Source organism: Pseudomonas sp. A-R-19 (assembly GCF_019956575.1).
Classification (GTDB): Bacteria; Pseudomonadota; Gammaproteobacteria; order Pseudomonadales; family Pseudomonadaceae; genus Aquipseudomonas.
On the sequence record NZ_JAHBDR010000065.1, the window covers coordinates 1 to 57,671 of the forward strand.

A 57,671-nucleotide genomic window follows, 5' to 3' on the forward strand; every position below is an offset into this window, starting at 1 on the left:
TTGGCCAGAAGCCGAAGACGGCTTCCACGAATAGGCCTAATACATAGATGCAACGGGGCAGCGGTTTTTCAAAAGCGGGTAGACAGTGGGGGCGAGTCCATACATAGGAGCTGGCTTGCCAGCGATGGTCGTTAACGATAACGCGTGTAAGCCGGATAAACGCGGCGTACTGGAGTCCATCGCCGGCAAGCCGGCTCCTACAGGGTTTGGAGGTCACGTGGTCTTTTGTAGGAGCTGGCTTGCCAGCAATGGTCGTTAACGATAACGCGTGTAAACCGGATAAACGCGGCGCACTGGAGTCCATCGCCGGCAAGCCGGCTCCTACAAGAGACCGGTTCCAAGCCCCAAAAAGGCTCTGCGAACTCGCCCGCTCAGTTGGGCGAGCCATAACAACAACCTTCGCCTCAACCGTTTTACTGCCAGTCAAAACAATTAAATAACGAGTTCTTGAAGAATTCCTGGAGACAGTGATGAGCGATCTATCGTCCGCAGAAAAGTCCGGCGCACCACCGGAAGTTGCAATCAGCATGAAAAAAGTCGCGGTGGCCAGCGTGATCGGCACCACCGTGGAATGGTACGACCTGTTCGTGTTTGCCACCGCGTCGGCGCTGGTGTTCAACAAAGTGTTCTTTCCGGATTTCGTGCCGCTGATCGGCACGCTGCTGGCTTTCGGCACCTTCGCTTCGGCCTATCTGGCGCGGATTGTCGGTGCGGCGTTGTTCGGGCATTTCGGTGATCGCCTGGGGCGCAAGTCGATGCTGCTGATCTCGCTGTTGACCATGGGCGCGGCCACCTTCGCCATCGGCTTGTTGCCTGACTTTGCAACCATCGGTATCTGGGCACCGGTCCTGTTATTGCTGCTCAGGGTCGTGCAAGGCCTGGCATTGGGTGGCGAGTGGGGCGGGGCGGTGTTGATGGCGGTGGAACATGCGCCGGCCAACAAGCGCGGCCTGTACGGTTCCTGGGTGCAGATCGGCGTGCCGGCCGGGACCATGATTGCCAACCTGGCTTTCCTGTTGATCGCGGCGTGGCTGTCCCCCGAGGACCTGTTGGCCTGGGGCTGGCGCATTCCCTTCCTGGCCAGCGTATTGCTGATCGCCGTCGGCTTGTACATCCGCCTGAACATCTCGGAAACCCCGGCCTTCAACAAGGTCAAGGAAGCCGAAGTGCAAGTGAAAATGCCGCTGGCGGAAGTGTTCCGCAAGTACTGGAAGCAAGTGGTGCTGGGCGGAATTGCCACCATGTCCACGGGGGCTTCGTTCAACATTATCGTCGCGTTCGGTTTGACTTACGGCACGCAGAACCTTGGTTTCAGCCGCAGTGTGATGCTCGGTGTGGTGTTGTTGTCCTGCGCCTGGTGCATCGTCATGTTGCCGGTATTCGGCGCGCTCTCGGATCGTGTCGGGCGTAAGCCGATCATTGTCGGCGGCATCGTCGCCGAAGCACTGGTGGCGTTCCCGATGTTCTGGTTGATGGATACCAAAGAGCTGTCGATGGTGGTGTTCGGTTACCTGTTGTTGATGACCGCGTTCGCTGCCAACTACGGGCCGATCGCGACCTTCCTCGCTGAACTGTTCGGCACCCGCGTGCGGTATTCCGGGTTGTCGATCAGCTACATGTTGTCCGGTCTGCTCGGCAGCGCGGCAACGCCGATTGTCACCACGGCATTGCTGGCCGCGACGGGCAAAGGCTCTTCCGTGGCCTGGTACATGATCGGCGCAGCCCTGATTTCCCTGGTGGCGTTATTGCTGCTGACCGAGACCTTCAAGAAAGACATCAGCGAAGTTCCCGGCGTTGTCCCGACAAACGATCCGGCCCCCGGCAACCCCTTCAAATCCGCTACGGCCTGATCCCAGGAGTAAAAAACATGCGCAGAATTCAATCGGCCCCGGGCTACATCGGCCCGGTCGGCCCTTACTCCCAGGCCGTGGTCAGCGGCCACCTGGTGTTCACCGCCGGGCAGATTCCGGCCCAAGGCAGTCTCGACGACCAGCCTGCTGATTTTCCCGAGCAAGTACGGCAAACCTTGCACAACCTTGAAGCGATCCTGATTGAAGCCGGGTCCGGTTTCAGCCACGTGATCAAGGTCAATGCCTACCTGACCGATCCCGCGCAACTGGAGCCGTTCAACGCCGTGTACCGCGAGTTCCTCGGCCATGCGCCGCCAGCTCGCACCACGGTGTGCGTGGCACTGTGGGGCGTATCGCTGGAGATCGACTGCGTTGCCGAACTGATAACCAGGGAGCCGCAACATGGATGAAGCGCAACTGATCGAACAGCTAAAGGCCGTGAGCTTTCCGACCCTCGGGCATTTTCTCGAAGAGGGATTTGCCGAGCCGCAATTGCGGGCCATGGTGCCCAATGTGAAAGTCGTTGGCCGTGCGTTGACCCTGAAACTGGTGGGCGCCGATGCCATTGCCGTCAACCAGGCCCTGGCGCGGATCAGGCCGGGCGACGTGTTGGTGATCGACACCGGGGGCGACGATCGGCACGCCCCGGTCGGGGCGGTGACGAGCTGCGCGGCACACTGCGCCGGGGCGGTGGCCATTGTCGTGGACGGCGCGGTGACTGATCTGCTGGAGCTGCGCGAAGCCGGGTTACCGGTGTTCGCCCGTGGCACCAGCCTGTTGACCACCAAGCTGCACGGTCGCGGCGACAGTGCAATCAATCAGCCCATCCACTGCGCCGGGGTGAGGGTGCAACCGGGGGATTGGGTGCTGGCGGACGATAACGGCGTGTTGTTTCTTGACACGGCATCGGCGGTGGCTGTCATCGAGCAGGCGCTGGCCTCGGATCGCGCCGAGCCGCGCCTGCTCGAACGCCTGCGCGCCGGTGAGCCGGTCGCACAGGTCTTGCGCGTCTAGTCTGTCAGCCGTTGTTGCAGGGTTTCGAGAAAGATCGTCTCGGCCCGGCTCATGCGCTGTTCGCGGTTCCACAGCAAATGAATGTCGACATCGGCAATCCCTTCGTGGGGCGGCAGGCGCCAGAGCAATCCGGCGTCGACGTCGGCCGCCACCACGTGCTCGGGCAAACAGCCGATACCGAAGCCGGCGATCACCAATCGCCGGACTTCCTCCAGGCTCGGTGACGAGGCGACGATGCGGCCGCTGAAACCCTGCTGATCGCGGAAAATCGTCAGTGGCGAGAGCATGCCGCCGATCTGGTCGCTGGTGAAACTGACGAAGTTCTCCCGTTGCAAATCCCCTTCGGCGACGTCCTGTTGGCCGAACATCGCATGATGCTTGCCGCAGAAAAACGCATAGCGCTGACGCAGGAACAAGCGCTGCTGCAGGCGTGGCTGCGGGCGCCGATTGAGGCTGAGGCCCAAGGTCGCGGTTTTTTCCTGGAGGGCGCTGACGATGTCGGAGCTGCGCATCACATCGACTTCCAGATCCACACGCGGGTATTGGCGATGGAAGTCGGCGAGGAAGTCATCAAAGCGTTCGGAGAAGATCCGGCTGATGATCAGCAACCGCACTTTGCCGATCACTTCGTCGGCCGGTTGATCCAGCACACTGCTGACCTGGGACATTTGCCCGTAGATCTCCCCGGCCAGGGCGAAGATCTGCTCGCCGACTTCGGTCAGGGCAAAGCGTGGCCCGCGGCGGGCAATCAACTGGCGGCCCAGTTGTTCTTCCAGGCGCTTGAGGGCCTGGCTCACGGCCGGTTGCGTCAGGTGCAGGCGGGCGGCGGCGCGGCTGATGCTCAGCTCCTGGCCAATCACTCGAAAGGTGCGCAGCAGGTTCCAGTCCAGACGGTCATTGAGCAGGCGTTGCATAGGCGGTCAGCAGTCAGGAAAAGGTTGATAGAGAAAGTCGACGGCCTGCACACGGCGTGCGCAAGCCATGGAAATTCTACATCGCCGGATCGGCGTCATGCGTAGGCGAGGGCTTTTTCTTCCAGCAGCTCCTCATACAAGGCCGCCCATTTGCGGCCCATTTCGTCCGCGGTAAACAGATTTTGATAGCGGGCCTGCGCCTTCTCGCCCATTTGTGCTGCCAGCAGCGGGTTTTCCCAAAGCGTGCGCATCGCCTCGCGGAACGCCAATGGATTGCTCGGCGGCACCACCAGCCCGGTCTCGTTGTGGATGTTGATGTAACTGGTGCCCGTGCCAATCTCACTGGAGATCATCGGTTTGCCATACATCGCGCCTTCCAGCAGCGAAATGCCAAAGGCTTCGGAGCGCAGGTGTGACGGGAACACCACCGCATAACTCAGCTCGAGCAGGGCGACCTTGTCTTCGTCACCGAGGAAGCCGAGGAAGTGCAGGTTCTGCAGGCCCAGCGCCCTGGCCTGGGCATGCAGTTCTGCTTCCAGCGGGCCGGCGCCGACGATCACCACGGGATAGTTCAGCCCCTGCATCGCTTCAAGCAGGATGTGCAGCCCTTTGTAATAGCGCATCACCCCGACGAACAGGAAGAACTTGTCCCCCAGCTTCTGGCGCCAGCGCTCGGTCCGTGCCGCGTCGTGCTTCGGATAACCCGACTTGTCCAGGCCGTAGGTAATGACCCGGGTCTTGTCCCGGTAGTCCTTGAGCACATCGCTGGTGTGAAAGTAGTTGGGGGACGCCACGGCGATTCGATCCGCGCTGTCCAGGAACCGGCGCATCAATGGACGGTACAGTTTGAGCAGATGACGCTGGCGAATGATGTCGGAGTGGTAACTCACCACGCAGGGTTTTTTGCTGGCACTGACAAAGTGCACCAGGTCCATGAAGGGCCAGGGGAAGTGGTAGTTGACCACGTCGGCCTCAGCCGCGAGCTCACGAAACTGCTTGAACACGCTGTAGGAAAAACCCGTGGAGGCGAGTTGAAAGTCCATCCTGGCCTGTCGCACCTGGTGCTCGCGGATCTGCAACACGTCCGGCGCCGGGTTATTGCTCAGGGTCAGTACCGTGCTGTCGACACCATGGCGCGCACCGCTTTCGCTCATCTGGAAAATGACTTGCTCGATGCCACCCATGGAGTCGGGCAAGTAGGTTTTGTAAAAGTGCAGAACGCGCATATCAGTTCTCCATAGCCTGGCGGTAGGCGCGGGCAGTCACCGTCGCGCAACGCTCCCAGGAAAAAAGCTTCGTCCTTTGCAAACCCGCCTCGCGACAGGCCTGCCAGTGCGCCGGGTCGTCGATCAATCGCTGCATGGCATCGCGCAACGTGTCCGGATCGTGGGTTTCGATATAGTTGCCGGCATCGCCAGCCACTTCCGGCATCGCCGATTCGCCCGTCAGAATCACCGGGGTGCCACTCGCCATGGCTTCCAGCACCGGCAGGCCGAACCCTTCGTACAACGAGGGGAAGACCAGTGCCCGGGCACCGGCCAGCAGCTGCGCCAGATCCTCATCGGGCAGGTACCCCAGAAGGCACACATGACCTGAGGCGAGGGCCGAACGTAGTTCGTCGTTGAACTGCTCACGCTGCCAGCCGGCCATGCCAGCGATCAGCAACGGAAAACGCTGGCGCACGGTTTCCGGCAGTCGGGCATGGGCACGCAGGGCCAGGGTCAGGTTCTTGCGCGGCTCCAGGGTGCCGACGCAGAGAAAATACTCCCGCGTTTCGACGCCATGGCTTTTGAGTACGGCGTCGATAGCCTCGGGGGAGCGCGGGTGAAAACGCGCGGCTACACCGAGAGGGGCGACGACAAAACGCTCGGCCGGTAACCCGAAATGTGCCTGGGCTTCGCCAGCAATGAACTGCGAGTCGGTAAGAATCAGGCTTGCCTGTCGCACGCCGTCGGCCACGCGCCGTTCGATTTCTCGCAAGCGCGCCGGTGGCTGCGTTTCGGGATAGTGCAGGTGAGTCAGGTCATGCAGGGTGATGACGGTCGGGCCATCGAATGACAACGGCCACAAACTCGGTTCGTGGTAGAGGTCGATGGCTTGCGCGCGACCTTGATCGAAGCGTTTCTGCTCCAGCCACCGTCGGGCCTGATAGGCACCCGGAATCTGCCGCAGCAATGGTGTCAGTCGGGAATAACCGGGCATGGCCGCTTCAGGCAGCACAGTACTCCAGCCCCAGCCATGAAACAGCGCCAGTTCAATATCCGGTTCACCTGCCAGGGCGTTCGCAAGTTCAGCGACGTAGTGGCCGATGCCGGTTCGCGGTGCCTGGAGAATCCGGGCGTTAAGGGCAATGCGCATGTTGCCTCTCTTGTATGAGCGGCACGTCCGAGAGATTGCGCAGTGTGCGTTCGGCCAATTGCGCACTGGCTTCACGCCAGCCGATCCAGCGCCAATCCGCGACGTCGCGAGTGGCCGGGAATTGACCGCTGTTCTCGAAACGAATGACCAGATCAGCCAGGCTTTGTGGCTCGGCCAGATCGAAGTACGCCATGAACTCACCGCCGATTTCGCGAAAGACCGCAATGTCACTGCCCATGGCCGGCAGTCCACGCTGCATGGCTTCTACCAGCGGCAGGCCGAAGCCTTCCACAAAAGACGGAAACACCAGTGAGCTGGCGTGGGTGTAGGCATGTTCGAGGCTGGTATCGCTCAGGTCATTGAACATGAACAGTCGTTGGTTCAGCTGCGGGTGATTACGGACCCGGGCCAGCAGTGCATCGCATTTCCAGCCGACGCGCCCGGCAATGCACAGCCGGGCATTGGAGCCTGCCGCCCAGACCCGCTCGAAGGCGTCCAGCAGGTAGTCGTGGTTTTTGCGCGGCTCGATGGTACTGACCATCAAAAACACCGGTTCTGGCGTTTTGAAAATGCGCGTCAGGCGGGGCTCGGCGTCGGCCGTGGCTTCGCTCAGATCCAGTTCGGAGCCGAGGTGGAAATAGTCGAACCACAATTCACTGGTCTTGGCAGGACCCAGGCGGCGCTGCAATTCCTCACGCACCTGGTCACGCACAGTGGCGGAAATGGCCACGTAGCCATCGGCGGTTTGAGTGATCCAGTCGAACCACTCGTTGAATACCCGCACCAGCCGTGTGTCGTAGAACTGTGGGTGAGTCAGGGGAATCAAATCGTAGATCACTGAAACAATGCCCACGCCTTCACGTTTGAGCTGTTCGGCAAACGGGAAAAAGTCGGTGTGCCAGGACGAATCCAGCAACACCAGTTGATCTCCCGGTTGGTGCTGCAGCGGCGTGCAACGTTTGGGCAATTGATACCGGTTGATGCCCTCGATCACACGCAGTGGAAGGCCGAAGCAGGTAACCGCGGTCACCCGGTAAGCCACGTGCAGCAGGCGCTTGATCACCCGCGAGTTGCTTCGGTTGTGCAGGCGCTGATGCAGTTGCCAGAAGCGGTGAGCCAAGCGCCCAAGTCGTCCGCCAAAGATCATCAAGGCATCGAAAAACGGAATGTTCAGCGCGCCGAGTTTCAGTACCCGATAGAGTTTGCCGTTAAGCAACACAACCGGGATGCATTCAACGCCGTCGACAGACTCCGGTAGCTGATTGACGACGTTGCGCACCACTCGCTGAATGCCCGAATTGACCTTGGGGTGCTGGAATACGTGCGTGCACTCCACCAAAAGACGCGTCATGGCGTGATCTCCGGAGTGACCGGCGCGCCCGAGCGCGTGACAGTGGTCTTCGCGGCCAGCCACGAGCAGCCGACAAAATCTTCGTGCCGGTTGTTGATCACATGGAACACCAACCCGTAATCGCGCCACTCGAAGTTGCGGTCCAGGTGCGAATCCAGGCGTGACAAGCTCAACGCCACGGAATAGTTACCCTTGCCCAACCCCATGACGAAAGCAAAGCGATAGGTCACGCGCTCGCCAGCTTGCAGATCGGTCAGCGCCTGATCCAGGCGATGGGTGTTGATGCCGTACATGGCCTGGCCCAGGCGATCCTTGATCATGAAGCCCAGTACCAGCCGTTCGATGTCCTGGCGAACCTCGACATTCACCTCCAGCACGACCGGCTGGCCGACTTCGGCGGCGTCGATGGGGCGTTCATGTTTGTCGAGCAAGCGCACGGTCAGAATCCTGGCTTCACCCGTACCCGAAATGGTACTGACCTGGCCGCCAGCGAGGGCTTCCTGGCGCACGGTCTGTCCTTCACGCTCGGCGAGCAGGGCGTTGTAGTAATCCATGACGGCTTCGGGTGTGTCGTGCATGGCCATGTGGCCGTTTTCCAGGAGGATCGCCGAGTCGCAGATCGACTGAATCGCCCCTCGGTCATGGGAGACGATCAGCAGCGTGGTACCGGCTTTGCGAAAGCTGCGGATGCGGTCGAAACTTTTGTGCTGAAAGTAGGCGTCGCCCACCGACAGTGCTTCGTCGACGATCAATATGTCCGGGCGCCGCGCGGTGGCCACGCTGAACGCCAGACGCATTTGCATACCGCTGGAATAGGTGCGCACCGGGTGGTCGATGGCGTCGCCTATTTCCGCGAAACGTTCGATTTCCGGCATCAACGCTTCTATCTCTTCGACCTGCATACCCAGCAGTTGCCCGGCCATGACCGCATTCTGCCGACCGGTAAAGTCCGCATGAAAACCCATGCCCAATTCCAGCAGGGCGGCGACGCGGCCTTCGAGCTCAATAGTGCCGCAGGTGGGTTGGGTGGTGCCGGTGATCATCTTCAACAAGGTGCTCTTGCCGGCACCGTTGATCCCGACGATACCCACCGATTCTCCGGGGGCAATCTGGAAGGTCACGTCCTGTAGCACCCAGTGCTGACGATGGCGGATCGGCGAGAACGGGACCAGCCATTCAACCAGTCGACTCCAGCGTGTAGGGTATTGTTTATAGGCCTTGCCCAGGCCGGTGACGCGTATGTGCCCCATCAGAGTTCATCCACCATTTCACCGACCCTCTGGCGAAACAGCCGCAGCCCGAAGGCGAAGAGCAATACGCTGGCGACCATGATCGGCAGCAGCGAACTCCAGACGGGCCATTGGCCGTACAGGAAGATGTTCTGGTAGCTGGTGATCAGGTTGGTCAGGGGATTGAGTTGCAACAAGCGCTGCACCCAATCGGGCAGGATGCTCATCGGGTAAACGATTGGCGTCAACCAGAACCAGAACTGCAGACAGATGGCGAAAAATTGCCCGACATCGCGAAAAAACACATTCAATACGCCAAGAATAATCCCCAGCCCGGTACAGAACATCACCTGTAACGCCAGCAGAGGAATGAGCGCCAACAGCGCCAGGCCCGGTAGTCGACCGGTGATCAACAGAAAACCGAGGAACAGGCTGATGATGATTGCGAAGTTGATACCGGCATTCAACAGCACGATCACTGGCAAGCAGATCCGTGGGAAGCTGATTTTCTTTAGCAGGTTGGCGTTATCCAGAAACATGTTCTGGCTGCGCACCGTGATTTCCGCGAACAGGCCCCAGGTCAACAACCCGGCGCAGAGATAGATGCTGTAGGCCATGCCGTCATCTACCCCTGGCAAACGGGCACGCATGATGTGGGAAAAAATCACGGTGTAGACAATGATCATCGACAGCGGATTGAGCACGGTCCACAGGGCACCGAACAACGAATTGCGATAACGAGCCTGAAACTCTCGCTGGACGCTACCGAGGATGAACCCCCGATAGCTGCTCAGCGTGCGGTAAAGGGAAAGCAGCATTCAAACCGTCCGGCCGTATTGATCTTCGAAGCGGACGATGTCGTCCTCTCCCAGGTATTCGCCGCTTTGCACTTCGATGATCACAAGGTCGATCACGCCGGGGTTCTCCAGGCGATGCTTGTGACCGGCGGCAATGAAGGTCGACTCGTTCTTGGCCACCAGGTGAGTGCCGGTGCCGTTGTTGGTGACCTTGGCCATGCCTTCGACCACCACCCAGTGTTCATTGCGATGGTGGTGCATCTGCAACGACAACTTGGCGCCTGGCTTGACCACGATGCGCTTGATCTTGAAGCGCGGGCCTTCCTCCAGCACGGTGTAGGTGCCCCATGGCCTGCTGACCGTACGGTGCAGGCGATAGGCTTCGTGCTCTTTGTCCTTGAGTTGCCTGGCCACCCGACGCACATCCTGGGCGCGATCGGCGTGGGCCACCAGCACCGCGTCGGCGGTGTCGACGATGATCAGGTTGTCCACGCCCACGGTCGCGACCAGGCGGTTATCGCTCTGGACGAAATTGTTGTGGCTGTCGATGAAAATCGACTCGCCGACGGTGCGGTTGTTCTGTGCGTCCGCCGGTACCAGCGCGGCTACCGCACCCCAGGAGCCGATGTCGCTCCAGTCGAAACGGGCCGGCACGACGACCACCTTGTCGGAGCGCTCCATCAACGCGTAGTCGATGGAAATGTCCATGATCTCGCCAAACAATACCGGTGACAGTTCCTGTTGCACGCTCCCGGCGTTTTCCACCGCAGCGCTGGCGGTCATGCAGGTTTGCGTCTGCTCCAGCAACGTGGGCGCATGAATTTGCAGTTCGGCCAGCAGGGTGGCGACCGAGAAGCAGAACATCCCGGAGTTCCACAGGAAGTTGCCGCTTTCCACGTAATGCGTCGCGGTTTGCAGGTCGGGCTTTTCGACGAAGCGCCGCACGCTGGCAGCGCCTTTGTCGTCCAGCGGTGTGCCGGCCTCAATGTAGCCAAAACCGGTTTCCGGCGCCGTCGGCACCACACCGAAGGTCACCAGGTGACCGCGCCTGGCCAGCGTCACGGCATGCTCGACCGCGTCCTTCAACGCCTCGACATTGACGATCAGATGGTCGGCGGGCATGACCAGCATGATCGCGTCGTCGCCGTGAAGGGCCTGGAGGGAGAGGGCGGCGGCGGCAATCGCCGGCGCCGTATTGCGCCCCGTCGGCTCCAGCAGGAAGTGGCCGCGATGGCGGCCAAGGTGTGCGTCCCGAAAATGATCCTTGCTCTGGAAGTAGTACTCGCGGTTGGTCACCGTGACGATATCGCCCCAGCCGTCGAGCAGCTCGGCGGCACGCCGATAGGTCTTGCCCAGCAGCGACTGGCCGTCAGGCAAGGCCATGAACGGTTTGGGATGGCCTTCACGCGATACCGGCCACAACCTTGTCCCGGCACCGCCGGAGAGAATCACGGGAATCAGCATGGCCTACTCCTTGGCGACGCGTTTCATGTCCGCATCCATCATCATGCGGATCAAGGTGTCCAGGTCTGTCTTGGGTTTCCAGCCCAGCACTCGCTGGGCCTTGGCCGGGTTGCCGAGCAGCACTTCAACTTCGGCCGGGCGGAAGAACGCCGGGTCGATCTTCACGAAATCGCGGTAGTTCAGGCCCACGTGATCGAAGGCGATCCGGCACATCTCGCGCACGGTGGTGGTCACGCCGGTGGCGACCACGAAGTCGTCGGGTTTGTCCTGTTGCAGCATCAGCCACATGGCTTCGACGTAGTCCCCGGCAAAACCCCAGTCGCGCTTGGCGTCGATGTTGCCCAGGCGCAGTTCCTGCTGCTTGCCCTGCTTGATGCGCGCGGCGGCGTCGGTGACTTTGCGCGTCACGAACTCGATGCCGCGCAACGGTGATTCATGGTTGAACAGAATCCCGCTGCTGGCGTGCAGGTTGAAACTTTCGCGGTAGTTCACGGTGATCCAGTGGCCATACAGCTTGGCCACGCCATAAGGGCTGCGCGGATAGAACGGCGTGTTCTCGTCCTGCTGCTCGGCCTGGATCAGGCCGAACATTTCGCTGGTGGATGCCTGGTAGAAACGCGTGTGCGGACTGAACTGGCGGATCGCTTCGAGCAGGTGGGTAACGCCCAGGCCGTCAACGATGCCGGTGGTCACCGGTTGATCCCAGGAGGCCGCGACAAAGCTTTGCGCGGCGAGGTTGTAGACCTCGTCCGGCGCCGACTTGATCACCGCGCGCTGCACTGAACAGGCATCGGCCATGTCGCCGTCCAGGTAGACGATGTCCGCCTCGACCCCCATCTCGCGCAGGCGCCAGCGTGAGTCGCTGCTGCGACGCGCGACCAGGCCGTGGACTTTGTAACCCTTGTCGAGCAGCAGTTTGGCCAGATACGCGCCATCCTGGCCGGTGATCCCCGTGATCAATGCACTTTTAGTCATTCTTGTCGTACTCGCTTCTCCCAGTCGGACAGGATCGCCCGCAGGGATTGTTGTGTTGTGATTTCAGACTTCCATCCGGTGGTTTGGGCCAGCCTGGCTGGGCTGCCACACACCCGACGCTGATCCGCGCGGCGAAGTCGCGCAGGGTCCTGGACCAGTTGCAGATCGACCTGGGCAAGATCTGCCAGTTGTTCGATCAAACTGCGAATGCTCTGCTCGCGCCCCGAGCAAATGTTGTAGACCTGCCCCGGCGTGCCTTTGTCCAGCAAGGCCAGGTAGGCCGAGACCACGTCCCCGACATCGAGGAAATCGCGCGTGACGTCGACGTCCCCGACCTCCAGTCGTGGTGCCTGCAGGCCTTGTTTGATCCGGCAGATCTGACGCGCGGCGCCGGCGATGACGAAGCTGTCTTTCTGCCCGCTGCCGATATGGTTGAACGGGCGTGCGACCAGCACCGGCCAGCCTTCGCTCAGGCCCCACTGCAAACTCAGGAACTCTGCCGACAGTTTGCTCACGGCATAGGGATTGCGCGGGCAGGGTGGTTGCAATTCAGTGATGGGCAGATGCTCTTGCGCGACCTGGCCATAGACATCGCCGGAGCTGACGTACAAAAACGTGCCGCTGAAGCCGCGTGCCTTGAGGGCTTGCAGCAGGTTCAGGGTGCCCAGCAGATTGATGTTCAGGGTAGCGGCCGGATCACGAAAAGCCTGCGGGACGAACGTCTGGCCGGCCAGGTGAATCACCGCATCTGGCATGACCGGCCACAAGCCTTCGAGGCTATCCGGCGCGGCAAGATCGTAGCGCCCGGGAACAGGCAACAGTTCCCATTCCGAGGCGTCAGCTTGCAAACGCGATTGGATGTGTTGTCCTACGAATCCACTCAGACCCGTGACAAACAGACGTTTTTTCAAACAGCGGCCCCTTGGTCATACATTTCATCCAGTTCCCACAGGCTTTATGGAAAGTTTCATGAGTCAAAAGGATGGCTCGAAAGACGGCTGAAATGTTTGTTGTAGTTGTTTGGTAGCCAATCTGTGCCATTTGCTCGGTAATTTCAACAAGTCCAATCGTGACCGGTCAGTTCTCCTCAGCGTAGCCTGATTTATTCTCGTCGGACGGTTCACGAACCCTCGATGGATGTGTTTAGAATGCCCCTCGTCACGATTACCCGGGGTTCGTGTGGATTGCTCCGAGACTCCGCGAATCTGTCCTTTAAAACAAGAACGTAGACGGGCAAAAAGACGATGGACGAGGACTGGCGCATGCCCACTCGATCCATGGCTTTACCGTCACAGAGTGAGGCTGTCGGGATGGCGGTTTCATCGTGGGATGCCATGAATTTCATTCTTTACTCGGATATCAACGACGGCTCCATCAGCCAGAGCCTCGGTCGTCCCGAATACAGTTATTACTTCGTGCTCAAGGCCTATCGCCCTGTGCTCGAAAGCCTTGGGCGAGTGCATGTGGTGTCCTCCACCGCCGAGGTCGATCCACTCTACAAACAGTTATTGGCCGCTGGCGAAGACAGTCTGTTCCTGTCGTTTACGCCGCCGCAGAAAACCCCGAACGACCTTGAGTGCCCGACGATCTGTGTGGTGGCCTGGGAGTTCGATTCGATTCCCGATGAACAATGGGATAACGACCCGCGCCAGGACTGGACACAAATGCTGGCGCGGCAGGGGCGGGTGATCACACTCTCCAGCCATACCGCCCGGGCCATTCGTCGGGCCATGGGTGAAGACTTTCCCGTGCTGGTGTTGCCGACGCCGTTGTGGGAAAGCTTCGCCGACATCCGGAGTCGCCAGACCGGCGTCCCGATCAGCACCGGCTCGACCCTGGACATCAAGGGTTGCATCTTCGATACACGCACACTCGGACTGAGCGCTGATGCACTGATTCCCGTCGTGCCGACCGCCGAGGAACTGGCGGCGCTCGAGGCCGAGCTGGAGGCATTGAAGCCACCGCCGCTGACGCTCAAGCGCCGCTTGGTGATTGCTCGCCATTACCTACACATGTGGCGCCTGGACAAAGGCAAATCGCTGCCGGTCCCGGTGCATCGCACTCATTTTCTAAGCCAGTGGTATTGGGAAGGGATTCGTGACTTGTTGTCGGAAGCCGCCCATGAGCGTCTTGCTGACTGGTTGCCGTCCATCGCCGGCCCGCAGACGATCGCAATGCCCGAGCCGGAACCGCGACAGTGGCCGGACACCACCGCCCAGGTCGAAACACAGGTTGATGGTGTGGTGTACGTCACCGTGTTCAACCCGCGTGACGGTCGCAAGAACTGGCATCAACTGATCACCGCATTCTGCTGGGCGTTCCGCGAAACGCCTGACGCGACGCTGGTGCTGAAGATTACCCAAAGCGATCTGTCGTCCTACCACGATGAACTGATGACGTTGCTTGCGCAGCTGTCCCCGTTCGCCTGTCGGGTGGTGGTCATGCACGGCTACCTGGACGACCCGCAATATGCCCGGCTGTACGAAGCTGCCAGTTACTACGTCAATGCCTCGCGCTGCGAGGGGCTGTGCCTGCCGTTGATGGAGTTCATGGCCAGCGGTAAACCGGTGATTGCCCCGGATCACACGGCCATGGAGGACTACATCGATGAGCGCGTGGCGTTTGTGGTCAAGTCCAGCGAAGAGCTGACCATCTGGCCGCAGGACACTCGCATCATTTACCGCACCCTGCGTTATCGGCCGGATTGGGGTTCGCTGAAAACCGCTTACGAAAACAGCTACCGTCTGGCCAAGGAGCAACCGCTGGAGTATCAGCGCATGTCCCTCGCCGCCGTCGAACGCATGCACGGTTACTGCGCTTTCGACCCGGTGCAGAAGCGCATGGCGGATTTTTTCGGGCTGGCGCCACAGGCTTTGCCGACAGCAACCGTGACGGATAACGCCTCATGCTGATCATCATTCATTCGGAAACCAACCAGTACACCATTGCCCAGAACCTTGGCCGCTCGGAGTACAGCTATTACTTCGTGCTCAAGGAGTACCGCCCCGTGCTGGAGCGGCTGGGGCGAGTGGTAGAGGTCAGCGACCCGCAGGTCGAAGTCGATGCCTTGTACATGGATTGTTTGTCCCGTGGTGAAGCGTGCGTGTTCCTGTCGTTCTCACCGCCTCATCGTACGCCGGTCAATTTCACCTGCCCGACGCTGCCGGTGTTCGCGTGGGAATTCAGCACCATCCCCAACGAACCCTTTGCCGGAGACCCGCTCAACGACTGGCGCACGGTGTTGCGGGCAGCGGGTGCGGCGATTACACATTCCAGCTACACCGTGAATGCGGTGCGCGATGCGATGGGCGCCGACTTTCCGATCATCGCGGTACCAGCCCCTGTATGGGACCGTTTTTCCGAGCGCGGCGCCCACTTGCAACGTCAGCCCTTGGCCAATCAGGTGCGGTTGACGCTCAAGGGGTTGCTGGCAGACAGCCGTGAACTCGACTTGCGAGCCTTCGGCCCCGTGGCAACCCGCGAAGGTGTGGGGATTGATTTCGAGGCCCCGGCGAGTGAACACGAGTTGGTTCTCGATGGCGTTATTTACACCTCGGTGTTCAACCCCGGTGATGGACGCAAGAATTGGGAAGACATGCTCAGTGCCTTTTGCGTGACGTTTCGCGAGGTGGAGGACGCAACGCTGGTGCTCAAATTGACGCACCACGATGCCGAAGAAGCGCTGACTGACATCCTTCACCACTTGTACAAAAACCAGTCTTACCGCTGCCGGGTCGTGCTGATTTACGGTTATCTGGCTGACGCGGACTATGAGCAACTGGTGCAAGCCACGAGTTACGTGGTCAACACGTCCTACGGCGAAGGCCAATGTCTTCCGCTGATGGAGTTCATGTCCTGTGGCAAACCGGCGGTGGCGCCACGAACTACGGCGATGATCGATTATCTGGATGCCGATAATGCATTCCTGATTGACTCCACCGACGAGCTGACGGCCTGGCCACATGATCCGCGCAGGGCGTTTCGTACCTTGCGCTACGTCACCAATTGGGCGTCTTTGTGCAGGGCTTACCAATCAAGCTATGACGTGGCCAAGGGTGATCCCGAGCGTTATGCACAGATGTCCGTGCACGCAGTGACCAGCCTCAGGAAATTCTGCAGCCAGGCCACTGCCGAGCAGCGGCTTGCCGTTTTTTTTGAGCGTCTGTTCGAGAACCGTGCCGTGGAAACCCCTGAGGCATGATTCGCGCATTGGTCAGACGTTTCTTTCCAGAGACGAAACCCGAGCCCCAGCCCGCGCCGTTGCCGGTCGAGCAATCCCGCGTGTCACCAAGAGATGTGGGCTTGCACGATGCAATGCATGACGGGTGGTTTTCAGGCGACAGCGGCGAATTGCTCAAGGGCTTTGCCATCACTGCCGACGACACCTTGCTGGATGTCGGTTGCGGCGAAGGCGTGGCCACCTTGTTCGCGGTCCGCCAGGGCGCTTCGGTGATCTTCACCGACAGTGAGCACGACAAGGTCCGCGAGCTTGCCCGGCAAGTGGCCGCGCAATCGGACAAACCGAACCTGGGACTGGTCAGCAACAGTTTGCCGCTGCCCTTGGCCGGTGGCTGCGCCAGTAAAGTCGTGTGCATGGAAGTGCTCGAACACATCGATCAGCCAGAGCCTTTCATGGCCGAACTGGTGCGCATGGGCCGCCCCGGTGCGTTGTACCTGCTGAGCGTGCCGTCCCCGGTGGGCGAGCATTTGCAGAAGGGCATCGCCCCGGCCAGCTATTTTCAATCGCCCAATCACGTGCAGATTTTCAGCGCCGAGCGATTCGCCGCCCTGGTGGAAGACGCGGGCCTGGTCATCGAGCATCGCCAGGCCACTGGTTTTTTCTGGGTCATGGGCATGATCTTTTTCTGGGCCAGCGAGCGGGCCGCCGGGCGTGATTTGGGTGGTGCGGTTCGCGACCGGATCCAGGCGCCGTATCCGCCGCTGATGGAGAGCTGGGCGAAAACCTGGCAGGACTTGTTGGCCCAGCCGGACGGCTTGGCGATCAAGCAGATGCTCGACCGGTTCATGCCCAAGAGCCAGGTGATCATTGCCCGCAAACCTCATGTCCAGGAGGGCGCATGAGCAACGAAAAACGGATCATGGACATCGAGTTGTTGCGCGGCATTGCGGTGCTTGGCGTGCTGTTTCATCACCTGCAGGACAGCCTGTTCGCGGCGGCTGTGCCGTTGTTGCAGAGCATCACGCCGTACGGCCAGCCGTGGTGGGGCGTGGATCTGTTTTTCGCGATCTCGGGCTTCGTCATTGCCCGCAGCCTGATCCCGGCCATGCGCCGCTGCACAACGCGCCGGGAATATTGGCAGCAGACGCGCAACTTCTGGTTACGCCGGGCCTTTCGTTTGCTGCCGTCGGCCTGGTTATGGCTGGCCCTGATGTTACTGGCGTGCCTTTTTCTCAACCGCTCCGGCGCGTTCGGCACGCTGCACGCAAACATTCAGGCGACCCTGGCCGGCGTCGCGCAGTACGCCAATTTCCGCTTTGCCGACAGTTTCTATCGCTATGAGTACGGCACCAGCTTCGTGTACTGGAGCCTGGCGCTGGAAGAGCAGTTCTACCTGCTGTTTCCGCTGATGATCGTGCTGTTTCGCAAACACCTGGTCTGGGCGTTGCTGGCGTTGGTGGCGCTGCAATTGTTCACCCTGCGCACGCCGATCCTGATGGTGGTGCGCACCGACGCGCTGGCCCTTGGCGTGCTGTTGGCGATGTGGAGTACGCAACCGTCGTACCTGCGCTGGGAACCAACATGCTTGCGTCGTCCATGGGCGGGTGTTGCCGCACTGGTCGCGGTGGCGCTGCTGCTCAGCTTCATGGCAACGGATCGTTTCACCTTCACTTCTTACCGGATCGGCGTGATTGCGGTGCTGTGCGCGGTGCTCGTCTGGATCGCGTCCTACAACCGCGATTACCTGTTGCCGCGCGGCATGTTCAAGAACCTGATGACGTGGGTCGGCAGCCGTTCCTACGGGATTTACCTGATCCATATCCCGGCCTACTTGCTGGTCCGCGAATTCATTTTCCGTTTACAGGCTGCCGGGCTGCCCAGTCCGGCTGGCCATCCGATTCTGATGTTGCTGATGGCTGGCGGCCTGATCGTGCTGCTGAGCGAACTCAACTATCGCTACATCGAAATGCCCATGCGCAACCGCGGCGCCTCGCTGGTCAAGCGCCTGGGCACCTCCCGAACAGCCGTCTCATCCTCTGGAGCCACCTCATGCTGAGCCTTTTGAAGAAACTCACGGCGGGCACGCCCGCGCCTGTGCAGCCAGAGACACCGCCCGTGGCGCCAGTGGCGGAGAAGGTCGATCCCTATATGCTCGGCCTGCACGACGCGATGCTCAGTGGCTGGTTCAATCAGCAGACGGGCGAGCTGTTCACCGGCTTTCCGGTGACCCCCGAGGACACACTGCTGGATGTGGGCTGTGGCGACGGCGGCAACGTGCATTTCTGCGGGATGCGCGGGGCGAAGATCATCATCGCCGATATCGACGCGGCCAAGGTCGAAGCGACCCGCCAGCGCCTGGGCGATACACCGGCCCGCGACGTCGAGTGCCATGTCACCGACTGCAACCCGCTGCCGATTGCCGACGCGACCGCCACGCGGGTGGTGTCGACCGAGGTCATCGAGCACGTGGACGATCCGGCGCAGTTTCTCGCTGAACTGGTGCGCGTCGGTAAACCGGGCGCGCTGTACCTGCTGAGCGTCCCGCATCCAAGCTCTGAAGACCTGCAGAAAGACATCGCGGCGGCCGAGTATTTCCAGAAGCCCAACCACATTCGCATCATCAGCGAAGAGCAGTTCAAGGCCATGGTCAGCGATGCCGGCCTGGAAGTGATCAGCCACAGCCAGTACGGATTCTACTGGTCGATGTGGATGTTGTTGTTCTGGGAAGCCAAGGTCGATTTCAGCAACCCGGACCATCCGTTGCTCAACCACTGGGCGGATACCTGGCAGGCGATCCTGGCTTCGCCACGGGGCGCACAGATCAAGCAGGCGCTGGATGCCGTGGTGGCGAAGAGCCAGGTGATCATTGCGCGCAAACCCTGATTAGCCAACTGTGGGAGTGACGGTCTGCAACAGACCGTCCGGCACCGCCATGGGCGCCGTCCCGCAGCATTGCATCGAGCCAGATCAGCAAAATCCGCCAGGCTGCGAGGGCAAGCAAATCCCGCCAAAAGCGGCCGGGTGAACAGTCTCCATAAATGGGGCATTTCACCCACCCCAACGGGCGGTTACCACCAGATTTGAGGAAAATTCCCCCCTCACCCTTTCTCTCGTTTGAAATATTAAGAAATATCCTCTTCATTAATCTGAGCTTTTTCTTCGCCCTGGGGTAATGGCTCATTTGTTGCAGCCCCTCTGGAGCCCGCAACATCTGTCGTCCCGGGCATCATGGAGACGAGGGGGCTTGTCGGACTCGGCATGACGCGAGGGGTAAAAAAATGATACGCGCGACGCCAGCATGCGGCTCCATCGCCTCTGATGAGGAGCTTCTTATGAATTCCATGATCAAGATTGGCATTGTTGACGATCACCCGCTGTTAAGGGATGGAGTCACAATGGCGCTGAAGAAAATAGCTGACTTTGAGGTGGTCGAGCAGGGCGGGTCTGCCGATGATGCCCTGGAAATTGCCGCTCGTTTTGCCCCGAATGTTTTGCTGATGGATGTAAATATGCCGGGCGATAGCTTTGCTGCCGTGCGAGCGATCTCGGCTTCTTCGCCGGCCGTTAAAATTTTGATGCTGACGGTATCCGAGTCCATCGAAGACGCCTATTCCGCCCTCGAAGCGGGCGCGCAGGGGTATGCGTTGAAAGGCATAAGCGGTCCTGAGCTGGTACAAGCCATCAGAAATGTTGCCGGGGGTGAAACCTTCATTACAACCAAACTGGCCGGCAAGCTGTTAAGCAATATCAGGAAGCACGCGGGGGACAAGCAAAAAATCGAGCTGACCCATCGCGAAGAACAGGTTATCCGGGAGGTATCGAAGGGCCTGACTAACCGCGAAGTTGCCATCAAGCTCGAGCTCTGCGAGAAGACCATCAAGCACTACATGACGAATGTCATGTACAAGCTGCACGTTCGTAACCGCACGCAGGCGGTCGCAGCAGTGCTACGGCATTGGGAAGGTGACCATATATCCAGCCTGTGTGGTGCTCTTCAACGCCGCGACTTGAATGACAGCGGACGCTGAGTAGCGAGCCATAAGCGCTTGCGATGGCTTGAGCACAACGATCATTCGGGTCCAGATCAGATTTTGAACTGCGCCCTGGCTTTGGTTCCGGCATGGGGCGCCGATTCAATGATGAATACGCCGCCGAGGGATTCGACGCGATAGCGCATGCCGACAAGGCCCAGACGAGTTCTACCTCGGCCTGGCACACTCGGTTTCTCGCTTGAAATACCCACTCCCGCGTCCTCGACTTGTACTTCCAGTAGCCCTTCGGTATGAGAGGCGCTGAGTTTTTGGCCTTTTCCTCCTGCGTGAATATAGGCATTGTTCAACGCTTCCTGGGCGAAGCGGTAAATGCCAATTTTAAGCGCGATCGGTATGTCGTCCGGAAGAGTGTCCAGCGCCAGATCAACGCGCGTCTCGGTTCGCTCTTCGTGCCGCTCGGCAAGCAATACCAGCGCATCGTGCAGGGTCAGGTCATTGACTTCCGGAAGTGCCAGGCCGAGTGATATTTCCCGCACTTCGTTTAAAGCATCTTCACCGGCACGCTTGATCATTTCGAGGGCTTCTGCATCGGCGCCTCCTTGCGAATCTGCGAGCTCCTCAAGGCGCAGCAGAATCAGTGACAACAGCTGGGCAGGACCATCATGAAGATCCGCCCCGATCCGGCGCAGGGTGAGTTCATTGATTCTGGAGAATTCGCGATTGGCTTTAGTGACTTTGCGCTGAAGGGCCGCATTGTTTGAGTGCAACCTGGCTTGTTCATTCATTCGCCATTTAAGGGCTGCCTCATGCTGTTTTATTATCTTGTCGCCACGCCGAACGATAAAAAACAACAGCAAAATCATAGCCGTCGTTGCCGCGCCAACAATTGCCCATACTTTCTTGCGAACGTTATTGATTTCGCGCTGTAACGCTTCCGCGGTTTCGTAGAACTCGCCCACCGCAATAATCTTTCCAGTCCCCGCTTCGCGCAATGGAGCAAAAATTTCATAGAGCGGAATATTCAGGCTTCGCTCAAAGGCATCCTCAATATCATCCACCGTATTACCTTCAAAATCATTGTCCAACTCTGTATAGATCTTGCCCGCCAAGGCCTGTGAGATCTCTTCTGTCGGGAAGGTTTTCTGGACCGTGGATTTATCGGTGCTGTAGACAATCGTGCCGTCTGGAAGCCAGATTTTCACCGAGAGGACGTGTGTACTGAGCGAGGTGCTGGACAGCAAATGATCGATGGTCTGAATCGTTTCATCGGGGAGTCCCTTTGCAGTGGTTAATCCCTGGACGAATGGTTCGAGAAAGTTCTGCATGTAACGCGCGCCCGTCTCTGCCGCCGTTTGCAGCGTCGCCTCTTCGATGCTCTGGCTGACGAGGTTTCCAACGAACGTCATGGTCAGGCCCAGAATGATTGTGGCGCAGATTACGAACTGGGTTGAGCGGCTTAAATGGCGCAGTTTCGCACTGGCGCCCTGTCTCCCTGGCAGTGCGCCACTGGACTTTTGGTCAGTGTCTGATTCGACCAAGGTCTGATCCGTTTCGTTGACCAAAGTCTCGGAATTTGACTGGGCTTTCGTCTCTGTACACATCCGGGTGGCACCTCAATACTCAATTTTAAAGGCGTGCAATGCGGGCGTTTGAGGTTAAAGGCGGGAGGCGCGATGAGTATTTTAAAAAGATTCTCAATCAGTCTGGATAATCGCTATTTCCGGCAACAACAGCCGGGGGCCATGACCAATAGTGTGGCTTTTAATGATTTCCTGACGCCTCCACCAGACATGTGGAACCACGCTCCAATACATACTAGTCAATTCGTAGTCGATACCGGTTTTCTCATGGATAAAAGGCTTGTTGACGAAGCCGCATGGACGCAGAACCGTGCCATCACCCCTCGAGATGTCCCGGACCATGGCGATCTTCGCGAGCCTGTTCCGGCCAATGACTCTGATCGCTGGATGTGTGGCATCTGTGACAAGCCCCCTATGCCTGAGAGCGCTTCATGAACAGATGCATAGAGCCCCGATACGTGACGGGGCCTTTAGCAAGTTGCACCTTCTGTTCAATCCGCGCTCATGGGCCGTCGCCTCCTTGAGGCGCAATACCCGCCTGTAGATACGGTTGTCATGGGGAATTGATCCTCAGTCGAGCACTGCTGATTGCACGCAATTTGGCAAGGGTTCGGTGCGCCCGTAGTACCAGGTTCCGACGTTCAACTTTCGATTTTCATCTATGGGGTTCAGCACTAAACCACGCGTTTGCAGCCGGGTTTTATGCGCGTGGTTTCCTGATTGGTTAAGCATCGAGGAAACAGCCATGGCCAGCTTCATCAAGTCCGATCTTGAATTCATTCTCGAACAAATTTTCATCGCGGAACGGCATGCATCAGGCGCGAGTCTGGCTGACTTGCTGCAGAACGTAGAAGTACCCTTCGGCCTGCGCACCGTCTCCGGCATCGACAACAACCTGGCCAATCCCCAGTTCGGTGCCGCCGACAATTTCTTTCCGCGCATGACGACGCCGGTGTTCAATACCGCGCAGGTTCAGCCAGTCGGTTTCTTCGGTCCCACCGATCCTGGCGGTACCACGCCGACCTCCTATCAGCAAACCAGCGGTTTTGTCTTCGATTCGCAGCCGCGCACCATCAGCAACCTGATCGTCGACCAGACCCCCAACAATCCGGCGGCGGTCGCGGCCGCAGCGGCCAATCCGGATTCACAGCTCGTCACCAGCCCCGGTCTGGATGGCCTGTTCGGCACCGCTGACGATGTCTCCGTCTTCCAGATCCCCAACATCACGCCGGACGCGGGCCTGACCGTGCCGTTCAACCAGTGGATGACTTTCTTTGGCCAGTTCTTCGACCATGGCCTGGACCTCGTCACCAAGGGCGGTAGCGGCACAGTCTTCATTCCGTTGCAGCCCGACGATCCGCTTTTCGTGCCGGGCAGCCCGACCAACTTCATGGTGCTGACGCGCGCCACCAATCTGCCCGGCCCCGACGGCATCCTCGGCACCGCCGATGACATCCATGAGCAGAGCAACACCACTTCGCCCTTTGTCGACCAGAACCAGACCTACAGCTCGCATCCCTCGCATCAGGTATTCCTGCGCGCGTATGAAATCAACGCCGCCGGCGATCCGGTCGCCACCGGCAAGCTGATCACCAATCGTGACCTGGGTGTCGATGGGCATTTTGGCACCGCTGATGACGTCGAAATCGGCGGCATGGCCACCTGGGCAGTCGTCAAGGCCCAGGCCCGTGATCTGCTTGGCATCAACCTGACCGATGCGGACGTGTTCGATGTACCGCTGCTGGCGACCGATGAGTACGGCAACTTCATCAAGGGGCCCAACGGCCTCCCGCAAGTCGTGATGAAGGGCGCGGACGGCATTGCCGGCACGGCCGATGACGTGCTCGTGGAAGGTAATCGGGCCGCGCCCATCAGCCTGACGAACGCCGTGCGCACCGGTCACCAGTTCCTCATCGACATCGCCCACAGCGCCGATCCGACTGGCGGCCTGACGGCTGACGCAGACTCCGTCATTGGTGGCCCGCAAGCCCCCGGCACTTACGACAACGAGCTGCTCGACAAGCACTACATCGCCGGCGATGGCCGGGTCAACGAGAACATCGGCCTGACCACGGTGCATTCCGTTTTTCATAGCGAACACAACCGCTTGGTCGATCAGACCAAGGAGACGATACTGGCCTCCGCCGACCTCGATTTCCTGAACAAGTGGCTGATGCCCGACGCCCAACTGGCGGCGTTGCCAGCGACACCGGCCGATATCGCGGGCCTGCACTGGAACGGCGAACGGTTGTTCCAGGCCGCCAAGTTCGGCACCGAGATGCAGTACCAGCACCTGGTGTTCGAGGAGTTCGCGCGCACCATCCAGCCGCAAGTGGACGTCTTCCTGGCGCCTATGGGCAATGACACCACGGTCAATCCGGCGATCGTCGCCGAGTTCGCGCACACAGTGTTTCGCTTCGGCCATTCGATGCTGCTGGAGACGGTCGATCGTTTCGACCCCAACTTCAACGTCGTCGGCGACGGCAATCCGGCTGACCCGGGCAATCAACAGACCGGCCTGATCGCGGCCTTCCTCAACCCGCTGGAATTTGCTGCGAGCGGCCCCACTCCTGAGGAGGCGGCTGGCGCCATCGTGCGCGGCATCACGCGGCAAGTCGGCAACGAGATCGACGAGTTCGTCACTGACGCTCTGCGCAACAACCTGGTCGGCTTGCCGCTCGACCTGGCCGCGCTCAACCTGGCGCGCGGCCGCGAAGTCGGCATCCCGTCGCTGAACGAGGCGCGGCGCGAGTTCTACCACATGACCGGCGACAGCCAGTTGACCCCCTACACGAGCTGGGCCGATTTCGTGCAGCACATGAAGCACCCGGAATCGCTGATCAACTTCATCGCCGCCTACGGCACGCATTCAAGCATCACTGGCGCTACGACGCTGGCGGACAAGCGCGCCGCGGCTGCGGATCTTGTGCTCGGCGGCGCCACGGCGCCGGCTGATCGCCTGGACTTCCTCAACAGTACCGGCGTCTGGGCCAGCAACGCCGGCGCGGACGGTATCCTGCACACCGCAGACGACGTGACCACCACCGGCCTTGACACCATCGACTTCTGGATCGGCGGGCTGGCCGAGGAGAAGATGCCCTTTGGCGGCCTGCTGGGTTCGAGCTTCAACTTCGTCTTCGAAACCCAGTTGGAAAACCTGCAGAATGGCGATCGCTTCTACTATCTGGCCCGCACCGCGGGACTCAACTTCGGCACTGAGCTTGAGAACAATTCGTTTGCCAATCTGGTGATGCTCAACACCGATGCAACACACCTGCCGGCCAACATATTCCAGACGCCGGCCTTCATCCTGGAGGTCGACCCGACGCACCAGTTCAACCAGAGCGTGGTGGCCGGCCCGGACGGCATCGTCGGCACGCTCGACGATCTGCCAGCCAACGCGGATCCCTTTGGCCCGTCGGACCACCCGATTGGCTCACCACGGATTGACCATTTCACGCCGCTGGTGATCCGCGACAACCCTGACACAGTGGGCCCGGATACCAACTATCTGCACTACACCGGCGGCGATACGGTCGTGCTTGGCGGCACGGCCGGCAACGACATCCTCATTGCCGGCGACTCGGACGACGACACCGTCTATGGCGACGCCGGCAACGATCGGCTCGACGGCGGCTACGGCAACGACAACGTCTTTGGCGGTACCGGCGACGACATCATCACCGACATCGGCGGCAGCGACACCCTGCGCGGCGAGGACGGCAACGACGTCATCCAGGCTGGCAACTCGACCCTCGGCCTCAACAACCTGGTCTTCGGCGGCGATGGCAAAGACTTCATCATCACCACCGAAGACATCACCATGACCTTCGGCGGTGCGGGCGACGATTTCATCCTCGGCGCCAAGGTCAACCTCGCGCCGACCGGCAACGAAGGCAATGACTGGATCGAAGGCGGCACCCAGGACGGTGCGCCCGGCGATAACATGAGCCCGACACTGACCGACGATGTGCCCGGCAACGACATCTTCATCGGCACTGGCGGATTCGATGAAATGATCGGTGAGGGCGGCGACGACATCTTCATCGCCAGCGACGCCCAGGACAAGATGGACGGCATGTCCGGGTTCGACTGGACCTCCTACAAGAATGACAAGTACGGCGTGACCGTCGACATGGTCGTTCCTTTCTTCAGTCCGTATCACGCGGTGCCCAATGCGGCGGGCGATATCGTGGGCGCAGTGGCGCAATCGGCCGATTCGGTCTATGACCGGTTCGCGGAAGTGGAGGGCCTGTCGGGGTCGGCCTTCGCCGACTTCCTGCGCGGCGATGAACAAAACGCGGCCATCATCGCCAACATCACGGCCAGGGGCAGCATCCTCACCAACTTCGATCTCGTCAGCGGCCTGCGGGCCTTCGTCGGCAGCGCCGGTTTTGGTGCCGATGGTGTTGGCGGGACGGCCGACGATCAATTCGGCGCGGGCAACATCATCCTCGGCGGCGATGGCAGCGACATCATCGAAGGCCGTGGCGGCAGCGACCTCATCGACGGCGACAGTTGGCTCAACGTGCGCATCAGCGTGCGTCAGAACATCGATGGCACCGGGCCGGAGATCGCCACCTTCGACAGCATGACGCCGATGATCCCGCTCATGCTCAACGGCACCTACAACCCCGGCCAGCTCGTCGCCGTGCGCGAAATCCTGCCCGGTACATCCACAGGCGGGGCTGCGTTCGACACCGTCAACTTCCTGGGCCCTCAGGCGAACTACACGATCGCCGTCAACGGCATCGTCGTCGATCCCACCGTTCCCCTCAATATCGTCGGCACCGACGTCGTCACCGTGACCGACAATGTCGGCAAGGAAGAAACCGACCGTCTCACCCATATCGAGCGGCTGCAGTTCTCCGATCAGGCAGTGGTCCTCGTGCAGGGGGTCAACGCTGAGCCGGTAGGCGCGCTGACGGTGGATAACACCGCGCCGACCGTTGGCCAGGTATTGACCGTGTCGGCGGCCGGCCTCACCGATGGCGACAACGTGGGCGGTGCGATCCACAATTCCATCAGTTACGTATGGCAGTTTGAAGCGGCACCGGGCTCGGGCGTCTTCGAGGACATCATCCTCGGCCCAGGCCGCATCGGTATCGGATTTACCAGAGCGGACGCACCCACGCTCACGGTGACGTCGGATCTTGCCGGCCTGGCCGTGCGCGTCAAAGCCATCTATGCGGACGATCATGGTGTGACCGAGCAGGTATTCTCGGCACCGACTACGGCAGTAGTGGCTGCAGCGCCAGCCCCCGCGCCAGCACCTTCGCTGATCGATCCGCAGACCACGGCCCCCAGCAACGGTGTGCGTTACACACAATCGGACCTGGCGTTCATCCTTGACCAGATCAAGATTGCCGAGCACAACGCGGCCGGTGAGAACATGAACTCGCTGCTCGATAACATACGAGTGCCGTACGGTTTGCGCACGGTCGAAGGGACGGAAAACAACCTGCTCCATCCCGAGTTCGGTGCCGCCGATAACGTATTCCCACGCCTGACCACGCCGGACTTCCGCCCGGCCGATGCCGGCACGAGCTACACCCAGACCAGCGGCCTGGTGATCGACTCGGCGCCGCGCACCATCAGTAACCTGATCGTCGACCAGACTGCGAACAACCCGGCAGCGGTCGCGGCCACCTTCGATCCCGGCCTGGATGGCGTCCTCGGCACCGCTGACGACGTGCTCAAGGCCGGTGCGCAAGTGGTGACCGGAACTCGCACCGACGGCACGACGTTCGAGACCTTCTTCGACCCGAACGTGAGCCCCGACGCGGGCCTGACCGCGCCCTTCAACCAATGGATGACCTTCTTCGGGCAGTTTTTCGACCATGGCCTGGACCTCGTCACCAAGGGCGGCTCGGGCACCGTGTTCATTCCGCTGCAGCCGGATGACCCGTTGTTCGTGCCGGGTAGCCCGACCAACTTCATGGTGCTGACGCGCGCCACCAATCAACCCGGCCCCGACGGCATCCTGGGTACGGCCGACGACATCCACGAGAACACCAACACCACCTCGCCGTTTGTCGACCAGAACCAAACCTACAGCTCGCATCCTTCGCACCAGGTGTTCCTGCGCGCCTATGAGCTCAACGCAGCGGGCGATCCGGTGGCCACCGGCAAACTGATCGAGAACCGGGCGGCCGGTGCCGACGGCATCCTGTTTACCGCTGACGACAGTCTGACGGGCGGCATGGCCACCTGGAAGGTGGTCAAGGCGCAAGCCCATGATCTGCTCGGGATCAATCTCACCGATGCCGATTTCAACAACGTGCCATTGTTGGCGACCGACGCCTACGGCAATTTCATCAAGGGTCCGAACGGTTTTCCACAGGTGGTGATGCTGGGCCCGGACGGCATTGCCGGCACGGCCGACGATGTGCTCGTTGAAGGTAATCCGGCGGCGCCCATCAGCCTGGCCAACGCCGCGCGCACCGGCCATGCCTTCCTCAATGACATTGCCAACAGTGCCATTCCGGTGGACAGCCAGACGGGCGCAGCGCTCCTGCCTGATGTCGACACCGTTATCGGCGGGCCGGTAGCCGCCGGCTTCTACGACAACGAACTGCTGGACGCGCACTACATTGCCGGCGACGGCCGGGTCAACGAGAACATCGGCCTGACCACCGTCCATTCGATCTTCCACCATGAGCACAACCGCCTGGTCGACCACACCAAGGAGGTGGTCCTGGCGACAGCGGCAAGCGGCGATGTGTCGTTCCTCAACGAGTGGCTGCTGACGCCCGTCACTGCCCTTCCTGCCGACACCTCGACCCTGGACTGGAACGGCGAGCGCCTGTTCCAGACGGCGAAGTTCGGTACCGAAATGCAGTACCAGCACCTGGTGTTCGAGGAGTTCGCGCGGACCATCCAGCCGATGGTCGATCCCTTCTTCGCCCCGGGCCAGGTGTACGACACCGCGATCGATCCGAGCATCGTTGCCGAGTTCGCCCACACCGTGTATCGCTTCGGGCACTCGATGCTGCTGGAGCAAGTCGACCGGCTGGATCCGAACTTCGCTTCGAGCGATATCGGGCTGATCCAGGCCTTCCTCAACCCGCTCGAGTTCGCGGGCAGCGGCGCCACTCCGGAGGAGGCGGCCGGTGCCATCGTGCGCGGCGTAACCCGCCAGGTGGGCAACGAGATCGATGAGTTCGTCACCGAAGCCCTGCGCAACAACCTGCTCGGCCTGCCGCTCGACCTGCCCGCCATCAACCTGGCGCGCGGCCGCGATACCGGGATTCCGTCCCTGAACGCGGCGCGGCGGGAGTTCTATGTGCCCACCGGCGACGCAGAGCTCAAGCCCTACACGAGCTGGGCCGATTTCGTGCAGCACATAAAACACCCGGAATCGCTGATCAACTTCATCGCCGCCTACGGCACGCACTCGACCATCACCGGCGCCACCACGCTGGCGGAAAAGCGCGCCGCCGCTGCGGACCTGGTGCTCGGCGGCGCGACCGCGCCGGCCGACCGCGTCGACTTCCTCAACAGCACGGGTGCCTGGGCCAGCAACGCTGGTGCGGACGGCGTGTTGCACACGGCAGACGATGTGACCATCACCGGGCTGGATGCCGTCGACTTCTGGGTTGGCGGGCTGGCCGAGGAGAAGATGCCCTTTGGCGGCATGCTCGGCTCGACCTTCAACTTCGTCTTCGAGAACCAGATGGAGAAACTCCAGGACGGTGACCGCTTCTACTATCTGGAACGCACCGCCTCGATGGACTTTGGCGCTGAACTGGAGAACAACACGTTCGCCAATCTGGTGATGGCCAATACCGACGCAACACACCTTTCGGGCAGGGTTTTCCTGACACCGGCCTACACCCTGGAGGTCAACCAGGCGCACCAGTACAACCCGAGTGTGATTGCCGGTCCCGACGGTATTGTCGGCACCCTCGACGATCTGCCGGCGAATGCCGATCCCTTTGGTCCGTCGGACCACCCGATTGGCTCACCGCGCACGGACTTCCTCACGCCGCTGGTGATCCGCGACAACCCCAACACAACGGGCCCGGATACCAACTACCTGCACTACACCGGCGCCGATACGGTCGTGCTGGGCGGCACGCCCGGCAATGACATCCTCATTGCCGGCGACTCGGACGACGACACCGTCTATGGCGATGCCGGTAACGACCGGATCGATGGCGGCTACGGCAACGACCAACTCTTTGGCGGTACCGGAGACGACATCATCACGGACATGGGTGGCGACGACGTCATCCACGGCGAGGACGGCAATGACGTCATCCAGGGCGGCAACGGTCTCAACCTGATCCTCGGCCAGGCCGGCCAGGACTTCATCATCACCGGCGAGGACGCGGCCGACACCAGCGGCGGCCTGGGCAACGACTTCATCCTCGGCAGCAAGGCGAACGAATTTGCGCGCGGCGGTGAGGGTGACGACTGGATCCAGGGTGGATCCGCCGATGGTGTTGCCGGCGACAACTTCGACCCGTTCGGCAACGACCCGATCAATGGCAACGACGTCTTCATGGGCGATGGCGGACCGGACAACTTCGACGGGGAGGGCGGTGATGACATCATGATCGGCAGCCCCAGCGAGGCGGACCGTTTCATCGGGTTCTCCGGGTACGACTGGGCGGACTACAAGGACGATTCTGCCGGCGTGACCATGGGCCTCAACTCCAGGCTGCGCTTCTTCGATCAGCCGGCGGTGCCTGGTTCCAACGCGTCGATCCTGGCCCGGCTGGACCTGGTGGAAGGGCTGTCGGGATCGGCCCACGCCGACTTCCTCAGCGGCGATGACTCCACTGCCGACTTGCTCGCCGTCGCTGGCGCCAAGGGCAGCGTGCTCACCAACTTCGACCTCATCAGCGGTCTGCGGGACTTGGTCGGTAGCGCCGGCAACGGCGCGGATGGTATCGCCGGCACCGCCGACGATAAATTCGACGGTGGCAACATCATCCTGGGTGGCGCTGGCAGCGATTTCATCGAAGGCCGCGGCGGCGATGACATCATCGACGGCGACAAGTGGCTCAACGTGCGCATCAGCGTGCGGCAGAACATCGATGGCAGCGGGCCGGAAATCGCTACCTTCGACAGCATGACGCCCCTGGTCCCGCTCATGGTGAACGGCACCTATAACCCCGGCCAGCTCCAGATCGTGCGCGAAATCCTAACGGCGACCGGTCCCGCCTTCGACACGGCGCTGTTCTCCGGCAATCGGGTGGATTACACCGTGGTCGAAAACGCCAACGGCACCGTTACGGTCACCGACAGTGTCGCTGGCAGGGACGGGACCGACACCCTCAGCCATATCGAGCGGGTGCAGTTCTCTGACCAGTCGATCGTGCTTGGCGGTTTGAACTCGGGGCCAGTCGGTTTGTTGCGGATCGACGATCCCACGCCCGCCACCGGCCAGGTGCTGACGGTATCGGCCGCCGACATCACGGATGCCGACAACACGGCGACCGGCGGCGCTATCACCGGCCCCATCAGTTACTTCTGGCAGTTCGAAGCGCGCCCTGGCTCGGGTGTCTTCGAAGACATCACCTTCTTTGCCGCCGGCGAGGTCGCGCGCGCAGAAGGCACGACTGTCACGGTGGGCTCGGAACTCAGGATCGCACCACCAGCGACCCTCATTGGCGCCGTGCCGGCTATCCCGGAACTCGTTGTGGCAGCCGGGCTGGCCCTGCGCGTCAGGGCGGTCTACAAGGACGCCAATGGCGTGCTGGAAGAGGTGTTCTCGGCGCCGACCGCACCGATCACGGCGGCCGGTACTGGTACCGTCAATGTCCTGCCGGTCGGAACGATACTGATCAGCGATACGACCCCGGCGAAAGACTCGGGCTTGACCGCCACGGATGCGTTCACCGACGCCAACGGGACCACGACCTCGGTGATTGCCCATCAGTGGCAAATGGGCAGCGGTGCGATCTTCACCGACATCGCCGGCGCGACGGGCACGACCTTCACGCCCGGCCAGGCGCAGGTCGGTCAGCAACTGCGTGTCGTCGCGACGTACACCGATGACCTCGGCACACTTGAGCGAGTCACCTCTGCCGCAACGTTCGTGGTCAGTGATGTGTTTGTCGGTACCGCCGGTGTCGATGTATGGACCGGCACGGCAGGCGACGACGTGGCCAGCGGAGCTGCTGGCAACGACATCCTGAGCGGCTTGGGCGGCAACGACATCCTCCATGGTGACGCGGGCAACGACTTCCTCATTGGCGGTACGGGTAATGACCAGATGCTGGGCGGAACCGGCAACGATACCTACCGCGTCGATTCAGTCGGGGACGTAGTGACCGAGTTGACGGGTGAGGGGCAGGACTCCGTACAGACCACGCTGGGCAGCTACACACTGGGCGCCAATGTCGAACATCTGCTCTACCTCGGGGCCGGAAACTTTGTCGGCAATGGCAACGCGTTGAACAACGTCATCACCGGCGGGGTGGGTAATGACACCCTCAACGGCGGTGACGGCAACGACACACTGGTGGGGGGCGCCGGCAACGACGTCCTCACCGGCGGTGCGGGCAATGACGCGATGGTCGGCGGAGCTGGCAACGATACCTTCCGTGTCGATTCAGCCGGGGACCTGGTGGTCGAGACGGCGGGTGGCGGTGTGGACTCCGTACAGACCACGCTGACCAGCTACACACTGGGCGCCAATGTCGAGCATCTGCTCTACCTCGGAACCGGCAACTTCGTCGGCACCGGCAACGCGTTGAACAACGTCATCACCGGTGGGGTGGGTAATGACACCCTCAATGGCGGCGACGGCAACGACACTTTGATGGGTAGCGCTGGCAACGACGTCCTCACGGGCGGTGCGGGTAATGACGCGATGGTCGGCGCAGCCGGCAACGATACCTACCGTGTCGATTCGGCCGGGGACCTGGTGGTCGAGGCGTCGGGCGCGGGTGCCGATTCCGTACAAACGACGCTCAACAGCTACACACTGGGTGCCAATGTCGAGCACATGCTCTTCACCGGCGTCGGCAACTTCACCGGCAATGGCAACGCGTTGAACAACATCATTACCGCCGGGGCCGGTAATGACACGCTCAACGGCGGTGACGGTAACGACACCTTGCTGGGTGGCCTGGGCAACGACGTCATCGATGGTGGTGTGGGGGCCGACCGCTTGGAAGGCGGACTCGGCAATGACACCTACCGCGTCGATTCAGCCGCGGACGGGGTCATCGAGCTGGCGGGTGAGGGGCAGGACTCGATACAGACCTCGCTGTCCAGCTACACACTGGGTGCCAATACCGAGCATCTGCTCTACACCGGCGTCGGCAACTTCGTCGGCACCGGCAACGCGTCGAACAACGTCATCACCGGTGGGGCGGGTAATGACACCTTCAACGGTGCCGACGGCAACGACACATTGCTCGGGGGCGCCGGCAACGACCTCATCGATGGCGGTGCCGGCAACGACAGTATTGTTGGTGGTGCCGGCAACGACTCGATGTTTGCCAGCACTGGCGACGATATCTTCTCGTTCGCAGCGGCCTTCGGCAACGATCGGATCATCGGCTTCGATACCGATGCGGCGGGTGGCCAGGATCTGCTCAATATCGCCGCGATGAACATCACCGCCGCGAACTTTGGCAGCAGTGTCAACATCGTCGACCTCGGTGCGGATACGTTGGTCAACTTCGGCGCGGACTCCATCACCCTGGTCGGTGTGGCCGACGCAACAACCGTCACTGCCTCGGACTTCATTCTGGCCTCTTGAGGTCCTGACAAGTCCCGTCGCAGGGAGCGTGCACAGCGGAGGGGAGGGCAAGGGATGCCCTCCCTTTCTCATGCCGTTCAATTGCTGGGACCGAACTCCTGGGTTGGCTCGCGCATTTTAAATGCTGGTGATTCCGTTTGACTGTCTGCTGAACCCCCACGCGTTGCACGTCTTGTTCGGCTGCCGCTGCCTTCAATTATAAGTTTTCGTAATACTTCGAATAATAAATAGAAAATTGACTAATCATGGTCCCGGAACGAAAAATCATCCCCAGACCGACGCCGCCAGAGCGCCGCGGATTTGCCGTTTCTCTCCTGCCAGAAAAATAACCAAAGGAGTCCCCCATGAAGCCTCAAGCTTCGTCCCAGCCGCGCCGTGCGGCAGCCGCTGCCTTCATTGGCACCATGATCGAGTGGTACGACTTTTACATCTACGCCACTGCTGCCGCGCTGGTGTTCGGCGCGCTGTTCTTCCCCTCCGACGACAAGCTGTTCAGCACCATGGCCGCGTTCGGCACCTTCGCCGTGGGTTTCTTTGCGCGGCCGTTGGGCGGGATTGTCTTCGGTCATATCGGCGACCGCATCGGCCGTAAGAAGTCGCTGATCATCACCTTGTTGATGATGGGCGTGGTCACGGTGTGCATCGGCTTGCTGCCGACCTACGCGCAGATCGGCGCCGCAGCGCCGGTGCTGCTGATCTTGCTGCGCATCGTCCAGGGCATCGCCGTCGGTGGCGAATGGGGCGGGGCGGTGTTGATGGCCGGCGAGCATGCGCCGAAAGGCCGGCGCAATTTCTTTGCCTCGTTTGCGCAACTGGGCAGTCCGGCGGGTTTGATCCTGTCGCTGCTGGCGTTCAGTGCGGTCACCCGTTTGCCGGAAGAAGACCTGATGAGCTGGGGCTGGCGCTTGCCGTTCCTCGCGAGTTCGCTGTTGCTGCTGGTGGGCCTGGCGATTCGTCTGGGGGTGAATGAATCGCCGGAGTTTCTCGCCAGCCGCGAGCAGGCCAGCAAAAGCCAGCGCAAGGAGCAGGCGCCGGTCATGGAGGTGCTGCGCACCGCGTGGCGTCCGCTGCTGTTGTGCATCGGCGCCAACACCCTGGGGATCGCCGGGGTGTATTTCACCAACACGTTCATGATCGCCTACACCACCCAGCAACTCGCACTTCCACGCTCGCTGATCCTGGAGTGCCTGTTCTTCGTCGCGATCATCCAGTTCTGCATCCAGCCGCTGGCGGCCTGGGTTGCCGAGAAGATCGGCGCGACCCGCTTCCTGTGCCTGGTGTCGCTGCTGGCCATGGCCTCGCCATACCCGATGTTCGTGCTGGTGAGCTCCGCCCAGGCGCCGCTGATCATCCTCGGCATTGCCCTGGCGGTGGTGTGCATGGCGTCGTTCTATGCGGTGATCGCCGGCTACGTCAGCGGCATGTTCGAGACCCGCGTGCGCTACACCGCGATTTCCCTGGCTTACCAGATTTGCGGCGCGCTGGCCGGTGGCCTGACGCCGCTGATCGGTACCCTGCTGGCGCACAAGTTCGCCGGCCAGTGGTGGCCGATGGCGGTGTTCTACAGCTTGATCGCCGCCACTTCGCTGGTCTGCGTATTGTCCCTTGCCCGTCGCCATGCCAGCGCTGAACGCGTTGAACTAGCCACCCATTGACCCTGTAGGAGCCGGCTTGCTGGCGATAGCGGTGCGTCAGTCGACATGTCTATTGACTGGACGGGCGCGTTCGCCAGCAAGCCGGCTCCTACAAAGATCGTCGTTTCTAATTTGCAGGAGAAACTCATGTTGAAGATTAATGGCGAACGCCTCTGGGCGAGTCTGATGGCCATGGCCGAAATCGGTGCCACCGCCCGTGGCGGCAGCTGCCGCCTGGCCCTGAGCGACGAGGACAAGGCCGGTCGCGAACTCTTTGCCCACTGGTGCCGCGAAGCCGGCATGACCCTGAGCGTGGATGCCATCGGCAACCTGTTCGCCCGTCGCGCCGGCACTGATCCTGACGCGGCACCCGTGATGATGGGCAGCCACCTCGATACCCAGCCCGAAGGCGGGCGGTTCGATGGCGTGTACGGCGTGCTCGCCGGCCTGGAAGTGGTGCGCTGCCTGAACGAACTGGGCATCCAGACCCGCAAGCCGCTGGAAGTGGCGGTGTGGACCAACGAGGAAGGTGCACGCTTCACCCCGGCGATGTTCGGCTCGGCGGTGTTTACCGGCATCATGGCGCTGGACGCCGCGCTGGCGGTGCGCGACATCGATGGCATCAGCGTTGCCGAGGCCCTGCAACGTAGCGGTTATGCCGGCGAGCGCCCGCTGGGTGGCGCGGTGGATGCGTACTTTGAAGCCCATATCGAGCAGGGGCCGATCCTCGAAGACAACGCCAAGAGCATCGGCGTGGTCAGTGGCGGCCAGGCCATTCGCTGGCTCGACGTGCGGGTCGAAGGCATGGCGGCCCACGCCGGCACCACGCCTATGCCGCTGCGCAAGGATGCCCTGTACGGTGTGGCGCCGATGATCCAGGTCATCGAAAGCCTGGCGGCGGACTTCGCCCCCGAAGGCCTGACCACGGTCGGTGAGTTGAGCATCAACAAGTCGTCGCGCAACACCATTCCGGGGCTGGTGAACTTCACCGTCGACCTGCGTCATCACCGCGATGCAACCATCGAGGCCATGGAGCAACAGGTCCGCGAGCGGCTTCAGGAAATTGCCGACGCTCGCGGCTTGCATCTGACGATCACCCCGCACTGGATCAGCCCGGCGACGCCGTTCGACGCTGATTGTGTAGCGGCGGTGCAACAGGCCGTGGACGCCCTGGGCTACGCTCAGCAATCGATCGTCAGCGGCGCCGGGCATGACGCGATCCACCTGGCGCGATACTGCCCGACGGCCATGGTGTTCATCCCGTGCGTGGGGGGCTTGAGCCACAACGAAGCTGAAGACGTGCTGCCTGAAGATGTGCGCCAGGGTACGGATGTGTTGCTCAATGCGGTGCTGTCGCGCGCCGAAAAAGTCGCCTAGACGCAGGCCCATGTGGGAGCGGGCTTGCTCGCGAAGGCGGAGTATCAGCCACCTTCATTGCTGAATGACACACCGCTTTCGCGAGCAAGCCCGCTCCCACAGTGGGGCTGCGTCCGGTTTCAAGATTTTCGTTAACTGACAGGTATTCACTCCATGCGCAGTTTTTTCCACCCCGAACAATTGCTCCACCATCCACGCAGCTACTACTCCCGTGGCCAGATGCGTACGCCACAGGAAGTGCCGGAGCGTGCGCAGCGCCTGGTGCAGGCGTCTCATGCCTTGGGTTTCAAGGTCGAGCAACCGGCCGATGCCGGGCTTGATCCGCTGCTGGCGGTGCACGGCGCAGCGTACCTGGCGTTCCTGCAGGAAGCCCATCAGCGCTGGAAAGAGATTCCCGAGGATTGGGGCGATGAGGTGATGTCGAACATTTTCGTCCGTGAACCCAACGCCCTGCGCGGGATTCTCGCGCAAGCCGCGCGCTACCTGGCCGATGGCAGTTGCCCGGTGGGCGAGCAGACCTGGCGTTCGGCCTACTGGTCGGCGCAAAGCGCCATCGCCGGTGCCCAGGCGTTGCTCGATGGCGAGCCCGCAGCCTATGCCTTGTGCCGTCCACCGGGTCACCACGCCCGGGCCGAAGCGGCGGGTGGTTTCTGTTATGTGAACAACGCGGCGGTGGCGGCGCAGGTACTGCGTGCCGGTTTTGCGCGGGTGGCGGTGCTGGATACCGACATGCACCACGGGCAAGGGATCCAGGAGATTTTCTACGACCGCGAGGATGTGCTCTACGTTTCGGTGCACGGCGATCCGACCAACTTCTATCCGGGCGTCGCAGGCTTTGCCGAAGAACGCGGTGCCGGGGCGGGCGAGGGTTTCAACCTCAACCTGCCGATGGCTCATGGCGCCAGCGAGGCGGATTTCCTCGGGCAATTGGATGTAGCACTCAAGGCGGTGACGGACTTTGGCGCCGAGGTGCTGGTGCTGTCCCTGGGCTTCGATATTTTCGAACTGGACCCGCAAAGCAAAGTGGCAGTGACCCGTGCAGGGTTCGGCGCGCTCGGCGAGCGGATTCGCAGCCTCGGGTTGCCGTGCCTGATCGTGCAGGAGGGCGGGTATCACCTGGAGAGTCTGGAGGATAATGCGCGGGCGTTTTTTGTGAGTCCTGAGGTGTGGCAGCTTTGAATTGTGGCGAGGGGGCTTGCCCCCGTTGGGCTGCGCAGCAGCCCCAAAACCAACGACCTTATATTCCCGGAAATACTACGTTCGTCGGTTTACGACTGCTGCGCAGCCGAACGGGGGCAAGCCCCCTCGCCACAGGACTTGCCATCGCCCTTACGTTAACGTAAAGATTGCGGCAGGGCGCCGACGTATGAAGGCGCAAGGGCGGACGACCCGGAGCGCTTGATGACGCTAATAAAAACAAACTCCCCCAAACAGCATCGCGAAGCCCGGCTGGCCCGGGAAAAGCTGCACCTGGAAGGCGAAGTGCCGGATGGCGTCCTGCGAGCGGAAATCGATGCTTCGTGGCGGCGCAGCCTGAGCCATGGCGTGCATTTCAATGCCAAGCACGAGCTGGCGCTGGAATCGAGCGCCAGCCTCGACGTGTTGCTGGCCAGTAATCGCCTGCTGATCGACGCCGCGTTGCCGGCCATCGATTACCTGGCTGAGCGTCAAGGCAAGGAAGGGCTGATCATCCTGGCCAATTCCGACGCCACCATCCTCGCCGTCGAAGGCCGCGCCGACCGTCTCAAGGGCAGTGGCCTGCAGGACATCACCCTCGGCGCCTGCTGGAGCGAAGCGGTACGCGGCACCAACGCCCTCGGCACCGCGCTGGTGGAGGCGCGGCCGACCCTGATCGATTGCGGCGAACATTACCTGGACCGCCTCAGTGATTTTTCCTGCACCTCGGTGCCGATCCATTGCCCCCAGGGCGACATCCTCGGCGTCCTTGACCTGACCCGCGAAGGCCCGCTCGGCCGCGCCCACGACAGCACGGCGCTGCTGGCCATGGCGGTCAGCCAGATCGAAAGCCGGGTGTTCAACGCCAGCTATCCGGACGAAATCGTCCTGGCTTTCCACAGCCGCAGGCAATACCTGGAGTCCCCGTGGCAAGGCCTGCTGGCGGTGAGCCTCGGCGGGCAGATCCTCGCGGTCAGCGCCCAGGCCTGCCAGTTGCTCCACGCCGAGCGCTCGGCCCTGGTCGGTCGGCGCTGCGAGGAGTTTCTCGGAGTCGACGGCCTGCAATTGTTGGCGCGCCTGCATCAGGGCGGTGTCGGCAGCCTGCAAACCGCCAAGGGTGAATTCTTCTACAAAACCCTGCGCGCGCCGCAACGCACGATCAACGTCAGCAGCCCACCGCGCACTTCGGCGAAAACAGCCAAGGCGCAACCGGATCTGGAGTCGCTGGCCGGCAGCAACACGCGCTACGCCCGTGCCTTGCGCATGGCCCGTCAAGGCCTGGCCAATGAACTGCCGGTCTTGTTGCTGGGTGAAACCGGCACCGGTAAAGAGGTCATCGCCCGCGCCCTGCACATGGCCGGAGCGCGCTGCGACAAACCCTTCGTGGCGGTGAACTGCGCGGCCATTCCCGAAGGCCTGATCGAGTCCGAACTGTTCGGCTACCGCGAAGGCGCGTTCACCGGTTCACGCCGCGGCGGCATGGTCGGACGCTTGCAGCAGGCCCATGGCGGCACCTTGTTCCTCGATGAAATCGGCGACATGCCACTGGCCTTGCAGGCCCGACTGTTGCGGGTGTTGCAGGATCGCAAGGTCGCACCCCTGGGCGCCGGCGAAGAGCAGGACATCGACGTTGCGCTGATCTGCGCCACCCACCGCGACCTCAAGCGCCTGGTGGAGGAAAAACACTTTCGCGAAGACCTGTTCTACCGGGTCAACGGCATCAGCGTGATGCTCCCGGCCCTGCGAGAACGCGAGGATTTCGGCGCGCTGGTCACTCGCATGCTGACGACACTGGGCGCACCCACCGTGGTCCTGCACGACGATCTCGATCGCTTGCTCAGCGGTTATCACTGGCCGGGCAACATCCGCCAACTGGAAATGGTCCTGCGCACCGCGCTGGCCATGCGCGAGCCGGGTGAAACCGTGTTGACCCTCGACCACTTGCCCGACAGCATGCTCGACGAGCTGACTGCCAGCGAACGGCCGCAGGCCGGCAGCATCCGGGAAAACGAACTGGAGCTGATCCGTCAGTCCCTGGACACGCACCAGGGCAACGTCTCGGCCGCCGCCGACGCCCTGGGCATCAGCCGCGCGACCCTGTATCGCAAGCTCAAACAGTTGCGTTCGTGATGCAGCGCCTGATCGTTCGGCTGATCGACAGCCAGAACCCCGAGGCCCTGCAAGCGTCGCTGCGCTGGCTGTACAGCTTTGTTCGCCCCCATCGCCTGGCGATTGCCGGACTGCTGGGCCTGTCGGTCTGCGCCTCGGCGCTGGTGCTGGTGCAACCCTGGCTGACCAAACTGTTGATCGATGACGGCCTGCTGGCGCGCAACTTCCCGACGCTGGTGTTGATCGCCGGGCTGATGATCGTCGCCGGGTTGCTGGGCACGGCGCTGTCGGGCATCAACCGCTACCTGCACACGCGCCTGTCCGGGCGCATGCTGTTTGCCCTGCGCGATGACCTCTATCGGCATTTGCAAACCCTGTCGCCGGGTTTTTACGGGCAGCGACGGATCGGCGATTTGATGTCGCGCCTCGATGGTGACGTCGCGGAAATCCAGCGCTTTGCCGTGGACTCGCTGTTCTCGGCGGTGTCGAGCGTGATCGGCCTGGTGGTTGCCATCGCCATGCTGGTGACGTTGTCCTGGAAACTCTCGTTGCTGGCCCTGGTGTTAATCCCTCTCGATGTCCTCTGGCTGCGCTGGATGCGGCGCAAGGTCGAGCGCGATGTGCGGCAATTGCGCGAGCGTTCGGCGGACATGTCGTCGTTCATGGTCGAGACGTTGCCGGTGATGAAGTTCATCCAGTCCGCCGGTCAGCAGCAACGCGAAGCACGGCGCCTCGAGGCGCTGGGCCAGGGCTACATGAGCCAGTTGCTGCGCCTGCAGGTCACCGAGTTTTTCACCCAGGCCGTGCCCGGCACGCTGACCTCGCTGTCCCGGGCCTGCGCATTCTTGATCGGCGGTTACTGGGTGGTGCAGGGCACCTGGCAGCTCGGTGCGCTGATTGCGTTTTCCACCTACCTGGGGATGGCCGTGGGGCCGGTGCAGAGCCTGCTCGGGCTTTACGTCGCGGTTCAGCGGATGACCGTCAGCCTCGGCCGGGTCATGGAGCTGCGCGGCGAACAACCGACCGTACTGACGCCCGTCACGCCACGTCCGATGCCCAATGGCGGGGATCTCTGGTTCGACAACGTGCACTTCGCTCATCCCGGCCGCCAATCGACCCTGCGCGGCATCGAGGCGCGGATCCCCTACGGCATGAAAGTGGCCCTCAGCGGCGGCTCGGGCGTGGGTAAGTCCACCCTGATCGACCTGCTGCAACGTCATCACGATCCGCAATCGGGCCGGGTCCTGCTGGGTGACGTCGATCTGCGCGAACTGGATCTGTTCCAGCTGCGTCGGCGCATTGCCATCGTCAGCCAGGACATCGTGCTGTTTCGCGGCAGCCTCGCCGACAACCTGGCCTACGCGGTGCCGGACGCCAGCCGCGAGGCGATTGCCGACGTGGCGCGGCTGGCGCAACTCGACAGCCTGATCGAGTCCTTGCCCGAAGGTCTCGACAGTCCGCTGGGCGAGCGCGGCCAGCAGTTGTCCGGTGGGCAGAAGCAACGTATCGCGATTGCCCGGGCACTGTTGCAGGACCCTCTGATCCTGGTGCTCGATGAAGCCACCTCCGCGGTGGATGAAGCCACCGAGCGCGAAGTCATCGACGCCATCGACCGCTTGTTTGCCGGGCGTACACGCATTCTGATCAGCCATCGACCTTCAACCCTGGCCGATGCCGATCTGCGTTTCGAACTGCTCGATGGCGTGCTCACCTCGAAAACGGTGCTGCATGAAATCTGAACTGCGCATTGGTGTGGTGGACAGCGGCCACTCGGCAGTACAGCGGGTGCAGGTGATCGCCGGTCGGCGCTTTTCATTGCTTGAAGACGGCCTGGCCGAGGGCGACTTGCGCGACGATCCACTGGGGCATGGCAGTGCCGTGATCGAGGCAATTGGCCGCCGCGCACCCTCGGCGCTGTTTTGCGTGGCGCAGGTGTTCGACCAGCGCGGTGTCACCAGCGCCTTGCAGATCGCCACGGCGATTGACTGGCTGCTGGCGCAGGATGTGCGACTGATCAACTTGAGCCTTGGCCTGCGCCAGGATCGCAGCCTGTTGCGCGCGGCCTGCGCGGCAGCGGTGGCGCGGGGCGTGCTGCTGTGTGCGTCGAGTCCCGCCCAGGGGGAAGGGGTGTTTCCGGCCAACTATCCGCAGGTGTTGCGGGTGACCGGCGATGCGCGCTGCGCCGAGCAGGAATGGTCGTGGCTCAACAGCGCCCAGGCGGATTTCGCCGCCTGTGTGCATGGCACCTACCCGGGGCAATCCGGGGCGAGCCTCGGTTGTGCCGCCTTGAGCGGGCACATCGCCGGGTTCCTCGCCGAACAACCTGACGCCAGCAATGCGCAAGTCATCGAATGGTTGCGCGAGCATGCCCGTTACCGTGGCCCTGAACGGCGCTTCGGGCCATGACCGACATCGTCATTCTGGGTGCCGGACCGGCGGGGGCGGCGGTCGCATTGGGGCTACGGCGGCTGGGCCATGGCGTCACGCTGATCAGCGAATGGCGCCGGTTTGCGGCACTCGAAGGGGTATCCGTGCGGGTGCTGGAGGCCTTGCGCAGCGCCGGCCTGCAGCATGCACTGGCGGATGCGGCCTTGCCGTCCCAGCGACAGGTCTCGTGGAATGGCCAGCAACATGCGCAGAACATCGAGTATCTGCTTGACCGGCCGGTTTTTGATCAGGGCCTGCGCGAGGATTTGCGCCTGGCGGGGGTTGAGCTGATCGAAGGCCGGGTGCTCACGGTTCAGTCATCGGCCAATGGTCATCGAATCGAAATTGACGGACGCGAACCGCTGCTCACTGCGTTTCTCGTCGAAGCCCGCGGACGCCAGGCCCCGACAATCGGCAAAGGCCTGCGCGGCCCCGAGACCGTCAGCTTGCTCAATCGCTGGCAGGGTTCGCCGGGCAGTACCGCCAGTGCCGTGGAAAGCCTTGAGGACGGCTGGGCATGGATGGCGCGGCGCGCCGACGGTCAGTGTTACTGGCAATGGACGGTGGACGTGGCCACTGCCGGGTTGCCGGGCAAGGCCATGTTGCTCGATTACTGCCGGCAGCGGCGCCAGGGTTCGACGCTGGCCACGGCATTTTTTGCAGGCGTTGCAGAAACTGATCTACAGCTGCACGCCCGCAGCAGCACGGCGATTCTGAGCCCACAGGTGTGTGGCGAAAACTGGATTCGGGTCGGCGATGCGGCAATGGCCGTCGACCCGCTGTCGGGCAACGGGATCTTTCAATCGTTGTCCTCGGCGTTGCAGGCGCCAGCGGTGATCAACACGCTGTTGTGCAAGCCCGAACGCGCGGCGCTGGCCCAGCGTTTTCACCAGCAGCGGGTGGAACAGCTGTTTTTGCGTTTTGCGCGGATCGGCCGGGATTTTTATGCCGATGAGCAGCGCTGGCTGGATCAGCCGTTCTGGCAGGCGCGACGGAACTGGCCGGACGCCGAGGTGGCCCATGCCGAGGCGGATTTTGCAGCCCTGAAAATCGAACGGGCGCCGGTGCTGCGTGACGGTTTTGTCGATGAGGCCGAGGTGGTGATCACGTCGGATCAGCCGTTGGGGATCTGGCATGTGCAGGGGATTGAGCTGGCGCCGTTGGTGCGGCGCTTGCGTAGCGAGCCGGCGGAGCAGGCGTTGGCCGGTTTGACGGTGGAGCAGGGGCGGATGGTTCGCAGCTGGTTGCTGGGTCAGGGTTTCAAACCCTGAATGAAGAACGTCCGGACCCGGCGAAAAGCCTGTTCTCCCAGCGCAAAGCATCGTAATTTACGCGCCATAACGACAAGGAATTTTGGGGTGTAAGTGGGAGTCTATCGTTTGCTGTTGGCCGTTCTGGTGGCCGTTTCTCATATGGGCAAGACGTTCATGGGGCTAAACCCCGGCGTGATTGCCGTGATTTCCTTCCTGATCATCAGCGGTTTCGTGATGACCTCGCTGATCGAGCGCAACTACAAGGCGTTGGGGAAAGTCGGCCTGTTCTACCTGGACCGCGCCCTGCGGCTCTACCCGCAATTCCTATTCTACTTCGCAGTTTCCTGTGCGGTGATCTATTTCCTGCTGCCCGGTACGCCTCAAGCCGCCGAGCTGACGCTGCGCAACATCGCCGCAAGCCTGACTATCGTACCCCTCGGCTTCTACATGTTCGGCGCGGCGGGATCGTGGATCTTGCCGCCGGCCTGGTCCCTGGGGCTTGAGATGTGCTTCTACCTGGTGATCCCTTTCCTGATCATCTACAGGGCGCGGGGTGTTGCGTTTGCTTTATCCGTCGTGGTCTTCATGGCCGCGTGCCTGGGTTTCATCAACACCGACCTGTACGGCTACCGGCTATTGCCGGGCGTGCTGTTCACGTTCCTGTGCGGCAGCTACCTGTACAAAGCGCGGCCGAAGGGTTTAGCAATCGCTGCCGGTACCGCCTTGTCGGCGGCCCTGATGTTTGCGGCCATCATGGCGGGATGGATAGAGCGCCGGCCGTTCAATGCCGAAGTGACCCTCGGCATAGCGCTGGGCGTGCCCGCCGTGTACCTGCTGACAAAGCTCAAGTTTCACCGGATTGACGAGTTCCTCGGCAATATCAGCTACGGCGTATTCCTGAATCACTTTGTGGTGATGTACTTCCTGCACGCTATCTGGTCGGTTGCCTACGATGGGGCCATTGTTGCAACAGTGCTGGCCTTGTCGTTGCTGCTCAGCGGCGTTTCGTACTACTGCGTCGAACGGCCGGCCCTGAAGCTTCGTCACGCGCTTCGGGCCGGCGCAAACAGTCGGGTGGGTCAACCGCAGGGCCGCGAAACAGTAGCGTAGTGGCTGGGGGGCGCCTTTGCGGGCAAGCTCGCTCCCACCGAGGAACGCATTCCAATGTGGGAGCGGGCTTGCCCGCGAAGGCGGCCTAAAGGACGCTACAAATCACAACTTGATCAACACCGACTTCAACTCCGTGTAATGCTCGATCGCCGCATACCCCATCTCACGCCCGACCCCGGACATCTTGTAGCCGCCGAACGGCAGCGCCGGGTCCAGGGCGCTGTGGCAGTTGACCCACACCGAGCCTGACTTGATGCGCGGAATCATCCGGTGTACCGCCGCCAGGTCATTGGACCAGATGCTCGCCCCCAACCCGTAGGGGCTATCGTTGGCCATGCGCAGTGCATCGGCCTCGTCATCGAACGGGATGGCCACCAGCACCGGGCCGAAGATTTCTTCCTGCACCAGCGAGTGCTTCTGATCGACGTCGACAATCACCGTCGGCTTGACGAAGAAGCCCGGGCCAAACTGCTCGCCACCGCAGGCAATGGTCGCACCGCTTTCCCGACCCTTTTCGATGTAGCCGTAGACGCGCTCCTGCTGCCGCGCCGAGATCAGCGGGCCCATGTCGACACTCGGGTCCAGGCCGTTGCCGAGTTTCATGGCGTTGGCGATGTCGCTGATGTCCGCCACCACATTGTCGAAATGCTTGCGCTGCACATACAGCCTGGAACCTGCGCAGCAGACCTGGCCCTGATTGAAGAAAATCGCGCTGGCGGCCCCGGCCGCGGCGGTTTTCAGGTCGGCGTCGGCCATGACGATGGTCGGTGACTTGCCGCCCAGTTCCAGGGTGACCCGGGTCATGGAGTCCATGGCGATCTTGCCGATCTGCTTGCCCACGGCGGTGGAGCCGGTGAAGGTCAGCTTGTCCACCAGCGGGTTGTGGGTCAGGGCTGAACCGGCGGTGATGCCGGTGCCGGTGACCACGTTGAACACGCCTTCGGGATACCCGGCTTCCAGCACCAGCTCGGCGAGTTTCAGTGCGGTCAGCGGGGTCTCGTCGGCGGGCTTGAGCACCACGGTGCAGCCGGTGGCCAGGGCCGGGCCGAGTTTCCAGCAGGCCAGCAGCAGCGGGAAGTTCCAGGCGACGATGGCACCGACTACGCCCACCGCTTCACGACGGATGAAACTGTGGAACTGGTCGTTGGGCATCAGCGGTGCCGACACGTCAACCGTGGAGCCTTCGATCTTGGTCGCCCAGCCGGCCATGTAGCGCAGGAAGTCGATGGATAGTTGCACGTCCATCACCTGGGCCACGGCCGCGCTTTTCCCGTTGTTCAGGCATTCCAGTTGCGCCAGCAGTTCGGCGTCGCGCTGCATCAGGTCGGCGAGTTTCCACAACAGGTTCTGCCGCTCCCGGGGACGGGTGCGGGTCCAGGCCGAATTGTCGAACGCCTGGCGAGCGGCGAGTACCGCGCGGTCGACATCCTCCGGCGTGGCCCGTGGCACCACGCACAACACCTCACCGGTGGCCGGGTTGTGCAAGGGCATGGTCTGGCCATCGGCGGCCTCGACCCAGTCGCCGCCGATGAGCATGCGCGGGGCGCGCTGGATGAACGCCGAAGTGGCGGGAAGCAGGTTTGGGAGCGACATGTTGAAACCTCGTCTTGTTCGTGTGGCGAGGTCTTTCGCAACGGTTGTGCCAGTTTGCCCAAAGCGCCGTGTTAGCAGGCTTGGGCGGAAAAAGCGGCTCATGAACGAGCGCAGGACTGTCGCAAACTGAGACGCCGCTGACACACTCGTTGCGCCCCTGTAGGAGCTGGCTTGCCAGCGATGGACTCGAATGCGCCGCGTTTATCCAGTCATCACGCGTTTTCGTTAACGACCATCGCTGGCAAGCCAGCTCCTACAGGGCGCAAAACGATCATTGGTCATCACCCATTGGCGTGGCTCACCTATGCTCGTCTCAGAGTGCAACAGTTGTCGCGAAATTGAACGTGTTGCCGCGATGGCATCACTGGAAAAACACCCGCCGATTCCGGCAAATCATTGATTCATTGAGGTATTCGTAAGCTGGCACGCTCCGTGTATTGCTCATCGCAGACGTTTCTCTTGCCTCCGTCAGCGGTTCTCCGCAGGCGGCAGAAACCATAAAAACGATAAGCCACAACAATAAGAACGCACCGTGCGAGGTTCGACGTTGATGAAGAGAAAACTCCGATCAGGCATGAGCGCCAGCCTGCTGGCCGTAGCCGCTTGTGTAGCGCTGCATTCGCCTCATAGCCTGGCAGCCCGAGACGCCCAGACCATCCTCAAGGAAACCTGTCAGGGCTGTCACACCCCCGAAGCCGATAACGCCCTCAGCCGCATCAGCCACCAGCGCAAAACGCCGGAAGGCTGGTTGATGAGCATCGCCCGGATGCAGACCATGCACGGTTTGCAGATCAGTGATGACGACCGTCGCACGCTGGTCAAATACCTGGCCGACACCCAGGGCCTGGCGCCGAGCGAAACCGATGGCGTGCGTTATGCGCTGGAGCGCCGGCTCAATACCGTCGAGCACTTCGACGACCCAACCCGCCAGATGTGCGGCCGCTGCCACTCCGGTGCGCGGGTCGCCCTGCAACGGCGTCCGGCGCAGGAGTGGGAACGCCTGGTGAACTTCCACCTCGGTCAGTGGCCGTCGCTGGAATACCAGGCGCTGGCCCGGGACCGCGACTGGTTCGACCTTGCCCGCAAAGACATGGTGCCGCTGCTGGCCAAGCGTTATCCGCTGGATAACCCCGCCTGGAAAAAATGGCAGAGCGTGGCGCCCAAAGCCGATGCGCTGGTGGGCGACTGGAGTTTCAGCGGCCACTTGCCGGGCAAGGGTGAACTGGCGGGTGTCATGAGCGTGAGTGCCGATGGCAGCGACACCTTCAAGGTCAGCGTCAAAGGACAGTACGCCGACGGCAGCCCGTTCAATGGCGAGGGCAGTGCGATTCTCTACACCGGCTACGAATGGCGCGGCAACGTGACTATCGATGGCGTGACCATGCGCCAGGTGTTCGCCGCCCAGGGCAATGCCATGCAGGGCCGGATGTTCGAGGCCGAACACGATGAACGCGGTCTGGACTTTGTTGCTGCCAAGCAGGGTTCCCAGCGTTTGCTGGCGGTGCAGCCGGGTTACCTGAAGGCTGGCAGTGAAACTGAAGTGACATTGGTCGGCAGTGGCCTGACCGGCAAGCCGAACTTCGGCAAAGGCGTGGAAGTGGTCGAAGTCGTCGAGCAGAGCCCTGAGCGGATCAAGGTCAAGCTCAAGGCTGCCGCCAATGCCCAGCCGGGTGTACGTGCAGTCTCCGTTGGTGCGTTGAAAGGCCCGAGCCTGTCGGTCTACAGCAAAATCGATGCGGTCAAAGTCGTGCCTGAATTCTCCGTGGCGCGGATCGGCGAAGGCGGCGGTTCGACACCGAAAGTCCAGGGGCGTTTTGATGCCGAGGCCTGGGGCAAGGGCGTCGATGGCAAGCCGTACCGCATCGGCGTGTTCCCGGCGCAATGGAAAGTCGAGGCCTTCGACGACCGTGCCAAGGAAGACGAAGACGTCAAGTTCGCCGGCACCATGCAGGCCGACGCCGGCGTGTTCACCCCGGGCGATGCCGGGCCGAACCCGGCGCGCAAGATGTCCACCAACAATGCCGGCAATCTCAAGGTGATCGCCGCCGTCGACGACGCAGGGAAATCCCTGACCGGCGAAGGCCACATGATCGTGACCGTGCAACGCTGGAACAACCCACCCATTCCGTGATGCTCGCTGAAACCCAAGGCTTCAGACACTTTTCGGAATGACCGCAGGCCCTCAAAGCAGGGCTTGCACAGGAGGTTTGCAATGGGCGCTATCTTGAATCTGGTCGAACGTAACCTGCACGAAGTGCAGGTCGATGCCGACCGCATGCTGTTTCACATCCCCAGCAGTTCGCTGTTCGCCAGCGATGAACTGACGGGCACCATCATCGATACCCTGCGCGGCCCCGGCTGCTCCTCGGACGACCTGATCCAGCGCCTGGCCGCGCGTTTCAATGGCGAGGAAATCACCGAAACCCTGCGCGAGCTGATGGCCCTGGAACTGGTCAGCGACGGTTCGCCGCTGACCCCGGACATCGCCACCAAGCGGGTCGAGCGCACGGCAATCAATACCGTGGTGCTCAACGTCAACACTGGCTGCAACCTGAGTTGCACCTATTGCTACAAGGAAGACCTCGACAAGCCGTCGGCCGGCAAGAAAATGGACGTCGAAACGGCGATTGCCTCGGTGGAAATGCTGCTGCGCGAATCCCCGGACGAAGAGCGTTTCACCGTGGTGTTCTTCGGCGGCGAACCGCTGAGCAACCGCAAGCTGATCGAGTACATGGTCGACTACTGTGAGAAGCGTTTTCGCGAGGCCGGCAAGTTCGTCGAGTTCGTGATGACCACCAACGCCACGCTGCTCACCGAAGAAACCGTGGACTACCTCAACGCTCACCGCTTCGGTTTGTCCGTGAGCATCGATGGCCCGAAAACCGTGCACGACCGCAACCGCATTACCGTGGGCGGGCAGGGCACTTATGACGTGGTGCGACGCAAGGCCGAGATGCTGCTGTCGCGCTACAACAGCCGTCCGGTGGGCGCGCGGGTAACGTTGACCACTGGCGTCACTGACGTCGAAACCATCTGGGATCACCTGTTCAACGAACTGGGTTTCGCCGAAGTCGGCTTTGCCCCGGTGACGTCGGGCGACATCAGCAGCTTCAACCTCACCAGCGACGAGCTGATCGAAGTCTTCGCCAGCATGAAACGCCTCGGTCGGCGTTATCTGGAAGCGGCGCTGGAGCACCGCAACATCGGTTTCTCCAACCTGCACCAGCTCATCACCGACATCCACGAAGGCCACAAGAAAGCCCTGCCATGCGGCGCGGGCCTGAAGATGCTGGCGGTCGATCACAAGGGCGAGCTGAACCTGTGCCACCGCTTTACCGGTTCGAGCCTGCCGACCTTCGGCAACGTCCACAGCGGTGTGAAACAGGTGGAGTTGAACGACTTCCTGTCCCAGCGCCTGGACCGCACCAACACCGGCTGCGAAGACTGCCAGATCCGCAACCTGTGTTCCGGCGGCTGCTACCACGAGAGCTACTCCCGCTATGGCGACCCGACTCATCCGACCTATCACTACTGCGAACTGATGCGTGACTGGGTCGACTTCGGCATTGAGGTCTACACCCGGATCATGGCCAACAACCCTGCGTTCATCAGCAGTTACATCACTCCGCGCAAGGCTCACTGATATGAAACATCTCAAGGCAATCAATAACAAAGCGTTGAAGCTGGATCAGGCCGCGGACGAAAACCGCATTGAAGAAGTGGTGGCCATGAGCTCCGTGGCGGGCTGTGCCTCGACCACCGACCCGGGCTGGGAAATCGATGCGTTCGGCGGTGTGTCGTCGCTGTGCCAGCCGATGGAGGCCGACCTCTACGGTTGCTCCGACCCGTGCTGGTGGCCGGCCCAGGTGCCCGACATGATGAGCACCTACCCGGACTGGAACAAGGATGCCCAGGCGTCCAACGATAACTGGCGCAACCTCGGCACTGTCTTCCCCAAAGACAAGTGATCAGATAATAAGAAGGATTCCAGCATGCACAGCATCAAAGCCTGCGGCCTGGCCGCTTTCGCCGTCCTGAGCAGTTGTTCGGTCAGTGTCCTGGCCGATGAAAACAGCGCACTGCAAGACGGTCACGAATACATGTTGACCACCAATTACCCAAACAACCTGCACGTGATCGACCTGGCCACCGACTCCTTGTTCAAGACCTGCAAGATGCCCGATGCCTTTGGCCCCGGCACTGTGCAGCTGTCGCCGGACCGCAAGACCGCCTACGTGCTGAACAACCACTATGCGGATGTCTATGGCGTCGAACTGGACAGCTGCAAACAGGTGTTCCACGCCAGCATCACCCAGAAGCCGGGGGAGAAAGCGAAGTCGATGTTCGCCTTCACCCTCAGCCACGACGGCAAGGAACTGTTCACCATCGCCAATCCGACGCTGATGATGAACGATCGTTATGAAGTGCAGCAGCCTCGACTGGATGTGTACGCCACCGACGCCGGAATGGATGCCAAGCCTGTGCGCAGTTTTCCGGCACCTCGGCAGCTGACCATCATGCAGAGTGGCGACGACGGCACCTTGTATGTGGCGGGGGCGGACGTCTACAAGGTCAATGTGAAAACCGGCAAATTCGACGTGCTGATCCCCAGCCGTCACTGGAAACGCCCGAACTACAGTGCGCCTGACGTGCTTTATGTGTGGAATCAGCAGACTTATCGGCATGACTTCTCGCTGCTCTACACCGCAGCGAAGTTCAAGGACAAGAAACAGGACCCGGCCACCGCCGAATACCTGTACGGCCTGTTCAGTGTCGACCTGAAGACCGGCAAGACCGAAACCACCGATTTCGGCCCTTTGACGGAGATCTACTTCAGCGGCATGCGCTCGCCCAAGGACCCGAACCTGATGTTTGGCGTGCTCAACCGCCTGGCCAAGTACGACATCAAGCAGAAGAAAATGCTCCAGTCCGCCACGCTTGATCACTCGTACTACTGCATTTCCTTCAACAAGGACGGCAGCAAGATCTACCTGGCGGGGACGTTCAACGACGTGGCGATCTTCGATGCCGACAGCCTGAAGCAGACGGGCAGCATCAAGTTGCCGGGTGGGGACATGGCGATTACCACGGCGCAGATTTTTGTCCGGTAAATTGCGGCGTCTGGACTGACGCCTTCGCGGGCAAGCCCGCTCCCACAGTTGACCGGGTTGGAAGGCATATTTGCATTCACACCGGTCCATGTGGGAGCGGGCTTGCCCGCGAAGAGACCCTCAAGAACACTGCAAAATCAAACCCCCGGCACCGGACACCCCAAATCCCCCTCCTGACACTTCAGGTAAGTCTTGAACGTCTCCACCCGCGCCTTGGTCAATTCCGTCACACAATTGCTGTAGATCAGCGGATACACACTCCCGCCTTCCACCCCGGACGCCGAGAACTTGCACTCGGCATCGCGAAACGCAACCCACGACCGCTGCGCACCCACCAGCAAATTCTTGCCGTCGGGATTGCCCTTCAGGCGCGAGGTGATCTGCTGGTAAAGCGTATTCAACTCCTTATCGGCGGCCGCATTCTGCTGCGCCGCGCACTGGTTCATCGTGGCCTGGTCGGTGGCGTTGTCGCAGTTCACGGCAGCATGGGCCAGGGAGGTGAACAACAAAGGCGTCAGCGCCAGGAAAAAACGTGCGTGCATGGCAGTAACTCGCTGTGACAGGGGAATGTTTGGAATGCAGGTTTGGGATGCAGTGTAGCGCTGTGGGGCGTTCAGCCAGCTACGTCTGCCATTGCGGGTACTTTTTTACCGATTCATGTTCAAGCCAAGGCTGCTCATGGGATGTCCAGATATGCGCCTGTGGCGTCATTTTCGGGTCATCATCCAGTGTCGCCACCCGGACAATCACGTGAGGCTGGGCCAATCGCTCCGCCATCAAGTGCGAGCCGCAGTCCGGGCAGAAATACCGAAACTTGCCCGGCGACGATTCGTAGCGGCTCAGGCGATCCTGGCCCTTGATCCAGCGAAAGTGCTCGCGCATGACCCCGGCGGTCGATGCAAAAGCCGCCGCGTGTGCCTTGCGGCAGGTTTGGCAATGGCAGTGGCTGATGGGCATGTCCAGGCTGTCGACTTCATATTCGATGGCCTTGCACAGGCAACTGCCGCGCAGTTTTTCGTTCATGTCGCTATCCTTTTCGAGGCTGTTGCGAGGGACAACGTTAGCAGTTTCGACCTTCTGACTTTACGGTTGCCCCAGAACTTATCCGCGTAAATGCAACCGAATATCTCAGGCATGGTTGATTGCACATCCCGATTGGTACAACTTTAGGGTTGGTCGTGTGGTCTTACTGACCTACTGTTCAAGTACAGGAGGTGACTTATGAACCCAGCATCTGATCGCATAGAAAGGAAAGTCCTGCTCAAGGCCAAGCGTTCACAGGTCTGGCGTGTGCTGGCCAATGCCGAAATGTTCGGACAGTGGTTTGGCGTGGCGCTGGAGGGCAAGCGTTTTGTCGCAGGCGAGTGGACCCAGGGGCAGATTACCTATCCCGGTTATGAGCATTTGCGCTGGAACGTACTGGTAGAGCGGGTCGAGCCGGAACGGCTGTTTTCGTTTCGCTGGCACCCTTATGCCGTGAACCCGGAAGTCGATTACTCCCAGGAACCCACCACCCTGGTGAAATTCGAGCTCGAAGACATGGACAACGGCACGCTGCTCAAGGTCTCCGAATCCGGTTTCGATCACGTTCCCCAGGCCCGTCGCGAAAAAGCGTTTCGCATGGACAGTCGTGGCTGGGAGGAGCAAATGAACAATATCGAGCAGTTCTTGATCGACAATGCCAAAGCCCACGAGCAACAGAGTGGCTGAAGTCGACCTGTTCGATTCATGGTTGAAACGCTGGGCGCTGGTGTCGGACGGTGAGCCGATCATCACGCCTGGCAGTCGTTTGCTACCGGTACGCCAAGGCGATGTGCCGGCCATGTTGAAAATCGCCGTAGATGCCGAGGAGAAGTTCGGCAACCTGCTGATGATCTGGTGGGATGGCGACGGTGCCGCCCGGGTCTATGCCCATCACGGCGACGGGCTGCTGATGGAGCGCGCCATGGGTCGGCGATCACTGATGCACATGGCCCTCAGCGGTCAGGACGATGACGCCAGCCGCATCCTGTGTGCGGCGCTGGCACGGCTGCATGCCCCACGTGGCACTCCGCTACCACCGCTGGTGCCTCTGACGCGCTGGTTTGCCTCGTTGCGAGTGGCGGCCGTACAACAGGGCGGTGCGTTTTCCCTCAGTCTGGCGAGCGCCGAGGCCCTGCTGGCCACCCCACAGGACGAGGTGGTGCTGCACGGCGATATGCATCACGACAATGTCCTCGATTTCGGCGCACGCGGCTGGCTGGCCATCGACCCCAAGCGGGTGAGCGGCGAGCGCGGCTTCGATTACGCCAACCTGATCTGCAATCCCGACCTGCCCACGGCGACCGATCCCCGGCGTTTTGATCGGCAGCTCGCCGTCGTGGCGCAGGCCGCCGACCTTGATCCGCGACGTTTGCTGCAATGGGTGCTGGCATTTGCCGGGCTGTCGGCGGCCTGGTTTCTCGAAGACGGCGACAGCCTGGCGGCGCAAGGTCAGCTGGAGGTCGCAAAACTCGCGGCTTCAAGGCTCGAAGCCTGAGGCGTCTAAGGGTTTTCGGAAGGTTGCTTATAGCGAATGTCTTACACGCGATGGTAGCGATATCGCCTGTTACAATTTGGATCCTATGCGTATTCTGAGCTTACCCACTGAAGCACAGGATGTGCTCAGGATCACGGATGATCGACCATATGCAAGGAACGCTGCGACAAGGAGTCGTCATGGTCTTGGAAAAACCCGCTTCGGCGGGTTTTTTTGTGGGCGCAGGAAAACCGCGGCGGTAGGAACCAGATTCCTGCCGCCGTTATTTCACTGTTGGTCGAGTTTCGCCGCCGCCCGCTCGGTGATTTCCGCCCGCAGCTTCAATGAACTGGCAGCCCGCTGGCGAGCCTCTACCAGCACACTGGCCGGAGCCGTCTCGGGGCTGCCGGCGCTAAATGGCGGGGCAGGGGCGTACTCCAGTTGCAGTTGCACCAGCTCGGCGGTGGCCTGGTCGAACAACTCGGCGGCCAGGGTCAGGGCGAAGTCGATTCCGGCAGTAATTCCGCCACCGGTCAGCAGATTGCCGTCGCGAACCACCCGATCTTTCACCGCGATTGCGCCCAGCGGCTTGAGCAGTTCGTGATACGCCCAGTGAGTGGTGGCGCGTTTACCCTTGAGCAATCCCGCCGCGCCCAGCACCAGCGAACCGGTGCATACCGACGTGATGTACCGGGCGTTGGCAGCCTGGGTCTTGAGGAAGTCCAGGGTCTGTTCATCTTCCATCAACGGCCCGACGCCCCCACCACCAGGCACGCAGATCACGTCCAGCGCCGGGCAATCGTCGAAGGTGATGGTCGGTTTCAGCAACAAGCCGGTGCTGGCGGTGACCGGCATCAAGTCTTTCCAGATCAGATGCACTTTTACATCCGGCAGCGAGGCCAGCACGTCATACGGGCCGGTCAGGTCCAGTTGCTGAACCTGAGGAAACAACAGAAAACCGATCTGCAACGTCATGGTGTTTTTCTCGTGAAGTGGGTGGACGGCTTCACTGTAGGCTCGTAGGATTTGGCGTATACGCCAATATCCCCACGAATTACGCCAAATGTCGAAAACCATCCATGTACTCGCTTTCGCCAACGTGCAATTGCTCGACGTCACCGGGCCGCTGCAGGTGTTCGCCTCGGCCAACGACATTGCCCGTCAGCAAGGTCTGCCGCCGCCCTATGCGCCGACAGTGATTGCCAGCGGCGGCGGGGCGGTGATGTCCTCGGCGGGGTTGGCGCTGTTGGCCGAACCGTTGCCGGATGATGGCACCGATACCCTGATCATCGCCGGTGGCTGGGGTGTCTACGCAGCGACGCAAGATGCGCCGTTGGTCGCCTGGGTGCGCGAGCATGCCCGTGGCTGCCGACGGGTTTCCTCGGTGTGCACCGGTGCGTTCCTGCTGGCAGCCAGCGGCTGGCTCGATGGCCGGCGCGTGGTCACCCACTGGACCCGCTGCGAGCAACTGGCGCAGCAGCATCCGCGTTTACAGGTCGAGCCCAACCCGATCTTCATCAATGACGGCCCGATCTGGACCTCGGCCGGAGTGACCGCCGGCATCGACCTGGCGCTGGCCATGGTCGAACAGGACCTGGGGCGCAACATGGCCCTGGAAGTTGCCCGGCAACTGGTGGTGTTTCTCAAGCGCCCGGGTGGCCAGTCGCAATTCAGCGTGACCCTGTCCCTGCAACAGGAAGGCAACCGTTTCGACGAACTTCACGCCTGGATCAGCGAAAACCTCACCCAGGACCTGGGCATCCCGACCCTGGCCCTGCAGGCCGGCATGAGCGAACGCAGCTTCGTGCGCCACTACCGCGCCGACACCGGCCAGACCCCGGCCCGGGCCATCGAACTGATCCGCGTCGAAACCGCACGGCGCCTGCTCAGCGATACCGGCGTACCGATCAAACGGGTGGCGGTGCAATGCGGCTTCGGCAGCGAAGAAACCCTGCGCCGCAGCTTCCTGCGGGCCATGGGCGTGACGCCGCAGGCTTATCGGGAGCGGTTTTCGGTTAGTGCCGCAGTAGATCCAGTAACGCCTTGAGTGTTGCTTCTGGCGCTTCTTCGGGAATGTTGTGGCCAACGCCTGCCAAAATCCGACGTTCATAGGTACCGGTGAAATGCCCGATATCTTCGTCGATGTCTTGCGCAGGCCCAACACCGTCATCGGCACCGCACAGTGAAATCGTTGGTACGCTGATGCCCGGTTGTTTGCTCAGGGCCTGCTCTATCCATTCCAGCGCCGGGTCGCCAGGGGCGTACATAAAGCGGTGGCGGTAGGAGTGAATCACCACGTCAACGAAATCCGGGTTATCGAAGGCCGGGGCGCTCAACGGATAGCGTGTCGCATTTTCGGCCCAGGTCGGTGACCAGAGATTCCAGAGCAATTTGCACAAGCCCCGGCGATTTTCAGTCAGGCCCGCGACGCCACGAGGCGTGTGGAAATAGTACTGATACCAATAGCGATGCTCGGTCTCCGGAGCCAATGGCTGTATCGAATGGGGGATGTCCTGAAGGTTATAGCCGTCGCCCGTCACCAGGCAGCGCACCCGTTCCGGCCACAGCGCCGCCACAATGCACGCCGCTCGCCCACCCCAATCGTAGCCACACAGGGACGCCTGTTTGATGGCAAGGGCATCCATCAGGTCAAGCAAATCCTGGGCAAGGGCGGCTTGCTGGCCGGAGCGCAGTGTATCGGTGCTGATGAAGCGCGTCGGACCGTAACCCCGCAGATACGGGACGATCACGCGGTAACCGGTAGCGGCGAGAGCGGGGGCGATTTCGTCGTAGGCGCGTGGCGAATAGGGAAAACCATGGAGCAGAATGACCGGGTCGCCGGTGGCGGGGCCGTGTTCTTCGTAGGCAATGTCGAGTTGTGCCGTGCGGACGGTCTTTAGCGGTTGCTCAATCATCACATCCCCCCGGTTGTCTGGACACTCTTACAAGCCTGGCGCATTGTTCAAGCTCTTTGCCTGAATCCGATGCAATTGCCCCGCCAGGTCCACGTCCAGGTCTTCCCCACGCAACCCTTGCCACTGCGCGAGGTACTTGAGGGAGCCGTATTTTTCGAGTTTCTTCAGGCTGCGGCTGACGCCACCTTTCCAGCCCAGTACCGGCAACTCGCCGGCGAGGCACTGTCGGGCGAGGTCGGGGAAGCGGGCGGCGCGCTGGCGGCCGACTTCCCAGCATTTGATCAGGCCCTTGTCACCGGCCTCCCAGAGTTCTTCGCGGTTCAAACCGGTTCGGAGCGGGGAGTCGATGCTGCGTTGGATGTGTTGGGTCATTCAGGTTCCTTGAATTCGGGGGGGTCTGGACAGCTCCGCTGTACCCGTTGTGCAAAGATGTTAGGTGGGGATGTAGCGGCTGGCAACAGGCTATTTTCGGGGTGTTGCAAGCGGTTTTGTTTAAGAAGCGTAGGGCTCGGATTGCACAAGACCTGTGGCGAGGGGGCTTGCCCCCGTTCGGCTGCGCAGCAGTCGTAAAGTCAGGCAACACTGTCTTTGCGAGAGACTCGATAGGCCGTTTTGGGGCCGCTGCGCAGCCCAACGGGGGCAAGCCCCCTCGCCACAGGTATGGGTAGTGTTGGAAGTTGGAGTTCAAGGCTGCCAGACAACCTTCTCCCCACTCAACCTCCGATCCAGAAAGCAAGCCGCACTGATCAACGCCAGATGCGTCAATGCCTGCGGCGTGTTGCCCATATGCCGCCCATGGCTGTCGAACTCTTCGGCGTACAGCCCCAGCGGGTTGGCGTACCTGAGCAACTGTTCGAACTCCAGATGGGCCTTGTCCAACTGGCCGGCGCGGGCCAGGCATTCGACGTACCAGAACGAGCACGCGGCGAAGGCGCCTTCGCTGCCGGGCAGGCCGTCGATCTGGCTGTCGTCGTTGCGGTAGCGGTAGATCATGCCGTCGCGCACCAGGCTCTTTTCGATGGCTTGCAGGGTCGCCAGCCAAC

44 protein-coding genes (1 of these 44 running past the window's edge) are annotated in these 57,671 nt (G+C 61.4%); 26 read left to right on the forward strand and 18 right to left on the reverse strand.

What is annotated here, in order from left to right; all coding sequences use genetic code 11:
* Nucleotides 1-470: 470 nt before the first annotated feature.
* The 3 genes from KGA88_RS18635 to KGA88_RS18645 are packed head-to-tail and all read left to right on the forward strand — an operon-like array spanning nucleotide 471 to nucleotide 2,864.
* Nucleotides 471-1,850, forward strand: a complete 1,380-nt coding sequence (locus KGA88_RS18635) for an MFS transporter (protein ID WP_223593371.1) — start codon at nucleotides 471-473, stop codon at nucleotides 1,848-1,850.
* Nucleotides 1,851-1,867: 17 nt separating this feature from the next.
* A complete protein-coding gene (locus KGA88_RS18640; RefSeq protein WP_223593373.1) occupies nucleotides 1,868-2,260 on the forward strand; it encodes a RidA family protein in 393 nt (130 codons plus the stop codon).
* Nucleotides 2,253-2,864 (forward strand): RraA family protein, encoded by a 612-nt coding sequence (locus tag KGA88_RS18645; RefSeq protein WP_223593375.1) that lies wholly within the window; start codon nucleotides 2,253-2,255, stop codon nucleotides 2,862-2,864. The genes KGA88_RS18640 and KGA88_RS18645 overlap by 8 nt, the downstream gene beginning before the upstream one ends.
* On the opposite strand, the gene KGA88_RS18650 is transcribed toward KGA88_RS18645, so the two are convergent.
* The 9 genes from KGA88_RS18650 to KGA88_RS18690 all read right to left on the reverse strand — a co-directional run bounded on the left by KGA88_RS18650 (nucleotide 2,861) and on the right by KGA88_RS18690 (nucleotide 12,863).
* Nucleotides 2,861-3,778, reverse strand: coding sequence for a LysR family transcriptional regulator (locus tag KGA88_RS18650; protein ID WP_223593377.1), 918 nt, complete (start codon nucleotides 3,776-3,778; stop codon nucleotides 2,861-2,863). The two genes, KGA88_RS18645 and KGA88_RS18650, sit on opposite strands and share 4 nt — an antisense overlap.
* A 95-nt stretch (nucleotides 3,779-3,873) precedes the next feature.
* Nucleotides 3,874-5,004, reverse strand: coding sequence for a glycosyltransferase family 4 protein (locus tag KGA88_RS18655; protein ID WP_223593379.1), 1,131 nt, complete (start codon nucleotides 5,002-5,004; stop codon nucleotides 3,874-3,876).
* Nucleotide 5,005: 1 nt separating this feature from the next.
* Entirely contained in the window at nucleotides 5,006-6,136 is a 1,131-nt protein-coding gene (locus tag KGA88_RS18660; protein WP_110659466.1) for a glycosyltransferase family 4 protein, read from the reverse strand.
* Nucleotides 6,120-7,487, reverse strand: coding sequence for a glycosyltransferase family 4 protein (locus KGA88_RS18665; RefSeq protein ID WP_223593382.1), 1,368 nt, complete (start codon nucleotides 7,485-7,487; stop codon nucleotides 6,120-6,122). The genes KGA88_RS18660 and KGA88_RS18665 overlap by 17 nt, the downstream gene beginning before the upstream one ends.
* Complete coding sequence (locus KGA88_RS18670; protein ID WP_223593384.1) at nucleotides 7,484-8,737, reverse strand: ABC transporter ATP-binding protein; 1,254 nt, start codon at nucleotides 8,735-8,737, stop codon at nucleotides 7,484-7,486. Before KGA88_RS18670 ends, KGA88_RS18665 begins: the two co-directional genes overlap by 4 nt.
* On the reverse strand, nucleotides 8,737-9,534 hold the full coding sequence (locus tag KGA88_RS18675; protein WP_110659469.1) for an ABC transporter permease: 798 nt from the start codon (nucleotides 9,532-9,534) through the stop codon (nucleotides 8,737-8,739). Before KGA88_RS18675 ends, KGA88_RS18670 begins: the two co-directional genes overlap by 1 nt.
* Complete coding sequence (locus tag KGA88_RS18680) at nucleotides 9,535-10,977, reverse strand: mannose-1-phosphate guanylyltransferase/mannose-6-phosphate isomerase (protein WP_110659470.1); 1,443 nt, start codon at nucleotides 10,975-10,977, stop codon at nucleotides 9,535-9,537.
* 3 nt (nucleotides 10,978-10,980) lie between these two features.
* Complete coding sequence (gmd, locus tag KGA88_RS18685) at nucleotides 10,981-11,952, reverse strand: GDP-mannose 4,6-dehydratase (protein ID WP_056722724.1); 972 nt, start codon at nucleotides 11,950-11,952, stop codon at nucleotides 10,981-10,983.
* Complete coding sequence (locus tag KGA88_RS18690) at nucleotides 11,949-12,863, reverse strand: GDP-mannose 4,6-dehydratase (protein WP_110659471.1); 915 nt, start codon at nucleotides 12,861-12,863, stop codon at nucleotides 11,949-11,951. The genes gmd and KGA88_RS18690 overlap by 4 nt, the downstream gene beginning before the upstream one ends.
* Before the next feature lie 423 nt (nucleotides 12,864-13,286).
* Here KGA88_RS18690 and KGA88_RS18695 point away from each other — a divergent pair, with 423 nt between their 5' ends.
* From KGA88_RS18695 to KGA88_RS18720, 6 genes are all read left to right on the forward strand, one after another.
* Nucleotides 13,287-14,864, forward strand: coding sequence for a glycosyltransferase (locus KGA88_RS18695; RefSeq protein WP_223593386.1), 1,578 nt, complete (start codon nucleotides 13,287-13,289; stop codon nucleotides 14,862-14,864).
* The gene (locus KGA88_RS18700) at nucleotides 14,858-16,153 is read left to right on the forward strand and encodes a glycosyltransferase (protein WP_110659473.1); all 1,296 of its coding nucleotides are present in this window, start codon (nucleotides 14,858-14,860) and stop codon (nucleotides 16,151-16,153) included. Before KGA88_RS18695 ends, KGA88_RS18700 begins: the two co-directional genes overlap by 7 nt.
* Nucleotides 16,150-17,034: a class I SAM-dependent methyltransferase gene (locus tag KGA88_RS18705; protein WP_223593393.1), complete on the forward strand. Its 885-nt coding sequence runs from the start codon at nucleotides 16,150-16,152 to the stop codon at nucleotides 17,032-17,034. The genes KGA88_RS18700 and KGA88_RS18705 overlap by 4 nt, the downstream gene beginning before the upstream one ends.
* The gene (locus KGA88_RS18710; RefSeq protein ID WP_223593395.1) at nucleotides 17,031-18,188 is read left to right on the forward strand and encodes an acyltransferase family protein; all 1,158 of its coding nucleotides are present in this window, start codon (nucleotides 17,031-17,033) and stop codon (nucleotides 18,186-18,188) included. Before KGA88_RS18705 ends, KGA88_RS18710 begins: the two co-directional genes overlap by 4 nt.
* On the forward strand, nucleotides 18,182-19,015 hold the full coding sequence (locus KGA88_RS18715) for a class I SAM-dependent methyltransferase (protein ID WP_110659476.1): 834 nt from the start codon (nucleotides 18,182-18,184) through the stop codon (nucleotides 19,013-19,015). The genes KGA88_RS18710 and KGA88_RS18715 overlap by 7 nt, the downstream gene beginning before the upstream one ends.
* 449 nt (nucleotides 19,016-19,464) lie before the next feature.
* Nucleotides 19,465-20,160, forward strand: coding sequence for a response regulator (locus tag KGA88_RS18720; protein ID WP_223593397.1), 696 nt, complete (start codon nucleotides 19,465-19,467; stop codon nucleotides 20,158-20,160).
* Between the two features lie 56 nt (nucleotides 20,161-20,216).
* On the opposite strand, the gene KGA88_RS18725 is transcribed toward KGA88_RS18720, so the two are convergent.
* Nucleotides 20,217-21,725: a sensor histidine kinase gene (locus tag KGA88_RS18725; protein WP_223593399.1), complete on the reverse strand. Its 1,509-nt coding sequence runs from the start codon at nucleotides 21,723-21,725 to the stop codon at nucleotides 20,217-20,219.
* Nucleotides 21,726-21,797: 72 nt separating this feature from the next.
* Between KGA88_RS18725 and KGA88_RS18730 the strand changes: the two genes are divergently transcribed.
* Nucleotides 21,798-22,139 carry a hypothetical protein gene (locus KGA88_RS18730; protein ID WP_223593401.1) on the forward strand — a complete coding sequence of 114 codons (342 nt, stop codon included), beginning with the start codon at nucleotides 21,798-21,800 and terminating at the stop codon, nucleotides 22,137-22,139.
* 135 nt (nucleotides 22,140-22,274) lie between these two features.
* Here KGA88_RS18730 and KGA88_RS18735 read toward each other — a convergent pair whose 3' ends face one another.
* Complete coding sequence (locus tag KGA88_RS18735) at nucleotides 22,275-22,463, reverse strand: hypothetical protein (RefSeq protein WP_223593403.1); 189 nt, start codon at nucleotides 22,461-22,463, stop codon at nucleotides 22,275-22,277.
* On the opposite strand from KGA88_RS18735, the gene KGA88_RS18740 reads away from it, so the two are divergent.
* From KGA88_RS18740 to KGA88_RS18780, 9 genes are all read left to right on the forward strand, one after another.
* Nucleotides 22,450-33,426 carry a peroxidase family protein gene (locus KGA88_RS18740; protein ID WP_223593405.1) on the forward strand — a complete coding sequence of 3,659 codons (10,977 nt, stop codon included), beginning with the start codon at nucleotides 22,450-22,452 and terminating at the stop codon, nucleotides 33,424-33,426. The genes KGA88_RS18735 and KGA88_RS18740 overlap by 14 nt on opposite strands.
* Before the next feature lie 344 nt (nucleotides 33,427-33,770).
* Nucleotides 33,771-35,081 carry an MFS transporter gene (locus KGA88_RS18745; protein ID WP_110661061.1) on the forward strand — a complete coding sequence of 437 codons (1,311 nt, stop codon included), beginning with the start codon at nucleotides 33,771-33,773 and terminating at the stop codon, nucleotides 35,079-35,081.
* Between the two features lie 126 nt (nucleotides 35,082-35,207).
* Nucleotides 35,208-36,437, forward strand: a complete 1,230-nt coding sequence (locus KGA88_RS18750; protein ID WP_223593407.1) for a Zn-dependent hydrolase — start codon at nucleotides 35,208-35,210, stop codon at nucleotides 36,435-36,437.
* Between the two features lie 153 nt (nucleotides 36,438-36,590).
* Nucleotides 36,591-37,616, forward strand: coding sequence for a histone deacetylase family protein (locus KGA88_RS18755; RefSeq protein WP_223593409.1), 1,026 nt, complete (start codon nucleotides 36,591-36,593; stop codon nucleotides 37,614-37,616).
* A gap of 222 nt (nucleotides 37,617-37,838) precedes the next feature.
* Nucleotides 37,839-39,743 carry a sigma-54-dependent Fis family transcriptional regulator gene (locus tag KGA88_RS18760; protein WP_110661056.1) on the forward strand — a complete coding sequence of 635 codons (1,905 nt, stop codon included), beginning with the start codon at nucleotides 37,839-37,841 and terminating at the stop codon, nucleotides 39,741-39,743.
* Nucleotides 39,743-41,461, forward strand: a complete 1,719-nt coding sequence (locus KGA88_RS18765) for an ABC transporter ATP-binding protein (RefSeq protein ID WP_223593411.1) — start codon at nucleotides 39,743-39,745, stop codon at nucleotides 41,459-41,461. The genes KGA88_RS18760 and KGA88_RS18765 overlap by 1 nt, the downstream gene beginning before the upstream one ends.
* Complete coding sequence (locus KGA88_RS18770; RefSeq protein WP_223593416.1) at nucleotides 41,451-42,128, forward strand: S8 family serine peptidase; 678 nt, start codon at nucleotides 41,451-41,453, stop codon at nucleotides 42,126-42,128. Before KGA88_RS18765 ends, KGA88_RS18770 begins: the two co-directional genes overlap by 11 nt.
* On the forward strand, nucleotides 42,125-43,420 hold the full coding sequence (locus KGA88_RS18775) for an NAD(P)/FAD-dependent oxidoreductase (RefSeq protein ID WP_223593425.1): 1,296 nt from the start codon (nucleotides 42,125-42,127) through the stop codon (nucleotides 43,418-43,420). The genes KGA88_RS18770 and KGA88_RS18775 overlap by 4 nt, the downstream gene beginning before the upstream one ends.
* 93 nt (nucleotides 43,421-43,513) lie before the next feature.
* Nucleotides 43,514-44,512 carry an acyltransferase family protein gene (locus KGA88_RS18780; protein WP_223593427.1) on the forward strand — a complete coding sequence of 333 codons (999 nt, stop codon included), beginning with the start codon at nucleotides 43,514-43,516 and terminating at the stop codon, nucleotides 44,510-44,512.
* Between the two features lie 102 nt (nucleotides 44,513-44,614).
* Here the strand turns inward: KGA88_RS18780 and KGA88_RS18785 are convergent, their stop codons facing one another.
* Nucleotides 44,615-46,105 carry an aldehyde dehydrogenase family protein gene (locus tag KGA88_RS18785; protein WP_223593429.1) on the reverse strand — a complete coding sequence of 497 codons (1,491 nt, stop codon included), beginning with the start codon at nucleotides 46,103-46,105 and terminating at the stop codon, nucleotides 44,615-44,617.
* 550 nt (nucleotides 46,106-46,655) lie between these two features.
* On the opposite strand from KGA88_RS18785, the gene peaA reads away from it, so the two are divergent.
* From peaA to peaD, 4 genes are all read left to right on the forward strand, one after another.
* Nucleotides 46,656-48,236 (forward strand): quinohemoprotein amine dehydrogenase subunit alpha, encoded by a 1,581-nt coding sequence (peaA, locus tag KGA88_RS18790; protein ID WP_223593432.1) that lies wholly within the window; start codon nucleotides 46,656-46,658, stop codon nucleotides 48,234-48,236.
* Between the two features lie 81 nt (nucleotides 48,237-48,317).
* Complete coding sequence (gene peaB, locus KGA88_RS18795) at nucleotides 48,318-49,748, forward strand: quinohemoprotein amine dehydrogenase maturation protein (RefSeq protein WP_223593439.1); 1,431 nt, start codon at nucleotides 48,318-48,320, stop codon at nucleotides 49,746-49,748.
* A 1-nt stretch (nucleotide 49,749) separates the two neighbouring features.
* Nucleotides 49,750-50,073, forward strand: coding sequence for a quinohemoprotein amine dehydrogenase subunit gamma (gene qhpC / locus KGA88_RS18800; RefSeq protein WP_008016081.1), 324 nt, complete (start codon nucleotides 49,750-49,752; stop codon nucleotides 50,071-50,073).
* A gap of 24 nt (nucleotides 50,074-50,097) precedes the next feature.
* Nucleotides 50,098-51,216: a quinohemoprotein amine dehydrogenase subunit beta gene (gene peaD / locus KGA88_RS18805; protein ID WP_110660860.1), complete on the forward strand. Its 1,119-nt coding sequence runs from the start codon at nucleotides 50,098-50,100 to the stop codon at nucleotides 51,214-51,216.
* 137 nt (nucleotides 51,217-51,353) lie between these two features.
* On the opposite strand, the gene KGA88_RS18810 is transcribed toward peaD, so the two are convergent.
* Together KGA88_RS18810 and KGA88_RS18815 are read right to left on the reverse strand one after the other, a co-directional pair.
* Entirely contained in the window at nucleotides 51,354-51,758 is a 405-nt protein-coding gene (locus tag KGA88_RS18810; protein ID WP_110660859.1) for a lysozyme inhibitor LprI family protein, read from the reverse strand.
* A 79-nt stretch (nucleotides 51,759-51,837) separates the two neighbouring features.
* Nucleotides 51,838-52,239, reverse strand: coding sequence for a GFA family protein (locus tag KGA88_RS18815; RefSeq protein ID WP_223593441.1), 402 nt, complete (start codon nucleotides 52,237-52,239; stop codon nucleotides 51,838-51,840).
* A gap of 198 nt (nucleotides 52,240-52,437) precedes the next feature.
* On the opposite strand from KGA88_RS18815, the gene KGA88_RS18820 reads away from it, so the two are divergent.
* Together KGA88_RS18820 and KGA88_RS18825 are read left to right on the forward strand one after the other, a co-directional pair.
* Nucleotides 52,438-52,926: an SRPBCC family protein gene (locus tag KGA88_RS18820; protein ID WP_223593443.1), complete on the forward strand. Its 489-nt coding sequence runs from the start codon at nucleotides 52,438-52,440 to the stop codon at nucleotides 52,924-52,926.
* A complete protein-coding gene (locus KGA88_RS18825) occupies nucleotides 52,895-53,734 on the forward strand; it encodes an aminoglycoside phosphotransferase family protein (RefSeq protein ID WP_411740855.1) in 840 nt (279 codons plus the stop codon). The genes KGA88_RS18820 and KGA88_RS18825 overlap by 32 nt, the downstream gene beginning before the upstream one ends.
* A 267-nt stretch (nucleotides 53,735-54,001) precedes the next feature.
* On the opposite strand, the gene inhA is transcribed toward KGA88_RS18825, so the two are convergent.
* Nucleotides 54,002-54,688, reverse strand: coding sequence for an isonitrile hydratase (gene inhA, locus KGA88_RS18830; RefSeq protein WP_223593445.1), 687 nt, complete (start codon nucleotides 54,686-54,688; stop codon nucleotides 54,002-54,004).
* 88 nt (nucleotides 54,689-54,776) lie between these two features.
* Between inhA and KGA88_RS18835 the strand changes: the two genes are divergently transcribed.
* Entirely contained in the window at nucleotides 54,777-55,760 is a 984-nt protein-coding gene (locus KGA88_RS18835) for a GlxA family transcriptional regulator (RefSeq protein ID WP_223593447.1), read from the forward strand.
* Here KGA88_RS18835 and KGA88_RS18840 read toward each other — a convergent pair.
* From KGA88_RS18840 to KGA88_RS18850, 3 genes are all read right to left on the reverse strand, one after another.
* Nucleotides 55,729-56,628 (reverse strand): alpha/beta fold hydrolase, encoded by a 900-nt coding sequence (locus KGA88_RS18840; RefSeq protein ID WP_223593449.1) that lies wholly within the window; start codon nucleotides 56,626-56,628, stop codon nucleotides 55,729-55,731. The two genes, KGA88_RS18835 and KGA88_RS18840, sit on opposite strands and share 32 nt — an antisense overlap.
* Before the next feature lie 27 nt (nucleotides 56,629-56,655).
* A complete protein-coding gene (locus KGA88_RS18845; protein ID WP_223593451.1) occupies nucleotides 56,656-57,000 on the reverse strand; it encodes a hypothetical protein in 345 nt (114 codons plus the stop codon).
* A gap of 312 nt (nucleotides 57,001-57,312) precedes the next feature.
* Nucleotides 57,313-57,671, reverse strand: partial view of a glycoside hydrolase family 15 protein gene (locus KGA88_RS18850; RefSeq protein WP_223593453.1) — the 3' portion only. 1,465 nt of this gene lie beyond the right edge of the window; only the last 359 of its 1,824 coding nucleotides appear in the window; the start codon falls outside the window, past its right edge; it ends in the stop codon at nucleotides 57,313-57,315.

Coding starts and splice junctions, on each gene's coding strand:
- inhA (WP_223593445.1), bottom strand. CDS start 54,688: ATGACGTTGCAGATCGGTTTTCTGTTGTTTCCTCAGGTTCAGCAACTG.
- KGA88_RS18770 (WP_223593416.1), top strand. CDS start 41,451: ATGAAATCTGAACTGCGCATTGGTGTGGTGGACAGCGGCCACTCGGCA.
- KGA88_RS18710 (WP_223593395.1), top strand. CDS start 17,031: ATGAGCAACGAAAAACGGATCATGGACATCGAGTTGTTGCGCGGCATT.
- KGA88_RS18835 (WP_223593447.1), top strand. CDS start 54,777: ATGTCGAAAACCATCCATGTACTCGCTTTCGCCAACGTGCAATTGCTC.
- KGA88_RS18695 (WP_223593386.1), top strand. CDS start 13,287: ATGAATTTCATTCTTTACTCGGATATCAACGACGGCTCCATCAGCCAG.
- KGA88_RS18840 (WP_223593449.1), bottom strand. CDS start 56,628: ATGATTGAGCAACCGCTAAAGACCGTCCGCACGGCACAACTCGACATT.
- KGA88_RS18815 (WP_223593441.1), bottom strand. CDS start 52,239: ATGAACGAAAAACTGCGCGGCAGTTGCCTGTGCAAGGCCATCGAATAT.
- KGA88_RS18640 (WP_223593373.1), top strand. CDS start 1,868: ATGCGCAGAATTCAATCGGCCCCGGGCTACATCGGCCCGGTCGGCCCT.
- KGA88_RS18650 (WP_223593377.1), bottom strand. CDS start 3,778: ATGCAACGCCTGCTCAATGACCGTCTGGACTGGAACCTGCTGCGCACC.
- peaD (WP_110660860.1), top strand. CDS start 50,098: ATGCACAGCATCAAAGCCTGCGGCCTGGCCGCTTTCGCCGTCCTGAGC.
- KGA88_RS18740 (WP_223593405.1), top strand. CDS start 22,450: ATGGCCAGCTTCATCAAGTCCGATCTTGAATTCATTCTCGAACAAATT.
- KGA88_RS18670 (WP_223593384.1), bottom strand. CDS start 8,737: ATGGGGCACATACGCGTCACCGGCCTGGGCAAGGCCTATAAACAATAC.
- KGA88_RS18725 (WP_223593399.1), bottom strand. CDS start 21,725: ATGTGTACAGAGACGAAAGCCCAGTCAAATTCCGAGACTTTGGTCAAC.
- KGA88_RS18755 (WP_223593409.1), top strand. CDS start 36,591: ATGCGCAGTTTTTTCCACCCCGAACAATTGCTCCACCATCCACGCAGC.
- peaA (WP_223593432.1), top strand. CDS start 46,656: ATGAAGAGAAAACTCCGATCAGGCATGAGCGCCAGCCTGCTGGCCGTA.
- KGA88_RS18680 (WP_110659470.1), bottom strand. CDS start 10,977: ATGCTGATTCCCGTGATTCTCTCCGGCGGTGCCGGGACAAGGTTGTGG.
- KGA88_RS18765 (WP_223593411.1), top strand. CDS start 39,743: ATGCAGCGCCTGATCGTTCGGCTGATCGACAGCCAGAACCCCGAGGCC.
- KGA88_RS18645 (WP_223593375.1), top strand. CDS start 2,253: ATGGATGAAGCGCAACTGATCGAACAGCTAAAGGCCGTGAGCTTTCCG.
- KGA88_RS18700 (WP_110659473.1), top strand. CDS start 14,858: ATGCTGATCATCATTCATTCGGAAACCAACCAGTACACCATTGCCCAG.
- KGA88_RS18785 (WP_223593429.1), bottom strand. CDS start 46,105: ATGTCGCTCCCAAACCTGCTTCCCGCCACTTCGGCGTTCATCCAGCGC.
- KGA88_RS18660 (WP_110659466.1), bottom strand. CDS start 6,136: ATGCGCATTGCCCTTAACGCCCGGATTCTCCAGGCACCGCGAACCGGC.
- KGA88_RS18635 (WP_223593371.1), top strand. CDS start 471: ATGAGCGATCTATCGTCCGCAGAAAAGTCCGGCGCACCACCGGAAGTT.
- KGA88_RS18745 (WP_110661061.1), top strand. CDS start 33,771: ATGAAGCCTCAAGCTTCGTCCCAGCCGCGCCGTGCGGCAGCCGCTGCC.
- peaB (WP_223593439.1), top strand. CDS start 48,318: ATGGGCGCTATCTTGAATCTGGTCGAACGTAACCTGCACGAAGTGCAG.
- KGA88_RS18715 (WP_110659476.1), top strand. CDS start 18,182: ATGCTGAGCCTTTTGAAGAAACTCACGGCGGGCACGCCCGCGCCTGTG.
- KGA88_RS18720 (WP_223593397.1), top strand. CDS start 19,465: ATGAATTCCATGATCAAGATTGGCATTGTTGACGATCACCCGCTGTTA.
- KGA88_RS18730 (WP_223593401.1), top strand. CDS start 21,798: ATGAGTATTTTAAAAAGATTCTCAATCAGTCTGGATAATCGCTATTTC.
- gmd (WP_056722724.1), bottom strand. CDS start 11,952: ATGACTAAAAGTGCATTGATCACGGGGATCACCGGCCAGGATGGCGCG.
- KGA88_RS18735 (WP_223593403.1), bottom strand. CDS start 22,463: ATGAAGCTGGCCATGGCTGTTTCCTCGATGCTTAACCAATCAGGAAAC.
- KGA88_RS18665 (WP_223593382.1), bottom strand. CDS start 7,487: ATGACGCGTCTTTTGGTGGAGTGCACGCACGTATTCCAGCACCCCAAG.
- KGA88_RS18675 (WP_110659469.1), bottom strand. CDS start 9,534: ATGCTGCTTTCCCTTTACCGCACGCTGAGCAGCTATCGGGGGTTCATC.
- KGA88_RS18820 (WP_223593443.1), top strand. CDS start 52,438: ATGAACCCAGCATCTGATCGCATAGAAAGGAAAGTCCTGCTCAAGGCC.
- KGA88_RS18760 (WP_110661056.1), top strand. CDS start 37,839: ATGACGCTAATAAAAACAAACTCCCCCAAACAGCATCGCGAAGCCCGG.
- KGA88_RS18775 (WP_223593425.1), top strand. CDS start 42,125: ATGACCGACATCGTCATTCTGGGTGCCGGACCGGCGGGGGCGGCGGTC.
- KGA88_RS18810 (WP_110660859.1), bottom strand. CDS start 51,758: ATGCACGCACGTTTTTTCCTGGCGCTGACGCCTTTGTTGTTCACCTCC.
- KGA88_RS18825 (WP_411740855.1), top strand. CDS start 52,895: ATGCCAAAGCCCACGAGCAACAGAGTGGCTGAAGTCGACCTGTTCGAT.
- KGA88_RS18655 (WP_223593379.1), bottom strand. CDS start 5,004: ATGCGCGTTCTGCACTTTTACAAAACCTACTTGCCCGACTCCATGGGT.
- KGA88_RS18750 (WP_223593407.1), top strand. CDS start 35,208: ATGTTGAAGATTAATGGCGAACGCCTCTGGGCGAGTCTGATGGCCATG.
- KGA88_RS18705 (WP_223593393.1), top strand. CDS start 16,150: ATGATTCGCGCATTGGTCAGACGTTTCTTTCCAGAGACGAAACCCGAG.
- qhpC (WP_008016081.1), top strand. CDS start 49,750: ATGAAACATCTCAAGGCAATCAATAACAAAGCGTTGAAGCTGGATCAG.
- KGA88_RS18845 (WP_223593451.1), bottom strand. CDS start 57,000: ATGACCCAACACATCCAACGCAGCATCGACTCCCCGCTCCGAACCGGT.